Genomic DNA, 54,517 nt, shown 5'->3' on the forward strand with positions numbered 1-54,517 from the left:
CTTCGGTGGGCACGCGCTCGAACCCTTCGTCCCAGTCGATGCTGTTGTCGCGTGACTCCCAGGGGTGGATCACCGCGACAAGGCCGGTCTGCCCGGGGTCGCGGGTGCGATAGAACCAGGCGTGCCAGCGGTCCAGCTGCTCGAGCAGCGGGCGGGCGCGCGCTGCGTCAGGCTGGCGGCGGAACAACTGATGGATGGCGAAGCCCGCGATTGGCGGCTGGGTGATGCCGGAAGTGGGCGGCGTGCGGCCGGTGCCCCACACCTCGGAGCCGGGGAAATAGCTCGGCGCGGGCTCGTGGAATACCATGTGCGGCACCATGCCGTCGGCCCATTGGTGGGCGAACAGCGTCTCCACCTCGGTCCAGGCGCGGCCCATGTCGTAGTGGCTCTGGCCGAGCGCGGTGAAGCAGGAGTCCCAGTTCCACTGGAACGGGTAGAGCCCCTTGGTCGGCACCGTGTAGTTGCCGCGATCGTTATCGCGCAGCACCTCGATGGCCTGGTCGGCGAGCGCGGAGCGGAGTGGCATCAGTTGACGGCTTTCGTACTCTCGGGGTCGAACCAGCGCACCCGGTCGGGCTTGGGCACGAGGCTGAGCTCGTCGCCCGGGGCGACCTTGAGGTCGCTGTCGAGCACGGCGCGGAACAGCTTGCCGTCGACCTCGGAGGTCACCAGCGTGTGCGCGCCAAGCGGCTCGATCACCCGCGCCGTGGCCTTGAGGCCGCCGGTCGCGATGGTGAGATCCTCGGGGCGGATGGCGAATTCGAGCCTCGTGCCGCCATGCGACGGACCATCGAGGGCGATGCCGGCCACCTGGTAGCGGCCATCGCCGTCCCGCGTTGCCGGCAGGAAGTTCATCGGTGGGTTGCCGATGAAACTGCCAACGAAGCGGGCGGCGGGGTTGCGATAGACTTCAACCGGCGAGGCGGCCTGCACGATATGCCCGCCATTCATCACCGAGATGCGGTCGGCCAGCGACATCGCTTCGACCTGGTCGTGGGTGACGTAGATCGTGGTGGTTTTGGAATTGGCGAGCACGCCCTTCAGCTCGGCGCGCATTTCGAGGCGCAGCAGCGCATCGAGGTTCGACAATGGCTCATCCATCAGGATGACGTCGGGCTCCATCGCCAGCGCCCGGGCGACTGCGACGCGCTGGCGCTGGCCGCCCGAGAGCTGGCCGGAATAGCGCTTCAGCAACTGCTCGATGTGCATGAGTTCGGCGGTGCGCTTGACCCGGGTATCGACTTCCGCCTGCGGCAGCTTCTTCATGCGCAGGCCGAAGGCGATGTTTTCGTAGACGGTCAGGTGCGGGAACACCGCGTAGTTCTGGAACACCATGGCGATGCCGCGCTCGCGCGGCGGCAGCTGGTCGACACGCTTGCCGCCGATCCACACCTCGCCCTGGGTCGGGCTTTCGAGCCCGGCGATGATGCGCAGCAGCGTGGTCTTGCCGCAGCCCGAGGCGCCGAGCAGCACCATGAACTCCTGGTCGCTGATGGTCAGGTCGATCGAGTGCAGGGCCTTGAAGGCCCCGAAACTCTTGGCGACACCCTTGATGAGAATCTCAGCCATGGCGGGCTGGCCTTTCTTTCTGTCGCGAGGATCGAGCCGGAAAGTGGTTCGCTTTCCTGATCTCGCTCTAGCGGTTGGCGATGCCCCACATCGCGAACATGTATTTGCGGACGGCGAAGATGAAGATCAGGGCCGGAATGACGAGGGCCGCGCCGCCGGCAAAGCGCAGGTGCAGCGGCGACACGGAAAGCGATTGCAGCAGGAACGCCGTCAGCGTGCGGTTCTGCACCGTCAGCACCGAGGCGGCGAACACCTCGTTCCACGAGATGGTGAAGGCGAAGATGGCCGAGGCGGTGATGCCGGGCAGCACCAGCGGCAGCACCACCCGCTGGAAGGCCTGCAGTCGGTTGCAGCCGAGCGTCCAGGCCGCCTCCTCGAGTTCGAGCGGGATACCCGAAAAGATCGAAAAGGTGATCAGCACCGCGAAGGGGATGGCGAGGGTGGTGTGCACCAGCGCCAGCCCGATCGGCGTGTCGTCGAGCCCGACGCGGATGAACATCACCGCGATCGGCAGCGCCAGCAGCGGCAGCGGAAAAGCGCGGGTCATCAGCACCAGCATGCGGAACGTCGCCTTGCCGGGGAACTCGAAGCGCGACAGCGCATAGCCGGCCGGTGCGCCGATGGCGATCGACAGGATCATGGTCAGCACCGCGACCAGCACCGAGTTCCACAGCGCCTTCAGCACGCCCTCGAACGAGAGGAAGAACTGGATCGAGCCCATGTCGAAACTGGGCACGCCGGTCTTGGGGAAGGCGGTGACCTCCTGCGGCGAGGACAGCGTGTTGACCGCCAAGAGGTAGATCGGCACCAGCACCCAGGCGCAGAGCAGCACCACGCCGGCCCAGAACAGGAACTTGCCCGCCGCCCCGATATCGGAGACGGCGCGCGGCCTGTCGGCAGTCGCAACGGTGCCGCTCATAGCGTGGCTCCCTTCGGGGTGCGCAGCACACGCAGGAACACGAGCGTGGCGGCAATCGAGATGACGAGGATGACGAGCGCGAAGGCGGCGGCGACGTTGCGGTCGTTGAGTGCGAACTGCCAGTTGAAGGTTTCACCGACCAGCACCGGCAGCGTCGTGCCGCCGAGCGCCACCACCACGGCGAAGACTTCGAACGCGGCGATGGTGCGCAGGATCAGCGCCGTCTGCATCGACGGCTTCAGCATCGGCAGCGTCACCTTGACGAAGCGCTTCCAGGGTCCGGCGCCGAACACTTCCGCCGCCTCGTAATATTCCTTGGGGATCAGTCCCATGCCGGAAACGAGGATCACCATGACGATGGCGGTGGCGCGCCACAGCTCGGCGAGGATCACCGCGATGAAAATCACCCACAGGTTCTGGTAGCCGAGGAACAGGATCGGCTTTTCGACGATGCCCAGCCCCACCAGCATGGAGTTGAGGAACCCCGACTGCTCGAAGATGGCGAGCCAGATGATGCCCGCTGCGAGGTCGGACAGGCCGAGCGGGATGGTGAAGATGTAGAGGATGGTGTTGCGCGTCGACTTGAGCTTGGCGACGACCTGCGCCATCGCCAGCGCCATCACCAGTTGCAGCGGCACGACGATTGCCGCGAGGATGATGGTGTTCCAGAAGGTCGGCCAGAACTTCCAGTTGCTCGCCATGGTCTGGAAATGCTGCATGGTGAACCCGCCATCGGTGGTGAAGGCGAGCCAGGCGATCTGCAGGAACGGCCAGAGGAAGAAGACGACGAGGAAGATCGTCGCCGGGGCCAGCAGCAGATAGGGCAATGTCTTGCTGTTCATCGTTGCGCCTCACCGCGGGGCCGGGATCTGCCCGGAGCCAGGGCCCCGGGCAGCGACATCGTGCCGAGCCTATTCGACCGGGCAGGGGCCTTCCGACGGGGCGTCGGGCAGCCAGCACGGCGCACCGGTGGTGACCATCAGCTGGCGCAGCGTCTCGGCCTGCTGGTCGAGCACCTGGCGCACGTCCTGGTTGGCGAGGACAATGCGTTCGAAGGCGTCGATATAGACCTGGTTGAACTGGCCGGCCTTGTCGCCGAGGCCAACCGGCAGCAGCGCCGGCAGGGCGTTGGGCGAGCTGGTCATCGCCTGCACGGCCGGGCCGAGGGCCCGGGCCGAGGCAGGCAGTTCAGCCGGCAGCGCGGCATCGGTGGTGGGGAAGAAATTGGTGGCCAGCAATGTTGCGACCTGCTGCTCGGGCTGCATCATGTATTTGATCAGCTCCTTGGACTTGGCCACGTCGGGTGCGCTTTTCGGCACCGCGATCCCGGCGAGCACCGGCATGAAGGCGCGGCCCTTCGGACCCGACGGCGCCGGGAAGGCGACGAAGTCATCGGGCTTCTGGTTGAAGGCCTCCGACAGGCGGGCAATGTGGTCGAAGGCGACCCACACGTCGCCGGTCAGCAGCGGCTCCTGCATGAAATCGTAGTTGGTCGAAGCCGGGTTGGTGTACTGCCAGAGCTCCTTGAACTTGCCCCACGCCTGCTCGGCTTCAGCCGAACGGAACTTGGTGACTTCCGAGCCGGTGAAGGCCGGCAACAGGAATCCCTGGAAGAAGCGGTGCTTCAACCCCTTCGGGCCGGCCGGGAAGCCGAACTTCGGCGAGCCGGTCTGCTCGGCGAGGTTCTTGGTCCAGGCGATGACCTGGTCATAGGTCAGGTCGTTGATGTCGGCGCCCTCGGGCAGGTATTGCAGCGCCTGCTTGTTGGCGGCCATCACGTAGTTGGCCTGCATCCAGGGCAGGAACTTCTGCTCGCTGGTGCCAAACTTGCCCAGCTCCATGAAGGCGGGGCTGGCATTGACGCCGCTCAGGTCGATATCGGAGAGATCGACCCAGCTGTCGGCGAAGTTGGCAAGGTCGCCGTAGAGGCCGCCGACGACGCCGATGGCGCCGGTGCCGGCTTCGGTCTCGGCCTGGATGCGGGTGATGAAGGGTCCCGGCTCCTGCGGCTGGAAATCCACGCCGCCGGGAAATGCCTTGAGCACCTGCTCGCGCATCTTCTGGGTCTCTTCCACCGGCACGGCCTGGTTCGACCAGAACAGGACCTGGGCATTGGCCGTGCTGGCCGCGAGGCCGACCGCCAGTACAGCGATAGCGAGCGTCTTGAGTGTGCGTTTCACGTCTTGCTTCCTCCCTTGTTGAACTAGAGCTTACCGACCCGTTTCGGGGACCGGTCCGTGGCTGGCGCGCGCCACGAGTTTGGGCGCGATGAGCCTGGTGATCGGCGTCGTTGGCTTCTTCTCGATGATGGTGACCAGCATGCCGGCGATCTCGCGCGCCGAGTCCCGTGTGCGGGCCTCGAAGGTGGTGAGGCCGGGCGGCGCGTAAGCGGCGGCAGTTATATTGTCGAAGCCGACCACCGACAGATCGCGCGGGATCGACAGCCCCGCCCGCGAAGCTTCTTCCATGATGGTCAGCGCCAGTTCGTCGAACAGGCCGATCATCGCGGTCGGCCGGCGCTGGGCATGAAGTAGCGAATTGACCGCCGCCACCGTGGCGCCGCGATCGAAGCGCGGGGCGCTGGCGACATCGAGGATGACCGTTGGGTCGCCGCGGCGCGCAATCGCGTCGCGCAGGCCACGCTCGCGCAGGTGCCGGAAGGTCATCGGATCGGAGATCGAGACGAGGCCGAAATGCCGGTGCCCCAATTCGTAGAGCAGATCGAAGATCTCGCCGAAGGCCGAAACGCTGTCGGCATCGAGCCAGTTGAAAGCGGCGGAGGAATCCAGCATGCGGCCATGCGCGACGAAGGGAAACCGGCGCTCGAGCAAATAGGCGAGGCGCTCGTCGGCCTCACCGATACGGGGCACCACCACGCCGTCGGCACGGCCGGACTCGACCACGTGGCGCAGCACCGAGAGCTCGGACCGGCCGGCAGGTACAGTGGCGATGAACAGGTCCATGCCATGCTCGACCAATCCTTCACCAAGGCCGGTGAGAAACTCGCCGAGATAGGAATCGATGAAATTGGGGCCGCGCACCGGTATGACGAAGCCGACGAAGCCGGAGCGCCCGGAAACCAGCTGGCGGGCGGCCATGTTGGGGACGTAGCCATATTGCCGGGCCGCCTCGGTGACGCGCTCGCGCGTCTTCAGCGCAATGGCTGGATCGCCCGAGAGCGCGCGGGACACCGTGCCGACGGAGATGTCGAGCCGCGCCGCCAATTCGCGGAGTGTCAGACTGGCCACCCTGTGCTCCTCCCGAGCCTAGTAGCGTTTTAAACGCTTTCAGCTCAATTGCAAACGTTTTAAATTTGAGCCGCGCGCCGCCGAAGCGGCGAACTCCCCACCGGCTGTGGCTGGCCCGGCTGCTCTCACCCCGACCGTTGGATGTTGGCGTCGCTGATGCTGGTTTGACGCGGATCAAACGCGCGGGGCCGTGCCGGACCTAATCTTGCTGCGTATCGCCGTAACCTCGCGGGGGTAGGCGATCGGCGGCTGCCCGGCGCAAGCGCCAGCCGGGGCAGCCTGCCCACCGGGGCGCAACGGGTTTGGATGTCGATGGGGCGGGCTCGCTGCCGTTCGTCGACATCGCATGGGAGATTTCGATGAAGACTATCCTCGTCGCGACAGACGGATCCGTTCTGTCTGGCAAGGCCCTGGCCAAGGCAATCGATATGGCCAAGCGCTTCGGCGCCAGGCTTACCATCGTCAATGTCATGGACGTTGTCCCGGTCGGCCAGTCGCTGCGGCGCTTTGTTGCCGCAGAGCTGCCCGAGCCGACCACTCGACCCGTCTCGCTGGCACTGCTGAACAGCTACGGCATCAGTTCGGTGGACTCGGTCGAAGCGCTGGACAGCCAATCGCTGGCGGTGGCGCAGCTCGTCTCCGATCGGGTCCTCGCCGACGCGCGGGCCATGGCGGAAGCGGCGGGGGTCAAGGGGGTAGACACAGTCTCGGCCTCCGGGAACCCGGCGCGAGAGATCGTTGCGGCCGCCGAGGCCGCCGGCGCCGATCTGGTGGTGGTGGGGCGACGTGGCCTGAGCGGCTTGACCGAACTCGTGCTGGGCAGCGTATCGCAGAACGTGCTGCACCAGGCGAAGGCCGACGTGCTGGTTGTCGCCTGAGCCCGTCGAGTCAGACGGGCGCGATGGAGGCGACACGATAGGCCCAGACCTCTGCGCCCTCGACCACGTTGATGAGGCTGTTGGGACGGAATCGGACAGCCCCAGCAAAGCTGTCCGATCGTGCCACATCGCCGTTGGCGTAGTGGACCATCCAGGAGCCAAGCGGCTCGCGGACCAGATTACCGATCAGGTCGTCAGCATCCTTTTCGAAGCGTCTCACCTGCCACGATGCGGGGGCGCGTGACAGCGCCAGCGTGTCGATCTCGCCATCGCTGTCGAGCGGCAGTGTCAGCTCGTAGCCTGTCGCCGGGTCCCCGTCGAAGCATCTGAGCTGCGGGCACCGCTCCAGCCGCACCCGGCTGGGATGTACGCTTCGCCCTTCGGGCAAGTGCGGGAGTGCTTGATTGGACACTTGGCTTCTCCTGTCGTCGAGCCACCAGTGGCCGCCCCAGTTCGTCCAACCCAAGCCGGGTGCTGGCCACGTGAGCGACCCCGGCCCGAGAGCCACCTGGGGCCGGGGTCTGCACCTCGGTGGAACACGTGGGTGCCCAAGGTGCTGCATGGAGCGCGGTCCATGCAGTGCCAGCTTCCTTCGCCCCGGTCCGATCAGCCTTGATCTTCGTCAAATCCCGATGGGACGACGGCACTTGAGCTGCATCAAGAGCGGAGTATCTCCGGCTGCTAGCCTATCGGCACCAAACAGGGGAGCCGATAATGGATATCCAGGGTATTCTGGCCAGCCTCGAACCGAGGGTTTCGCCGACGACGCTGGGCGCCGCGGTGGATATTGCCCGCCGCTTCAGGGCCAGGCTTATCGGGCTTGCCGCCGCAGAGCCCTCGCCGGTGCTTTTGGAGGGGCCTGCCGGCATCGATCAGTACAGCGCCGCACGGGCCGAGATCGAGGAAGCCCTGACGCTGGCGCAGGCCGATTTTGCTGCGAGGGTGCCGCACGATCTGGTGCGCAGCTTCGTCAGCGCCGTCGAGAACCCCACCCAGGCGATGCGGCGCGAGGCCCTGGCAAGTGATCTGCTGATCGTCGAGGCACGCCCTGGCATTTTGGACTTTAGCGCCCATCCCGATATCGGCGAGCTGGTCCTGACCGCCGGACGGCCGGTTCTGGCGTTGGCGCCGACCGGGGAGCGGCTCAGGGCAAGCAACATCGTCATTGCCTGGAAAGACACCCGTGAGGCGCGGCGCGCCGTTGCTGACGCCTTGCCGTTCCTGCGCGGCGCCGATCAGGTGCTGGTAGCCACTGTGGATGAAGGCGACTACGCCGGCGAGCGCGGGCGCCTGGAAACCATCGTTTCATGGCTCCACCTGCATGGCCTGCCGGCCCGCGGTGAAGTGCTGCCGATGGGGCAGGGCCTCGCCAATACCATCCACAATGCCGCCGCAGCAGTGGGGGCCGACCTCATTGTCGCCGGGGGATACGGGCATAGCCGGTTCAGGGAATGGTTGTTGGGTGGGATGACCAGGGAGCTGCTCGAGCAACCCACCGTCAGCCTGTTTCTGTCCAATTAGGCGAGCCTCCGGCCGGATGCCTGAACGAGCCAGGGAGCGACGATGCTCACCTATCGGATTTCCGCCCGAAGAATCGACGGCCACGGCAGTATCGCCATGGCCAAGTCCGCACAGGTGGCGCTCGATACCGACATTGGCGGGCGTGACGACGCCATGAACCCGGTCGAACTGCTGCTTTCGGCCCTCGCGGCCTGCATCATCAAGGGTATCGAGCGGGTTGCCCCGATGATCCATTTCAGTTTTGAGGGCGTCGAGCTCGAGCTCGAGGCGATCCGCCAGGACGTGCCTCCGCAGCTGCTTTCGATCGACTACCGCTTGCTCGTCCGGACCTCCGAGACCGACCAGCGGCTGGAACTCCTCCACACAAATGTCCGCAAGTACGGCACGATCTACAATACCCTGGCTTCCAGTATCGAGCTCGGCGGCACCATTGGCCGGCTGCAGTGACCACTCGGAGAGCAGGCGGGCCCCCCAATCACTGTGACATCCGTTCGGGCGGATCAAACATGCATCAGGTTCTACAACAGGCTCCTCGCCCAGTCCGTGGCGCGTTCGATCTCGCCGGGCTTGAGCGGCCCCTTTATGCCGTCGACCAGGAAACCGGCGACCTCACCCTTGCGCACATACCCGCGATCACGCAGCACTTCGTCCATGCGGCTTCCGGCATAGCCGCCCCGCTGCACCACCCATCGCAAGGCCCCCGGCCGGACAGCAGCCGGTTCGATCCGGGTATCGAACACCGCCGCCGCGGCGCCAGTTGATCGCGGGGTGAGCCCCGCCAGGAGGTCCGAGATCTGTGGGGTCGGTCGGAAGCCGCGTGTCGGTGAGCCGACGATCAGCAGATCGACCGTGCCAAGATTGGCTTGCCTCGCCTGCTGCACCGATAAAAGCCTGACCGAGTTTTCGTGCTCCAGCGTGGCAGCGATCGCTGCCGCGACCTTGGCGGTATTGCCGTAGATGCTGTCGTAGACGACGGTAATGTTCACGATGCCCTCCCGGTCCATCGACGGCTGCTTCGTCAGCTAACTGGCGAAACCGAGGCTGGGTTTCAGGCGTCCTGGGTGACCTGCCGTAGCTTGTCGATGCCCAAGGCGCGCAGCGCCAGGGTTTCGTAGAACGGCTCCGAATGCCCCGAGCGCATCTTGTGAAGGTAGTATTTCTCGAAGCCGACCTTGGCGCCGTGCACCCACCTGCCCGAGGCCGACCAGTTGACGTTGCGCGGTGGAATCTGCGGCTGGGCCACGAAGGCGACGCCACTGTCGCCGAAATCGGCGAGACAGACTGCATTCCAGGTCGGCACCGCCGACGGTTCCTTGCCTTCGATGAGGCTTGCGACGTTCTGGGCCGTGGCGGTGACCATCGACTCGATCATGAAACCGGTCTTGGGCACGCCGACCGGCACCGGGGTCTTGCCCAGTGGCGGGATCGCGACACACACGCCGACCGAGAAGATGTCGGGGAAGCTGGGATTGCGCTGATACTTGTCAGCGAGGATGAAGCCACGTGGATTGGTCAGGCCCTCGATGCCCCGCACCGCCTCGACGCCGCGGAAAGCCGGAATCATCATCGAGAACACAAACGGCACCTGGTGCGATTGCCTGGGTGTGCCGTCGTCGGCGAACTCCGACACGTAGACGTTGCCCGCCTCGACCTTGTCCACCCTGGCATTGGTGATCCACTTGATGTGGTGCTCGCGCAACGCGCTTTCCAGCAGGCCGCGGGTATCGCCGACGCCGTCGAGTCCGAGATGCCCGATATAGGGCTCGGGGGTGATGAAGGTCATCGGTACGCGGTCACGGACTTTGGCCTGGCGCAGGGCCTTGTCGAGAATGAACGCGAACTCGTAGGCCGGGCCGAAACACGAGGCGCCCTGCACGGCGCCGATGACCACCGGGCCTGGATTGGCGACCAGCCGGTCGAACGCTGCCTTCGCGCTGAGCGCATGCTCGATGAAGCAGACCGACTGGGTTTCCGCTTCAGGTCCGAAGCCCGGAATCTCGTCGAATGCGAGCTCTGGTCCCGTCGCGATGACGAGGTAATCGTAGGTGATGAAGCTGCCATCCAGCAGTTCGATCGACTTCGCCTCGGGGTCGAGCCGTTTGGCGCCCTGCGGGTAGAGAGCGATGTCCCGCCGCCTGAACACCGGCTCCAGATCGATCTCGACCTGCTCGCGCTCGCGCCAACCGACGGCTACCCAGGGGTTGGAGGGCACGAAATGATAGTGGTGTCCCTTGTTCACCACCGAAATCCGATGCTGCGATCCGAGCCGGTCTCGCAGTTCGTAGGCCATGATTGTTCCGCCGAGCCCGGCTCCCAGAACGACGACATGCGACATTTCGAACTCCTTCCCGCTGCGATCGCAGCAATGCTCGGATGGCTGTTTCGGCCGCTTGCGAATTGCGCGGGACGGACAGGCACCACCGCACTGGTCTAGCGTGCAGCCAGGCGGCGCGATTTGACCTAGAGCAAACGGCCTGGGCCGAGGCGCGAGTGACTTCTTTTACTGCCCCGAGACATGAGGCGCGTGGTGTGACAGGGGGAGCAGGGCCGGCAGTTTCGATACCCGTGCTACCCACGCTTTGCGCTGCCGCGGTGTGAGGCCCTTGACGCCACCTACCCGGGTAACGCGCACCGGTTGCATGCCGCAAATCTCGAGGGTGGCGTTCCTGACGGCGTTGATGTCGGCATCGCGATAGCTGCGGCGAAGCCACGATGCGGTGGCGTCCGACGTCGTCACGATGTCGGCTGATCGCCCCTCGAGCAGCTTGCGCCAGAACGGATCGTTGACGTCGTGCCGGAACGTGAACTGGGAATAGAGCGTCCGGTCGAAGAACCCTTTGAGCAGGGCGGGCACGTTGCCCCACCAGACCGGATAGAACAGGGCAAAGTGTTCACACCAACTGAGGTTCTCCTGCGCGGCGGCCAGATCGTTTTCGAGCGGCTGCACCCGCTTCAGCCCGCAATGCAGGATAGGGTCGAAATTCAGCTCGGCCAGGTTCCGACGCCGCACCTCATGGCCGGCGCCGGCCGCGGCAGCACAGTACGCATCGGCCAGGCTGCCATTGAAGCTTTCAATGTCCGGGTGGGCGTAGAGGACGTGGATACGCATCAGAACCTCCTGCAACTGGAGCCATTCTGGCCGAGTCGTGTCGGCCGGCCTTGATCGAGGTCAACCGGCGCCGCCTCGACCGCCCAGCGACGGCCGTCCCTTGAGGCGGCTTGATCCCGGTCAATCCGCAGCAGCGCCAAACGGGCAGAGTGCGCTGATGACGAACTGGCATGTCATCACCGGTGGCCCGAGTTCCGGCAAGACGACCATGATCCTCCTGCTGGCGCAGCGCGGCTATCGCACGACGATCGAGCACGCACGTCACCTTATCGACACCCAGCGGGTCACCGGCCGCACCGTGGCCGAAATCCGCGCCAACCAGCGGGAGTTCCAGAGGGCCGTGCTGCTGATGCAGCTGAAACAGGAGCAGGCGCTTGATCCGGACGAGCTGTGCTTCCTCGATCGTGCGTTGCCCGACTCCCTTGCCTACTACCGCTATCTGGAGCTCGAGCCGGTGCCGGAACTGCTGACCGCGCTGAAGACGGCTTCATATCGAAAGGTCTTCGCGCTCGATCTGCTGCCCCTTGCCAGGGACTATGCCCGAACCGAAAGCGCGCTGGCGCAGCGCCAGATCCATGAGCTCCTGATCGAGGTCTACGAGGAGCTCGGCTACGTCGTCGAAAGGGTTCCGGTGCTCGAGGTCGAACCGCGGCTCGCGTTCATCCTGGCGCGGGTCGAGATGCAGCCGGCGTCGGCTACCTGAGCGCCCTGAGGGCGTTCAGGATGACCACCACATCGATGGCTTCCTGGAACAGGGCGCCGGCCACCGGCGGCAGCAGCCCGAATGCCGCGACCACCATACCGGCCAGCGACAGCAGCAGGCCACCGGCGACGCTCTGGGTGGCGATGGTCCGGGTGCGCGCCGCAATCTCCAGCGCGCCCAATGCGCGATCGAGTCGATCGACGAGGATCACGACGCCGGCCGTCTGCGACGAGGCGGCTGAGCCGCGCGCCCCCATCGCCACGCCAACGCTGGCCGCGGCCAGTGCCGGGGCATCGTTCACGCCGTCGCCGACCATCATGGTGGGGGCCCGGGCTACCTCCTGCCGCACGACGTCGAGCTTGGCCTCAGGCGAGAGGTCGCCTATGGCTGCACTCAGGGACAGGCGGCTGGCCAGCGCGTCCACCACGTCCTGCCGGTCCCCCGAGGCGAGCACGATGCGCGTGACGCCGTGGCGGGCGAAGCCGTCGATGACGTCGGCAGCGTCGTCCCGGAGCGGATCGTGCAGCACGATGATGCCGGCGAGCTCGCCGTCGACGGCTGCGGCGACCACGGCGACGCCGGGCTCCAGCCCTGCCCTGAGGGTATAGGGATCGCCGCTGCTGCGGGCGGCCACGTAGCGGCTCCCCCCGGCGGACACCTCGTACCCCTCGACCCGGCCGGTAATGCCCGAACCGGTCGCCTCGGCCACCGCCGAGGGAGGTGTAAGCGCCAGCCCCCGCCGGCGCGCTTCGGCAACCAGCGCCTGGGCGATGACGTGGTTGGATGCCTGGTCAAGCGAGGCCACGAGGCGCAGCAACTCGTTGGCGTCCCGGGTTGCGTCGGCCGTACGGATTTCGGCAACGTGCGCCACCCCATGGGTGAGCGTGCCGGTCTTGTCGACGATGACGGTACGGACGCGGCTCAGTGCCTCGAGCGCCCCGCCATTCTTGATCAGGATGCCCTGGCCGGCGGCCCGTGAGATGCCTGAGATCAGCGCCACCGGCAGGGCGAGGATCAGCGGGCAGGGCGTCGCCACCACCAGCACGGCGAGCGCCCGCAGGTGGTCCCCGCTGAACCACCAGGCTGCACCAGCGAAGGTTACAGTTACCAGCAGGAACCAAACGGCGAGGCGGTCGGCGGCTCTGGCGACCGGGGCCTTGCTCTGTTGAGCCTGCTCCACCAGCCTGACGATGTGCGCATAGGTGCTCTGGGCGGCGGGACGCGTGACCGTCATCTCGAAGGCGTCGCCGGCATTGATCGACCCACTCAGCAGGGCTTCGCCCGCGCTGCGCCTCACGGGCAAGGGCTCGCCGGTCAGCGCTGCCTCGTTAACCACCGCCGTCGTCGCAACGACAGTTCCATCCGCCGGTAAAGTATCGCCAGCCCGGATCAGGATCACGTCGCCTGGTACAAGCTCGCCAATCGGCACCTGCTCCAGATTCCCGTCGCGCTTGCGCATGGCCGTGCGGGGCACGCGTCCCAGCAGTGCCGTCAGCTCGCGCTTCGCCCGCCCTTCGGCGAACTGCTCGAGGAGCTGGCCGCCGGCATACATGAGCCCCACGACATTGGCGGCGAGCGCCTCGCCGAACAGCAGCGCTGCGCTCATCGACAGTGCGGCGACCAGGTCAAGTCCGACCGAGCCCTTGCGCAGGCTGGTGACGATCTCGACGAGCAACGCCAGCAGGATCGGTATGGTGGCGCCCGACCAGATGAGGCGCGACAGATCAGCTGCGCCAACGACGGCGGCGATTCCCCCGGCCGCGAGGCCCGCGATGGCCAGCACGACCAGGGCCAGCCGCGGCGAGGCCGGCAGCGCAGACATCCAGCGCGGTATCGGCGCAGCCGTGCTGTCGCTCATTGCGCCACCCGTCGCGGCAGGTCGACTACCGCTTCGACGCCGCTGTCCAGACCGGCGATGGGGGACTGGAGCGTCAGGCGTCCTCCCGCCTGCCCGATGATCCCCCGGGCGATCGAAAGGCCGAGGCCGCTGCCATCGGCCGTGGTCTCACCGCGCACGAAGGGTCGGCCAAGCTGCGCCAGTTCGACGGGGTCGAGCGCCGGGCCCTGGTTCTGGATGTGCAGGGAGCCGGATGGGGCGATGAACACCCGCACCGGTGCTGCCTGCCTGCCGTGCTTCAAGGCGTTCTCGATAAGGTTGCGCAACACGATCGCCAATCCGTCCGGGTCGATGGTGGCAGGCAGGTGCTGGGCGCTGCCCGTTTCGAACTGCACGCGGTCCCGCCATGCGGTGCTGGCGTTGATATCGCGGATAACCATATTCAGCACAGGCAGCTGGTCTATCTCGTTATCGGTCCTCGCGAAACCCGCCTCGATACGGGCCAGCTGCAGCAGCTTCTCCGATAGTTGTGACAGGCGTTTGAGGGCAGTCTCGATCTCGCGGACGCGTTCGATCCCCGGCTTGCCGGCCAGTTCATCGGCCAGTTGCTGGGTCTGGGCCAGGGCGCCCGCAATAGGGGTGCGCAACTCATGCGCGCTGCGGGCGGCAAAGGCCCGTTCGGCCTCGAGCGCAGACTTCAGCCGTGCAAGCAACTCGCCGACCGCGTCGGCAATCGGCGCCAGTTCGATCGGGTGACGGTCGGCATGCAACGGTTCGAGGTTGCGGCTGTCCCGTTGGGCGATATCCCGGCGCAGCGCCTGTAGTGGGCGCAGGGCCAGCCGCATGGCCAGCCACACGCCCGCGGCGATCAGCGGGATCAGAGCCAGCAGGGGCCAGCCGAGGGCGGCCAGACTGTCGCGAAACGCCGTTGCCCGGCGGTCGCTCAGCTCGACGATGACGATCGAGTAGCCCGACCGTGGGTCTTGGAGCGCAAAGGTTCGCTGGCCGTTGAGGTCGCCGAAACCCACCGGCTCGGTGACGTCGATGTCGTCTGGCGCGTGCTCGTCACGCAGGACCAATGCGCCCGCCGCGTCGCGGATGAAATAGGTGAAGCTGGCGTCGTGCGCCACGCGGGCAGGAGCGTGATCGTCGTCATCGTCATCGCCGTCGCCGTCTGCCCGCCCGTTACCGACGATCAAGCGTTCGGCGCCGTGGTCGCGCTCCCGCAGATCGTGAACGGCCAGCGGCAGCAGTCGCAGTGCGCTCTCTCGCAGGCTGTCGTCATAGGCTTCGTTGAGCTCGTGCTGCATCACCGCAACTGAGATGGTGGCCGCGCCGATCCACAGCAGGGCCATGCCGGCGCTCAGGCCGAGCGCCAGCTGCAGCGCGATGGACGGGCGGCGGTTCACTCCTGCACCTGATAGCCGAGCCCACGGCTGGTATGGATGAACTCGCGTCCCAGCTTCTTTCGCAAACGGCTGATATAGACCTCCACGGCGTTGCTCTCGATTTCGGCGCCGAACGCGTAGAGCGAATCCTCGATCTCCGACCTGGTGACGATTGCCCCGCGGCGCGAAAGCAGCCGCTCCAGCACGGCCCATTCGCGTGCGGTGAGGCTGACGGACTTGCCGTTGACGCTGACCTGGCGGTGCGCGAGGTCGACGGCGACCCCCGCGGCGACCCGGGTAGGTACGGGGCTGCCGCCGTAGCGGCGGGCGACCGCGGCGATGCGAGCGGCCATCTCGGCCAGGTCGAATGGCTTGACCAGATAGTCGTCGGCTCCGGCATTGAGCCCCTCGACGCGGACCGAGACCTGATCCTGCGCGGTGGTGATGATCACCGGCACGGCGTTGTCGGCCTTCCGCAGCTCGCGCAGCAGGTCGAGCCCACGGCCATCCGGCAGACCCAGGTCGAGCAGGACCAGTTCATAGGGAACACCGGTAAGGGCGTGCCGCGCATCGTCGATCCGCTGCATCCAATCGGCGGCATGGCCGGCTGATAGCAGGTAGTCGCGAATGGCCGCGCCCAGTACGTGGTCGTCCTCGATCAGCAATATACGCAAAGGGTCCCGAGCTCCTTGGCTGCACCTAGGCGCGCAACCTTACGCCAAGCTGAACGAGAAACCTCAGCGGCTTCAGCCTGACGTCAGGTTGGCATGTTCGAACGTCCAGCAGGATTTGCATATGATGGAGTTTGGCAGATGAAGAAGCTTGCCGCGATGCTGATGCTGGCCACCGCGCTGGTGGCGCCGGCCACGGCCTGGGCCCGGGATGTGACGATCGAGGCACGGATGGTGCGTTACTCGGGGCGTCCGGCTTACCTGGCGGTCTATCTCACCGATCCGTCCGGGGCATATCAGTCGACGCTTTGGGTTTCCGGTCACAAGACCAGATACTACGGCACGCTGCGCGGCTGGGCCCAGGGCGTGTCGCAGGCCGGTTCGCTAAACCTCGACGGCATCACCGGCGCCAGCGTCGGTGGCGGCGAAACGCTGACCGTGCACGCCAATCTGGCCGATGCGCTGATCGATGCCGGCTACCAGGTGCATGTGGATACAGCGGTCGAGGATGGCGGGGAGTACTCTGACGACGCTGTTATCGCCGTGACGTCGGCGCCGGGCACGGTCGATGGCACCGGCTACGTCAGCAAGCTCTCGATCAGCATGTAGGCAACACAGATGCGCCGCTTGCACGCTCTGGCCGGCCTCCTGGGCCTGGCTCTGGTCACCTTCATGGCAATCACTGGCTTCGTGCTGTCGCTGCAGCCGGTGCTTGAGACAGTCGGGGCCGCACGAAGCGCCAGCCCGCCCAGTGTCGCCGCCATCGCGGCGCGGGTAAACGATGCGGTGCCAGGGCTCGAGCGGCTGGTGCGGCTGGCGTCGGGTCAGCTCGTTGCCTATGGCCGCGAAGGCGCGAGCCGGAGCGCCGAGATCGTCGATCCCTCGAGCGGGGCCGTGGTCGGCGCCTATGCTCCCTCGCCTGTGTTCTCCTTCATCTCCGAGCTGCACCGTTCGCTCTTCCTCGGCTCGGCCGGCCACGGCATCGCCGGTATCGGCGCGCTCGCCATCCTGGTCCTTTCCGTGAGTGGCATCGGCTTGCTGGTCCGCAAGATGGGCGGCTGGCGGCAGCTTCTGGCAACTCCCCGCGGCAGCGGATCGCAACGACTGCACACCAACCTTGCCCGGGCCGCGATACTGGCGCTCCTGCTCACCGCGTCCACCGGTATCTACATGTCGGCGGCCTATTTCGAGCTGCTCCCCAGCTCGGGCGCGGAGTTCTCCTTCGCGCCAAGCGGTAGCGGCGGGACGCCGGCCCCTATTGCCTCGCTCGATGGGCTGGCAGGCATTTCACTCACCGACCTGCGCGAACTGGTCTTTCCTGCTGCGGACGATGCTCGCGACGTGTTCACGCTCACCACCAGCTCCGGCCAGGGCTATGTCGACCAATCGACAGGCGCGCTGCTCTCGTTCACGCCGAGCAGCGTGTGGCAGCAGGCCTACGAGCTGATCTACATGCTCCATACCGGCCAGGGGGCCGCGGTACTGGCAGTGTTGCTCGGTCTGGGCGCCCTCGCCGCGCCGGTGCTGGCGCTCACCGGTTCGGCGATCTGGTGGTTGCGTCGCCGCAGCATGCCGCGCGTCGCCCACAACGCGTCATGGCGCGAGTCCGATACCGTCATCCTGGTCGGCAGCGAGTCCGGTAGCACCTGGGGCTTTGCCGCCAGCCTCCATGAGGCGCTCGTTGCTTGCGGCCATCGCGTGCACCTCGCCGGAATGAACGAGCTTCGCCGCTCCTATCCCGGGGCCGCCCGCCTGCTTGTCCTTACTGCCACCTACGGTGACGGGACGGCGCCTGCCTCGGCGCGACAGTTTCTGGCGCGGCTCGGATCGTTCAGCTCGCGGCCTGCCTTCGCTGTGCTGGGTTTCGGCGACCAGAGCTTTCCGCAGTTCTGCGGCTATGCAGCCAGGGTCGAGGCTGCACTGGCCGAGCGGGGGCTCGAGCCGCTCCTGCCGGTCTATGGCATTGACCGCCAGTCGCCCGCCGATTTCGCCGCCTGGGGCAATATCCTGGGCGAGCGGCTCGGCCTTGCGCTCGCACTCTCGCATGTGCCTCCCCGGCCACGCACCAGCCAGTTGGTGCTGGAAGAGCGCACGTTGTTCGGCGTCGAAGTACAGGCGCCGGTCGCCATCCTGCGTTTCGCCATGCCGGATCACCCACAGGGCTGGCTGGGACGGCGGCGACTGCCGCGCTTCGAGGCCGGCGACCTGGTCGGCATCCTGCCGCCGGGAAGCGACGTGCCCCGCTACTATTCAATTGCCAGCGCCTCGTCCGATGGAGTCCTCGAGATTTGCGTCCGCAAGCAGACGAGCGGCATCTGCTCGGAGTTTCTGCACGCACTCCTCCCGGGCGAAACAGTAGAGGCGTTTGTCCGGCCCAACCCCGATTTCCGCCCCAACCGCAGCCGTCGGCCGCTGATCCTCGTCGGGGCGGGAGCCGGCATCGCCCCGCTGGCAGGGTTCGTTCGTCACAACCGGTATCGCGCGGTGCATCTGTTCTTCGGCGCCCGCGATCCGGGATCCGACTTCCTTTATCGCGACGAGATGGAGCAAGCGCTGGCCGAGGGGCGCCTGGCGTCGCTTACCACCGCATTCTCGCGCGTGCTGGGCGGCGCCTACGTGCAGGATCGACTGCTCGAAGAAGGCGCACGGGTCCGCGAACTGGTGGAGCGAGGCGCCCAGATCATGGTGTGCGGCGGTCGCGAAATGGCGAGCGGCGTGCAGGAGGCGATGGACGCCTGCCTCGCCCCGCTCGGCCTTTCCGTCGCCATCCTCAAACGCAAGGGACTCTATCTCGAAGATGCTTACTGAAACCAGGCTTACCCGTCCGGTCCTCAACGGGCCCACCATGGGAACACGCTATTCGGCGGCCTTCTTCACCGAGCCGGATCGGCCGATGGTCGAGCTGCATCAGGCGTTGCAGCAAAGTGTCGATGCCGTCGACGCCCAGATGTCCACCTGGAAGCCGGGCTCCGATCTGATGCAGCTCAATCGCGCCCCGGTCGGGATCTGGATCGACGTACCGGAGGAACTGGCGACCGTACTGGCGGCGGCCCTTGAGGTCGGACGGGCTTCCGGCGGTGCCTTCGATATCGGCGTCGGCGACCTCGTTTCTGCGTGGGGCTTCGGCCCCGGTGCCGGGGCTCCCGATCCGGACGCCGCCGCCGCCGCCGGTGTCGTGCGGCGCGTACCGGCGCACCTTGCCATCGAGCTCGACCTTGTCGCTAGACGCGTGCGCAAGCATCGCCCGGTGACACTCGACCTTTCCGGCATCGCCAAGGGCTACGGGGTCGATGAACTGGCCCGCGTGCTCGAGAGTCACGGCATTCGGCGCTATCTGGTCTCGATCGACGGCGAGTTGCGGGCGGGGGCACCAAAGCCGGATGGCTCGAGCTGGCGCGTCGCGCTGGAGCGTCCCGAGTTCGGATACCGGGCCGCCGCTGGCGTGATCGAGATCGCCGACGCGGCGCTCGCCACTTCGGGCGACTACCGGCATGTGGTCGAATTCCGCGGCGCCCGCTACGGCCACACGATCGACCCGCGACATCACGCTCCGCTTCGCAACGGCCCGGCTTCGGTCACCGTGCGCGCTGCGAGCGCCATGCAGGCGGATGCCTGGGCAACGGCCCTTATGGTCCTCGGTCCCGAACGCGGCGGCGAACTCGCATCGGCACTCGACCTCGAGGTGCTGTTCGCCGAGCACGGGACCGATCCGACCGACCTTCATCAAGCGACGACCCCTGCCCCTGAAAGGAGGAGCTACTATGACCAGGACTATCGTTAGGCTCGCTGCGACGGCATGCGGGATCTGTGTGCTCGGCGCGTTGCCGGCCACCGCGGCCGACATCCGAGGCGAGCTCACGCCCGACCTCATTTATGACCACTGCCGTACCGCCGGAGTGGGCAGTGAGGCCGAGGGCAGCTTCATGTTGCCGGATGGCCGGCGCATCACCGGCACACTGCTCTGTACTGCCGAGGACCTCGCTGCCGCCAAGGCCATGCCGCCGCGCCATCACGATGACGAAGATGACGACGACGATGATGATGACGCGCAGGAGGGCTACGACGCCTGACTGAACGGCGGAGGAGCCTTGTTCCTAGACGATCGTGCCGAAAAGGGCCCCGATTGCGGCCGTGATCAGCATGGCGAGGGCGCCCCAGAACACGACGCGGGCGGTCGGCTTCCAAGGCGAAGCCCCGCCCGCGGCAGCGCCGATGGCGCCGAGGGCTCCCAGAAATACCAGTGAAGCAAGGGCGACGGCCCAGATCAGCCAGGCGCTCGGTGCCACCAGCACGGCAAGCAGCGGCAACGCCGCCCCCACCGCAAAGGTCACGGCCGAGGTCAGCGCTGCCTGCACCGGGCGGGCGGTGGAGACTTCCGACAGCCCAAGCTCGTCGCGGGCGTGAGCACCCAGCGCATCCTTGGCCATCAACTGGGTGGCGACTTGCGCGGCGAGAGGCTCGTCGAGCCCGCGCGCCACGTAGATCGCTGTGAGCTCGGCATGCTCCGCGGCAGGTTGGTTGGCAAGTTCCCAGGTTTCCTTGGCCAGGCTGGCCGTTTCGGTGTCGGATTGCGAACTCACCGAAACGTACTCCCCGGCTGCCATCGACATGGCGCCGGCGACCAGCCCGGCCACTCCGGCGACGAGAATGGCACCCTTGTCTCCCGAGGCGGCCGCCACACCGATGATCAGGCTTGCGGTCGAGACGATGCCGTCATTGGCGCCGAGCACAGCGGCCCTGAGCCAGCCGATACGCCCGACCTGGTGCTCTTCGGGATGGGTCTTCATCCTGGTCATAAAAGATCCTCTGTCCTGCTTGCCGACGCCACGGATCGACGGGTCCCAATGCTGCACTGCCGGAGGCTGTCGCCGAGCACCACCGCAGATAGGCGGCCACGCTGAAGATAGGCGCTGCGAACATCAGGTCTAGCAGCCCGCGGCACCTCGCGATTTGACCTGCCGCAAAGGCGCCAGCGCCGCCGAACAAGCCGGACAGCGCCTCGGTCCACTGCCCACGCCGCTGGGGCCCGGCGCCAGATGCGGGCTACGCACGCGTGCCGGCTGGACCATCAGCGGTAGGGGAGAGGATCGAGCTTCGCCATCGACCAGCCGAGCATCAGCCCGGCCAGCCAACCGAAATGCGCCAAAGCAGGCTGGCTCGAGCTCCCGGCTTCCGCCTGTCGCGACCCGGCCGAGCCTGAGGTGGGGAGTGGGTCAGCCGACAGCGCTCTTGATGGCGCTGTAAAGCGAACCGGCGCGGGCGCCGGAACGGCAGTAGCCGAAGATCGGCCTGGGCAGATCCTTGAACGCCTGCTCGGCGCGGATCAGGGCGCCTTCGGTCAGGCCGCCCGAGACCGGGATGTGAACGGCGCGGAGCCCGGCCCGTTCGGCAGCGCTCGCGATTGTTGCAAAGCTCGGCTGGCCCGGCTCTTCCTGGTCGGGGCGGGCGCACAGGATCGATTTGAAGCCGGCATCGGCGATGGCCTGCACCTCGGAAGGGGTGATCTGGCCGGCAATGGCGAAGTCGGCGTCGAGTTTGCGATGGTTCACGGTCTGGTCTTTCTTGCTGGCGAGGTGAGGGGGCGCATGGAGGGGCAGCCCGAGAAAGCTACGGCCGCTGGTGGCCTGATCGGGAATGCCATCAGTTCGGGCCTGACGGTGAAGTCGGGGCGAGCGGAATTGGCTTGACGGCCATGCGGTCTCTCCCAATTGTCAGGTGCGCTGGCGCTTGCTGCTCAGGCGCAATGCTGCGTAGATCGGGCAGAAGCTCAGGGCGGAAGTTGCGATCAACACCCCGCCGACGACTATGGCGCCCCAGAAGGCCGTGGCGTCCGACCAGATCGGCCAGCCGGTGAGCAGCGGAGCCGCGATGAGAACTGCGCCGAGGATGAAGCGAATGATGCGATCCAGGGTTCCGACATTCGACATGGTGTGCCTTTCGGTGACGGGAGTTGCAGGAGCACTCTCATTGACTTGTATATTCGAATATTCTAATATGTCAACATGAATATCGCTGAGCTCGAACCCCGCGCCGATGAGGCGGCCGAACTGCTGGCCGCAATGGCCAACCCCAAGCGGCTGCTGATCCTGTGTCACCTGCTGGATGAGGAGCTCAGCGTCGGCGAGCTGTCCGAGCGCGTGCAACTGGCGCAATCCCCGCTGTCGCAACATCTGTCGAAGCTCAGGGCCCTGCGGCTCGTGGCGACCCGACGGGACGGTCAGATGATCAGGTACCGCCTCGCCTCGGACGGCGTGGCGAGCATCCTGACAACGCTTTACGGCATCTATTGCAAGCCGCGCGAAACGGCTGCCGGGCCCCGGGGTCGGGCATCATGAGTCGGACAGGGCGAGACGCCGCTTGATCGGGGTCAAGCGCCTCCGCCCCCGGTTTGGAGATATGCAAACGCTGCGCATCCCGCCTCCGCAAGGCTGCGGGTGTTCATGGGGAGTCCGGCTGGCCGAGCATCAGTCGCACCCTGACCAACTCGCTCGCGTCGGTCTCGGGGACCTGAGCAAAGCCGAGGCGGGCGGTGAGGTCGAGCATCGCCGCATTCTCCCTGAGGATCACGCCATCGATGCGAGCGAGACCGTCGGCCCGTGCGTAGTCGAGCAACTGGCGCATCAGCGTGGTGCCCAGCCCCAGCCCTTGCAGGTCGCTGCGCACCATGATGCCGAACTCGGCGCCGACATGGTCGGGATCCGAAGCGAACCGGCTGATGCCGGCGAGGTCGCCCGTTTCTGCCTCGAGGGCCACGAACGCGATGTCGCGGTCATAGTCGAGCTGGCTGAGGCGGACGATCATCTCGTGCGACAGCGACCGCATGGGGGCAAGGAAACGCAGGCGCATGTCCTCGGCGCTCACGCGCTCGAGGAATCGGGGATAGAGCGCCGCGTCTGCGGGTCGCATCGGACGGATGATGAAGTGTTGCCCGCTGCAGGCCACTTGCCGTTCCCAGCCGGAGGGGTAGGGGCGAACGGCGAGGCGTCGGTTGGGCGCGGTCTCGCGCAGCCGTTGAGGCGCGATTTCGATACGGGCGTCGAGCGCCATGGCGCCGTTTTCGTCGACCAGCAGCGGATTGATGTCGATGGCCACGATGCCCGGCTGATCGATCGCCAACTGCGACAGCGAAAGGAGCGCCGAGATCACGGCCGGCCTCGCGGCCGGCGGCCGGTCGCGATAGCCCGCCATGAGGCGCGAGATGCGGGTCGCATCGATCAGGTCGCCCGCGAGGACCTCATCGAGGGGCGCGAGCCCCATCGCCGTGTCGCGCACGACTTCGACCGATACGCCGCCGGCACCGAAGACGATGACGGGTCCGAAGCTCGGATCGGTATTGAGTCCCACCAGCAGCTCGTGGGCATGCCGCCTGCGGACCATCGGTTGCACGGTGAAGCCCTCGAAATCTTCGAGCCCTGCCGCCGACGCCCTGAGCCGGATATCTGCCGCCGCCTTTCGAGCCAGCTCGGGGCTGGTCACGTCGAGCACGACGCCGCCAATATCCGATTTGTGGGTGACCTGTTTGGCCAGCAGCTTCACGACCAGGGCATCGTGCCGCCCCAGTAGTTCGGCGGCGATGTCGACTACCTGCTGTTCGGTTTTTGCTGTGCGGGTTTCGGGCACCGGTATGCCATAGGCGGCAAGCAGCGCCTTGGCCTCGGGCTCGGTCAGGACCGTTCGGCCATCACCTGCAACCTCGCTGAGCATGCGCCCGACCAGCGCGGCGTCGCTCTGCACCGCACCGGCACTCGGCGGCACGCGCTCCAGCCGCTCGCGCAGCCGGGACCAGCGGGTGAGAAAGTCCACGGCCTGAGCTGCCGCTGCCGGAGTGTCCACCGCGACGATGCCCTTGTCGCGCAGGGCCGCCCTGGCCTGTTCGGCAGTCTGCTTGCCGAGCCAGCACCCGATGGTGGGCTTGCCGGCGATCGTGCCGTTCATGGCGAGGTCGGCGATGGCCAGCGCGGCGTCGAGCGGGGAGGAGAGGGCGGTTGGGCAGTTCATCGCGAGCACGACGTCAACCGAGGCGTCGGCCGCCACGGTCGAGACGGCTGCGGTGTAGCGATCCGGTGGAGCGTCGCCGATGATGTCGACCGGGTTGGCGTGCGACCACGTCGCCGGCAGCGCGGCGTCGAGGATCGTCATGGTCTGCGGATCAAGCCTGGCCAGGGTGCCGTCCAGATCGAGCAGGTCGTCGACGGCGAGGACACCGGCCCCACCACCATTGGTGACGATGCCGAGTCGCCCCGACTTGAGCGGGCGGAAGCGCGTCGTGACCTCGGCCGCGTAGAACAGTTGCTCGAGGTTGCGAACCCGGATGACGCCGGCGCGGCGCAGTGCGGCCTCGATCACGGCATCCGAACCGGTGAGGGCGCCCGTATGGGTCATCGCCGCCCGGGCCGCCTCGCCGTGCCGGCCAGGCTTGACCGCGATCACCGGCTTGATGCGGGCGGCAGCGCGCGCGGCAGACATGAACTTGCGCGGCTCGGGAACCGACTCCAGGTACATCAGGATGGTCGAGGTGGCGGCGTCCATCGCCAGCCAGTTGAGGCAATCGCCGACGTCGACGTCGGCCATGTCACCCAGCGAGATCAACTGGGAAAACCCGAGCCCCTCGGCGGCCGCCCAATCGATAATGGAGCTGACGATGGCGCCAGATTGGGAGATCAGCCCGAGCCTGCCGGCCTTGGCCGGCAGGTGGGCGAAACTGGCGTTGAGCGAGACCAGCGGGGAGAGCATGCCGATGGTGTTGGGGCCGACGATGCGCATCAGATGCGGCCTTGCGGCATCCAGCATCGCCTGGCGGAGACCGCTGGCGGTATCGACGCCGGCCGTGATCACGACTGCCGCCTTGCAGCCGCGGCTGCCCAGCTCGCCGATCACTCCCGGTACGGCATGCGGTGGCGTGACGATCACCGCCAGATCGGGGGCATCGGGCAGCTGGGCCGAGTTGCGGTAACAGGCGATGCCGTCGATCCGCTCGTATTTCGGGTTGACCGGGTAGATCGCGCCTTCGAAGCCGCCGGCACGGATGTTCTCCAGCACGATCGCTCCGACCGACTGCGGGCGCTGAGACGCTCCGACGATGGCGACCGACCTGGGACGAAAGCACTGATCGAGATTCCGGATGGTCATGTCACAGCCGCTGGGGTGAGAGGGAAGCCGGCGGAGGTTCGCCTTGCGCACGCATGCCAGGCAGCATTTCCACGGCGGGCAGGTTGCCGACTTGAGCCAGATCAACCGGTGCTGCCCTACTTGTGCTCTGCTGACTGCCGGGTACAGGACGGCCGAGGAGACCGACCATGACGGCGCTGGTGCTCTACTATTCCAATACGGGGAACACCCAGAAGGTTGCCAAGGGCCTCGCCGAACAGCTGGGTGCGGATCTGGCCGAGATCACCTGCCAGACCTATCTCGCCTGGTACGGGCCGCTCGCCATGGCCTGGGATATCTTCACCCGGCACCGGCCCAGGGTGAGCGTGGTCGTTCCCGTGCACGCGCATTACGACCTGGTGGTCGTCGGCGGCCCGGTCTGGGCGGCGCACGCGGCCCCGCCACTGCTGAGCGCGCTGCGGATGCTGCCGGCAGCCGATGCCACGGCGGCCTTCGTCACCTGCCGCGGTAGCAGCCCAAACTCGCCACCCGGCCCCGCCCTTGCCGAGATGCAGGCAGCGATCGCTTTGCCCGTCGTGGCGAGCCGGATCTTCCGCGAGGACGAAATTCGTGGCCCGTCCCTCCTTGGTGCCCTCGCCGAATTTGCCGCCGAGTTGAGGTCGAAGGCTCCGGCTTGATGCAGATCAACCCGCCTCGCTCCGGCTGCGGCAGCATGGCCACCAGAAACAGGTCAGGGGGTTCTCCAATGGAACGCATCCACATCACCCAGCACACCTCTCTCGGCGCCTTCTGGTTCGCCGGGTGGCTCTTCACCATCGGCTTTCTGAAACTGCAGTTCTGGATGGGGCTGCTGGCCCTGTTCATCTGGCCCTATTTCCTGGGCACCCACTTCGTTGCGCAGTGAGGGGCACGTCGTGATCAAGGATGTCGCCGTTCACCTGACCGGCTCGCGTGAGGATGCCGCCCGCATTGCCCATGCCGCAGGGCTCGCACGCACCCTCGATGCGCACCTCACCGGCATCTATGTCCACCAGTTGCCCGACATACTCTCCATTACCGATCCGAGCGGATCGGCCTTCCTGCAACGGTTGGTCGAACAGTCCGTCGCGCAGGCAGAAGCGACCACCAAGGCGCTGGACAGCACCTTCGGCCAGCTTGGGCTGAGCTATGAGCTGAGGCGCCTCGATGTCTATCCGGGCGAGGTGGGCAGCGAACTGGCCAGCGAGGCACGCCAGTCCGACCTGTTCGTTGGGACGCGGCCCTATGGAGATCCCAACAAGGGACAATGGATCGAGGAGGCGGTGCTGTTTCAGTCGGGCCGACCATGCCTCTTCCTGCCGCCGTCGTTTCAGGGACGTGACACCTACGACAACGTGCTCGTCGCCTGGAGGAACACCCGGGAGGCGGCCCGCGCCGTCGCCGACGCCGTGCCGTTGCTGAAAAAGGCGAAATCGGTGGTCGTCGCAATCGTCGATGAGCAGCTGGGCGCGGCCGAAGAACAGCGCCGCGCGCCCGACGAGGACATCGGACGCTACCTGAGCCGTCATGGGATCGGGGCGGAGGTCCATATCATCGACGGATGGACCAGTACCGGCGCGGCCCTCCGCAACGAAGCGGTGCGGACCGCCGCCGACCTCATCGTCATGGGGGCGTATGGGCACTCGCGACTGCGCGAGTGGATGCTGGGCGGGGCGACCCGCGACATTCTGAGCTCGGCAACGGTCCCCGTCCTGGTGGCGCATTGAGGCGGCTCGAACACGTTGCGCTCTGGGGAGGCGTCGCCGCACCGGTGCTCTACATCGGCACCGTGCTGGCCGGCGGCGCGGTGCTGCCGGGCTACGACCCGGTCACCGACCCCATCAGTGCACTCACCGCAGCGGGACGTCCCGGCATCAAGTGGATCGAGGCCGGCTTTGGCCTTTACAACCTGCTGCTGATGGCCTTTGCGGGTGCTGGTTGGAGCTTGGCTGATAGGGCGTGGCGGCGGGTGTTCGTCATCCTCATGGTCACGGCCGGCGCCGGCCTGCTGATGTGGCCATTTGCCATGGACATGCCGGGGGCGCCGCCGTCAGCAGCGGGGCTGGCGCATCTGGGGCTCGCAGCCGTCGCCAGCCTGTCGACGCTCGCCGCGGTCTGGCTGTCGGCCGTGAACTGGCATCGCCTCGGGCACCGTCCGATGCGGCGGTTCTGCTCGATGTGCCTCGCCGTGATCGCCCTCTCAGGCGTGGCGGCCGCGGCTGGCGCGGCGCTCGGCTGGCCACTTGTCGGCCTGCTCGAGCGCGTGACGATAGGGGGCTTCATGGCCTGGCTTGGCGTGACCGCCGCCCGGTTTGCCACCGCGTCCGACCTTGCTACCGCCTGATGCTCTGACTAGATTGCCGATAGAGCGGCTGGTCATCGATCGCCGTCGGATGTGCGGTTCGACGGCATCGCGCGCGGCCACGGGGCGATAACATGGTGGTCGACCAGGCAGTGAAGGGCAGGTGGGCGCCCTATGCGGTTGCGCTTTTCATGGTTCTCGCCCTCTTCATGGTTCGTTACGCCGTCGATGACCTGGTGCCACGTTCCGCGGTTGCCTTGATCTTTGTCCCGGCGGTGCTGGTTGCGTCCATGCTTGGCGGCCTGTTGCCCGGCATTTTCGCGACCCTGATCGCCACCCCGGCAGTCTTCTATTTCCTTGCCGTTGGCTCCGAACTCCCTTTGGCGCTCGGCGTCAATGTCGGCCTGTTCGTGCTGGTGGGCGCGATCGTGGCCTGGCTTGGCGGCATGCTGCACCGATCGGTGCGAGGGCAAGCGGAGACGCTGGCATCGTTGCAGACGCGCGAGGCTCACCTGCAGTCGGTTCTCGACACCGTTCCCGACGCCACCGTGGTGATCGAGACGGATGGCACGATGACATCCTTCAACAAGGCCGCCGTACGGCAGTTCGGCTACCAACCGGCAGAGGCGATCGGCCAGAACGTCAGGATGCTTATGCCGGCTCCCTATCGCGAGCAGCACGATGGCTATCTCCATCGTTACCTCACCACCGGCGAGAAGCGCATCATCGGCGTCGATCGGGTCGTGGTTGGGCGACGCAAGGACGGATCGACCTTCCCGATGACCCTCGCGGTGGGTGAGACGCGGATCGCAGACAAGCGCTACTTCACTGGCTTCATTCGCGACCTGACCGAACGACAGGAGATCGCCGCACAGCTCGAATCGGCGCAAGGCGAACTGGCCCGCATGGCCCGCATCAACGAACTGGGGGAGATGGCCTCGACGCTGGCTCACGAACTCAACCAGCCACTCTCGTCGATCGCCAACTATGTCCAAGGCTGCGCCATCATGCTGGACAAGGTGGGTGAGGAATACGCGGTCAAGATGCGCGGTGCGCTGATGGAGGCGGCCAAGCAATCCCTGCGCGCCGGTGACATCATCCGCCACTTGCGCGAGTTCGTCACCCGCGGGGATACCGAGCGTCGGCCGGAGGACATGAGGAAACTGGTCGAAGAGGCGGGAGCCCTGGCCCTGATGGGGTCACGCGAACGCGGCGTCATCTCGCATTTCGAGTTCGGTCCTGGCGACAGTATGGTTGTTGTCGATCGCGTGCAGATCCAGCAGGTGCTCATCAACCTGATGCGAAACGCCGCCGAAGCGATGAAGGACAGCGAAACCAAGAACCTGACAGTAACGACCTGGGAGGCCGATCAGCGGCTGCATGTCGAGGTGGCAGACACCGGCCCCGGCATTTCAGAGGAGGTGTCCGCCCGCCTGTTTCAGCCCTTCGTGACCACGAAGGCGGGCGGCATGGGGGTAGGCCTGTCGATTTCGCAGCGCATTATCGGGTCACATGGAGGAGAGATTTCGGTATCGCGCAACGACGCGGGCGGTGCGACCTTCTCGTTCAGCCTTCCCACCATGAAGGAGATGCAAGGTGAATAGCGCAAACGTGGTGGTGCACATCGTCGATGACGAAGAGTCGGTGCGCAGCTCGCTGGCATTTCTGTTGGACGTGTCTGGGTTCGCCGTCCGAACGCATGCCACGGCCCAGTCCTTTCTCGATGTGGCCGGAGGCATCCACAACGGCTGCCTGGTGACTGATCTCAGAATGCCCGATATCGACGGGGTGGAACTGCTTCGCCGGCTCCGCGCCTCCGGTCACACGATGCCGTCCATCGTCGTCACCGGGCACGGCGACGTGCAGATGGCAGTAGAAGCCATGAAGAATGGCGCCATCGACTTCATCGAAAAGCCATTCAGCAATGAGACGATTATCGAGTCGATTCGCCGCGCCGTCGACCTCGCGACCTCTCAGGTCGACGCCGAGCAAGTCCGGGAACGCGTGCGGGATCGGCTTAACAGTCTCAGCGAGCGTGAGCGGCAGGTGCTGAAGGGCGTGGTCGATGGCCTGCCCAACAAGCTCATAGCAGCCGAGTTGGGCATCAGCCCGCGCACGGTCGAAGTCTATCGCGCTGCCCTGATGGGCAAGATGCAGGCACGAAGCCTGGCCGAGCTGGTGAGGATGGTCATGGATATCGACCTGTCCGCCCCGAACGGTGTGCAGGGAGCGGCTTGATCTAGCGCAATCAGCAGCGCACTGGCACACCCTAATGTTCAGATGCATCGGCGCGTTCGATGCGGAAAGAACACTAGATGGCCCACCTGCTCGTCGTTGCGCCAGCCCCAGTCCTTCGGAACTCGCTTCGGTTCGCTCTCGAGGCGGAAGGCCATGACGTGACAGCGGCTGCCTCGCTGCACCAGGTGGATCGGGCCTCATTATCCTTCGACTGCGCAGTTATCGACCATCATGCGCTCGATGAAGCCGGCTCCGACAGCGGAAGGATTTTGGCGCAGTTCGAGCCGGTCGTGTTCCTGGCCAACAGCGCGGCGCATCCGCTGGCCGCCTCGAGCTTTCGAACAGTCACCAAGCCAACCCTGGGGTCGGCGCTGTCGGATGCCGTAAGGGCGGCGATCGCGGCACGGGACGCCACCTAGTAGAATCCCTAGTACACCGACCGGAATTTCGCGCCGCGGCCAGTTGAGCGAGGCTGAGACATCCAAGACCGAGGTGTCGAGATGTCCACGTTACCCGTATTTCTTCCCAGCTCGTCTATTCCAGCCGTGCGGCACGCAACCGAGCTGAGACCCGGCGCCGTGGCAAAGGCCGAGGCCGGTCCGGTGACGTTCTATCCGACCGATTCGACGATCTTCGCGCAGGGCGACAAAGCCGGGTCGGTGTACCTGGTCGAGTTTGGCACCGTGCGTATTTGCCGGGTGACCAGCGATGGCCGGCGCCAGATCAACAGCTTCCACTTCGCCGGCGATGTCTTCGGCTTCGAGGCGGGCGACGAGCGCCAGTGCTATGCCGAGAGCGTCGACGGCGCCGGCATTCGTGTGGTGCACACCGACGCGTCCGGAGTGCCGGCCCATCGATTGCTGCAGCTTGCTCTCACCAGCTTCGCCAGCGCTCAGCACCACCTGCTGCGGTTGGGGCGGATGAATGCGGTCGAGAAGCTTGCGTCCTTCCTGCTCGATCTCCTGGATCGCCAGGAGTCAGACAACGTCGTCGCGCTGCAGATGCAGCGCTGTGACATTGCCGACTATCTCGGCCTTACCTTCGAGACAGTCTCGCGCGTGCTGCGCAGTCTCAAGGATGGCGGGATCATCAAGGTGCCCTCGATCGATCGCGTCGAGATTGTGGATACGGCAGCCCTGGCCGCGCTGAGCGATTGACCCGTCGGGCCCGATTACTCGGGCCTGACGGCAACCACCTGGAACGTGTGCATGTGACCGTCGTCCTCGCGCACCGAAACATACTCGCCGGGCACGAAGCTTTCCTCGGTGAGACGAAACCCCACCTCGTCATCGAGATCGCTGCGGTCGTCGTAGTCGAAACTCCAGCGGCCGCCTGGCCCGCGGCGTATCCGGCCGTGCTGATCGTCCTCGCCCGGACGGAAGCGGCGAACGCGGCAGGCATTGCGCACCTTGTCCCACGCCGCCAGGTCGATCCGTCCGGCGTCCGTCAGGGGAAGGTAGAGGTAGTATCCGTGGTTGCGATCGCCATGTGGATGTTCGGGTTCGCGAGCCAGCTCGAGGGTGATGCGGGAAATCCTGGGCATTGCAGTTTGCTCCATTGAACGGTGTCCAAGTGAACAGCATCGGTGCACGCCGCCGTTGAGCTAAATCAAGCGACGTCCCGCGCAGCTTGAGCCAGGTCAAAGCGCCCTCTCGTCACATCGGGTCCAGTGGCTCATCGGAACTTCAGGAGCTGACAATGAGCTATGATTTTGAAGGCAAGGTCGCCCTCGTCACCGGCGCCGCGTCGGGGATCGGCGCAGCAATCGCCCGCGCTTTGGCCGCCGATGGCGCCAAGGTGCTGGTGGCGGATCTCGATGCCCAGGGAGCCGAAGATATTGCCCGCGCCATCCAGGCATCGGGCGGCACGGCTCGGGCGCTCGAGGTCAATGTCGCCGATGCCGTCGAGGTTGAAGCAATGGTCGAGGCCGCCAGATCGACGTTCGGCGGGCTGCACCTGGCCGTGAACAATGCCGGCATCGGCGGGCCGGCCGCCCCCACGGGCGAGTACCCGCTCGACGGCTGGCACAAGGTCATCGACGTCAACCTCAACGGGGTCTTTTACGGCATGCGCTATCAGCTGCCGGCCATCGTCGCATCGGGGGGAGGCGCCATTGTCAACATGGCGTCGATCCTCGGGAGTGTCGGCTTTGCCACGGCTTCGGCCTATGTGGCCGCAAAGCATGCCGTCGTCGGCCTGACCAAGGTCGCGGCGATCGAGTACGCCAAGCACGGCGTCCGCATCAACGCCATCGGCCCCGGCTTCATCGATACACCGCTCCTGTCCAAGCATCTCGACGAGGCGGCGCTCACCGTCATCCGCGGCCTGCATCCGGTCGGACGGCTGGGGACTTCCGAGGAGGTGGCGGCGCTCACCTCGTTCCTGCTCTCGGACGAAGCGTCCTTCGTTACCGGAAGTTACCACCTCGTCGATGGCGGGTACGTGGCGCAATAAGCCGGGCGGGCCGGATCGCTCCGGCCCTCCCTTCACTTCAACTGCTGGTCGGCGGGGTATCGTCTGGATCGGCGGAGGGCGTGCCGGGCGGGTTGGTCCGCACGATCTCCAGCTTCACCTTGCTCAGCAGCCCGGCAATCGCCGCGATGACTGCCACCCAAGGGGCGGCAAGCGCCACCACGCCGCCCGCCACGGCGCCGGCCGTCAGCGGCACCGACAGATACACGTCCCCCTGCTCGGACCGGATCTCCAGTTTGCGTACATTTCCTTCCGCCAGCAGCCGGTTGACCTCGTCAACCAGATGGTGTCCGGCCACCTCGATCTCTTCGGTGAACGTCTTCCAGGAACTCTTGGCTTCGTCGCTCATGACCAACCTCCATTTCTAATGGGTGCAGCATGCCGATCCGGGCAGCTCGCGCCTTGATCCTGCTCAAGCGATGCGGACGGCAGCTTCAGCCTCTTCGAGAAACGCTTCGATGGCGGCGTCGACAAAACCCGGTCGCTCCATCGGCAACAGGTGCGACGCCTTCGGCACCAGCCGCGCATCGACATTGGGAAGCAAGAGCCGCGCCCGCTCCAGTGCCGCGGTTGCATCGTAGAGCGGTTCACTTTCCCCGATCAGGACCAGGGTGGGCATCCTGACCGACGTCAGTTCATCGTCGGACAGTGGGGTGGGAAACAGCACGTGGGTTCGCACATGCGCCGAGACGGCGTCCATCAGGGCAACGAAGGTTTCGTCCAGCTCGTAGCCGCGATGCACCTGCGCCCCGAGCACTTGCCGGGCCGGTGGACGAAACGGCAGCTTTTCGGCAAGCCACAGGAACAGGCGTGCATACCAGTGGAAGGGGTAGAGGCCGGATGCCGGCGAAAGGAGGATGATCGGGCCGGTGGCGGACGGACGGTTGACCGCGAGCTGCAGTGCCAGCCAGCCGCCATACGAGTGACCTGCGACCGCAGGACGTTCGAGGCCCAGGGCGTGGAAGCACTCCACCAGCCAATCGGCATAGTCAGCGCCCGACCGCGGCATCCTGGTCAAGGTGCTGCGACCGGCGTCACCGACCACGTCGAAGGCGAAGACCCGATGGTGTCGGCACAGCATGCCGACGATCGGAAACCAGGCTGTTGCACTCACTGAAACCGGCGGCAGCAGCACCAGCGGCGGAAGCCCGCGATCTCCCACCTCGATGACATTGGTGCTCCCCAGGCCCGTATCGAAAGAGCGGAGGGATGGCCGCGGCCATCGCCGCAGCATCTCGTCGTAGGCAGCAAGATAGGCGGTTCGGTCCCCAGGTGTGCGGAAGATACTGGGCATGCGGGCCTCCTTCTCGCGGCGCCGGTCCTTCCGTGATGGTCGCGCCAATCGACGGCCGGTCGTTTGACTTCGGTCAAATCAGGTCCGTCCGACGGGGCCTACAAGCAGATCGACAAAGCGCAGGAGGGGCAGATGAGACCCGACCAGCCCGCAGCATCGGAGCGTTCGATGCCACCCGTGGCACCGCCGGTCCCGACGACCGACCATCACGGCCGCCCATTTGTCTACGTCGTTCGTTTTTGCGGAACAGAGCGGTCTTCGGTCGCTTCGGCGATCCGACAGGCAATCGGAGTGCTCGACAATTTCCTGGAGCGGCTGGGCGCAGGGGAGTCGCACGAGCTTGTCGTCATCTACCGCAACAGGCTGCCGGGCGCCGTGACCTTGCAGGTTGGCTTCCCGGTGGCGCCGCGCATCGCCGATGCCGCCGCCGGCGAGGTGTTCGCCGGTTTCACGCCGGCCGGCCCGATGGTCGAAGTGCTGCCGGGCGGCGAGCTCGAGGAGGTCCTCGATATCGGCGCACAGCTGCCCGAAGGCCACGCTTCAGTCTGCTGGCAAACCTTCCGCCCTGCCGATTTCAGGCCGTGGCGCGAGCATCCGTCGGCCGCCGTTCTGGTCCCGGCCGAGCTCGCTGGCCGGGTCACCCGGCACAACCCCTCGTAAATCCACCGGAGGTCGAAATGTACTCCTTCGTCAGACTGCTCGCCCTTTCGCTGCTGCTGTTGCCGCTCCAGGCGCTGGCTCAGGACGGTGCCCGCCTCTCCTTTGGTGGTGATCAGTTCACCGCCGGCCAGTCCGCGCTGGTCGACACAGCAGTGGCACGCGACGTGTTTGCCGCAGGTTACGATGTCGCGGTGCGTGCTCCGGTCAGCGGCGACGCCCATCTGGCGGGGTTCAACGTCTCGCAGGTCGCCGATGTCGCGGGGGACCTCTACGCCGCGGGCTTCACGGTCACGGTTGCCGGTAACGTTGGGGGCGATGTGACCGCCATGGGCAACACTGTGTCGTTGGCCGCGTCGCAGCCGGTGGCCGGCAACCTGCGAGCGGTAGGCCAGACGGTCACGATATCGTCAGGGATCGACGGCGCCGCCCTGATCAGCGCGCAAACCGCGACACTCGGCTCAGTGGTCAAGGGCGACCTGAACTTTATCGGCGAGAACCTGGCTTTCGGTCCGGGCGCCCGGGTGGATGGCAAGGTGACGATACGCGCGCCACGACCGATTGAGGTGCCTGCATCGGTGGCCGCTGGCGACCGTGTGACATACGAGCAGCTGGTAAGCCCTGACTATGCCTCGGAAGCGGGCAAGACCGCCGAGCATGCCGTGCGCAGCATCTGGCCAGCGGTGTGGGGCGTCGGTCTATGGTGGCTGATGCTGCTGGTCATCGGCGTGCTCGCCATTACCCTTCTGCCACGGCTGGTCCAGTCGCTGCAATCGGTCGGGGCGGCGCGTCCGCTGCGCCGTATCGGGGTGGGGCTCGTGGCCTTCGCCGCCGTCATCGGCCTCGTACCGGTACTGGTGCTGACGATCTTCGGAATCTTCCTGGTGCCGTTTGCTTTGCTGTTCGTCGTGCTGGCCTGTGCCCTGGCCCACCTGACGGGAACCTATCTGGTCGGTGTGCGCGTGGCCCGGGCGCTGACGTCGGTCGACAGCAACCTCACGCGGGTCGGCGTTCTCGCCGTTTCGATCGTGGTCGTGGGCCTGCTGGGAATGATCCCGGTCATCGGCTGGCTGCTCACCCTCGTCCTGCTCTGGCTCGGCTTTGGCGCCATGGCGGCCCTCATGATGAGCCGGCAGGCCGGAGCGGATCGCCCGGCCATGGCAGCCGCCGCCCAGACCCCGGAAGCAATCTGAGGAGAATTGTTCGATGTCCCTAAGCTTCTTCCTGCCGCTCAGCACCTACCCCGACCCCACCCCCACCGACAGCCTGGTGCGGGCGTTCGACATGGCCGCAGCGATGGGAGGAGAGGTGACCGCCCTGGTTCACGAGGTCGACATCGGTGAGGTTCAGAACGTCCTGGCGGATGCACTGGTCAATATCTCCGGAATGATCGCTGCCGCCGAAGCGCGCAGCCACGCGGCGGCCAAACCGCTGATCGACGAGGTCAACCATCTTGCCCATCGGTTTCAGATCGGGGTGACTGTGCGCACCGTGAGGAGCCGACCCGAGGTCGCTGCCGCGCTCTTCGCTGAGCGCGCCAGGACCTTCGACTGCTCGCTGCTCATGCCGTTGGCGAGCAGCGACGACCAGGCGATGGTCGCAGAGGCCGTCCTGTTCGGATCCGGCGGGCCGGCATGGCTGTTCCCGGCGGGCGAATTCACCTCCCATCTGGCGTCAGCGGCGGTCGCCTGGGATGGCAGCCGGGCTGCGGCAAGAGCCGTGCGCGACGCCCTGCCGGTCCTCTCGGTGGTCAAGCATGTGACCATCCTTTGTGCAACGGATGACAAGCCGGTCGAGCCCGCATCCGTCGGCGCACTGCAGGACTTTCTGCGGCATCACGACGTCGCGGCTGAGGTCCACCTGTTCAATCGCTCGGAGCGCGGCATTGGCGAGGCGCTTCAGCAGGCAGCCGTCGACAGCGGTGCAGGTCTGCTGGTCATGGGGGCGTACGGACACAGTCGCATCCGCGAGTTCGTGCTCGGCGGCGCCACGAGGACCGTGCTGGCCAATCGGCGCCTGCCGATCTTCATGTCGCACTGAAGAAAGCACGGCGATTGCAGAGCGATGCAAGGCCGATCTCCGCAACGATCACGTTCTTCGTCGGGCTGATCGGGGTGTTGACCCTAGTGGCAGCGGCCTCGCCGTTCGTCTTCACGGCGGGGAACGGGCCGGTGGAGCATTTGGCCGTAACGGGAAAGCTGATCAAGCTCTATGGCTACGGGCCATATCGAAACATGCCTGCCGATGTCGCTGTCCAAGGGCTGGCCCAGGATGCCGTAACCCTGTGCTTGGGCGTCCCGACATTGTTTGCAGCGCTTTGGATGGCGCGACGGGGTGCGCGGTTAGGCTACCTGCTGTTGGTCGGAAGCATCGGGTACCTCTTCGTGCAGTATGTGCTCTACCTCGCAATGGCCACTTACAACGAGCTGTTCCTGCTCTGGGTCGTGCTGGTCTTGCTGCTCTTTCAGATTCTGCTGCGTCTTCTGGCGTCGGGCGGCCAGGAGGTTTCGGGATGGCCTTCCCCACCAAACGGCGTGCGGCCCTATGTGGGAGGCTTTCTCATCGTCAATGGGGCGTTGATCGCCCTGCTGTGGCTGAGCGTCATCGTGCCACCGCTCGTCAGCGGGAGCCTCTACCCCGATGGGCTGGCCCACCTGACGACGATGGTGGTGCAGGGGTTCGACCTCGCGATCTTTCTCCCGGTCTCGCTCGTGGCTGGCTATGGCTATCTGCGCGGAACGTCGGCCGGCCGGCTGCTTGCCCCTGCCTATGCAGTCTTTCTCACACTGCAAATGACTGCTCTGCTGGCCAAGATCGGCTGGATGGCAACCGTCGGCGTCTCGGCAGGACCGGCCTTGCTGATCGTTCCGGTGCTGCTGGCGGGTTCGCTGGCTGCAGCATCATTGGCGCTCGCGGCGGTGTCCCCCAAGCGCTCGGTTTGAGCTGAGTCAAAGCGGTAGACGGCTCCCACGCTAGCATAGCTCCCGAACATGCCTGAGGAGCATCAGATGCGTGAAGATCACAAGCTGCAGGCCGCCGTCCAGTCGCGTCTCGACCTGGATCCCTCAATCAACTCCAGCCATATAGGTGTCGCGGCCCGGCAGGGGATCGTAACCCTCTCGGGGCACGTGGGCACTCTGCTCGAACGCTCCGCCGCCGAACGCGCCGCGGGCCAGGTGAAGGGCGTGCGTGTGGTCATCAACGAGCTCTCCGTCGAGCTGGCGGGCATCAGCCGGACGTCCGACGAGCAGATTGCCGAGCGCGCCTATGCCCGTTTGGCCTCCAACGTATCGGTACCGCTGAGCCGGCTCCACCTTGCCGTCATGGACGGCACGGTCACGCTGCATGGCGATGTCGACTGGCCGTTCCAACTGCAGGCGGCGATCGACGATCTGGAATTGCTCGAAGGGGTGCGCGAGATCCGGAGCGACGCCCAGATCCGGCCGCCCGTTAGCGCCGACCAGGTGCAGGAGAAGATCAAGCTGGCTTTGGCGCGGGTCGCCCCGCTCGATGCCGAACGCATCGACGTGACCGCCAATGGCAGCGAGGTCACGCTCTCCGGCCAGGTGACGTCTTGGCACGAGAAGGGACTGGCAGAGAGCACGGCTTGGTGCGTGCCCGGCGTGTCCCAGGTCACCAACCAGATCACCGTTCTCTAGGAGACCCCCAATGAGCTTTCACGCCTGCGTCTGGCTCGACCAGCGTCACGCCAAGATTTTTCACATCGGCGCGATGACGGCCGACATGCAGTCGCTGACCGACGACCGTCCCGAGCATCATTTGCACCGAAAGGCTGACCACGTTGGCGAGGGCACCATCGAGATGGATCACGAACTGATGCGGGAGATAGCCGAGAACCTCGCAAGTGCCGAGGCCATCCTGATCATGGGCCCCGGCAAGGCCAAGACGACATTCAAGAGCTATCTCGACGAACACTTCCCCGAGCTCGCGCACCGGGTATGGGATGTGCGGGCCAGCGACCATCCGACGGACGCCCAGATCGTTGCCGAGGCGCGGTTGTGGTTTCGAGCACAGGATCGCATGCACTAGGAGCCAATGATGGAAGCGGACCAGGCCCGGCATCGCAATCATCTGCTGTCGCCTCGCATTTCTGCTGACGAGGCGATTGCCTGGCATCTGAGGCATGTCGCCAATTGCGGCTGTCAGGCCATACCCGAGGACGTGATGGCGGAACTGCATCACCATGCGATCGTACTGCCGCGGGGCTATGAGCGGCGCTGGGCCGCGATCGGCAGCCTGGGAGGACCGGCTGCGCCGGAATTCGTCACGGCGGTGGCTTCGGCGGCCGAGGCGCTTCGTCAGTCGGGGCTGCGGCTATGAGACTCAATCGCGAGTGGCACCTGGCGCATCCGATGCCCAGAAATGCAACGCTCGAGCAGCGGCTCGAGTGGCACGCGGAACATGCGGTCAACTGCGGCTGTCGCGAAATGCCGCCCGGCATCCGCAAGGAACTCGAGGCGCGAGGACTGGTCGGACCGACGCCGCGCAGCCTGCGCTAGGCCAGATCAACGGCTCGCCTGGTTCAGGCGATCTGCAACCCAACTGCCGATCTTTGCCGCCGACATGGCTCCCGATACGCGGCCGATTTCCTTGCCTGACTTGAACAGCAGCAATGTGGGGATGCTGCGGATGGCAAGCTTGGCAGAGAGTGCCTGTTCGGCATCGGAGTCGAGCTTGACGAAGCGGGCGGTCGGCTCGCCGGCGGCAGCGGCCCGCTCATATTCCGGCGCCATCGCCCGGCACGGTCCGCACCAGGCAGCCCACACGTCGACAACCACGGGAATGGTGCCCTTCTCGACCTGCCGCATCAGCATCGTCCCATCGACCTCCCTCGGTCGTCCCGTGAACAGCAGCTTGCCGCAACTGCCGCACTTGGCCTCTACGGCCGGGCGCCCGACGGGCAACCGGTTGATGGCGCCGCACTCGAGGCAGACTGCTCGAAGTTCCTCTGGCATGTAAGTGGCTCAGGATCTGTCCGGGTTGTCGACATAGACGTGACTGGCTTCGTCCCACAGGATACGTCCGGAGCGGGTGAGGAGTTCCAGGATGCCGGCGGCGATCATGTCGCGGTGCTCTGGGGCGAGCTCAGCGCCCAGGCCGAGCGCCTCGCCTATCGAAGACAGGCTCAAGCCCCTGGGGTGGCGCGTCAGCAGGTTGACGACTGAGTCTTCGATGTATTTCAGACCAAGTTGGGCCTGTTCACGGTGGTCGAGGTCGTTCATGTGCTGATCCTCAGGCTGCTGATCGTTTTGCCGCTTCGGCCGCGGCGACATGATGTTTGACGGCCACGAAGCTGTCGGGGCTGACGGAGATGGAATCGATTCCGCACTCGACGAGGAAACGGGCGAATTCGGGATGGTCGCTCGGCGCCTGGCCGCACAGCCCGATCCGGGCTCCGGCCTTGTGCGCTTCGGTGATCACGTTGCCGATCATCCATTTGACCGCCGGATCCCGCTCATCGAACAGGCCAGACAATTCCGCGGAATCCCGATCCACTCCCAGGGTAAGCTGGGTCAGGTCGTTTGAGCCGATCGAGAAGCCGTCGAAGCGACGGGCGAACTGCGCGGCCAGCACGACATTGGACGGTACTTCGCACATCACATAGACCTGCAGGCCATCCTTGCCACGTTTCAGGCCGTGCTCGGCCATCACTTCGAGCACTCGGTCGGCTTCGGCGATCGAGCGGCAGAACGGGATCATGACTATGACATTGTCGAACCCGAGCGTGCTCCTCAGCCGGGCGATCGCCTGGCACTCGAGGGCAAAGCCCTCCCTGTACTGCGCGGAATAGTAACGCGAGGCGCCACGGAAGCCGATCATCGGGTTCTCTTCCATGGGTTCGAACCCCGCACCGCCGATCAGACCCGCATATTCGTTGGTCTTGAAGTCGCTCATCCGGATGATGACCGGCTTGGGCCAGGCCGAGGCCGCGATCCGGGCGAGCCCGCGGGAGAGCTGATCAACGAAGAATTCCGGCTTGCTGTCATAACCGGCGGTGAGCCGCTCGATGTCCTGTCGCGCCTGCTCGTCGCGCAGCTCATCGAAGCGGACCAGCGCCATCGGATGAATGCGGATCGCGTTGCTGATGACGAACTCCATGCGCGCCAGGCCGACACCGTCGGCCGGCAGGCGCCACCAGCGGAACGCCGCGCCCGGATTGGCAAGGTTCAGCATGACGCGGGTGGTGCTTTGAGGCAGGTGCTCGAGGTCGAGCGTCTGGATGTCGATCTGAGCCGAACCCTCGTAGATGGCGCCTTCGTCCCCTTCGGCGCAACTGACGGTGACGTCCTGACCGCTATGCAGCAGTTCGGTGGCGTTGCCCGTGCCGACGATCGCCGGCAAACCGAGTTCGCGGCTGACGATCGCCGCATGCGATGTCCGCCCGCCATGGTCGGTGACGATCGCTGCGGCCCGTTTCATGATCGGAACCCAATCGGGATCGGTGGTCGAGGTCACCAGCACCGAGCCGTCGACGAACTGCGCAATATCGGCCGCGCTGTCGAGCAGGCAAACGGGCGCGCTCACCGCGGCATCGCCGATCGCGAGGCCGGCCAGCAGTCGGCGGCCATGCTGCTGCACCCGGTAGGATTTCATCGCGCCGGCCTCGCGCCGGGCCTGCACCGTTTCCGGCCGGGCCTGTACGATGAACATCTCGCCCGTGGCGCCATCCTTGGCCCATTCCATGTCCATCGGGCAGGCATAGTGCTGTTCGATGGCGACGGCCCATTTGGCGAGCGTGACGATCTCTTCGTCGGCAAGGACGAAGGCGGCGCGCTCCGCTTTCGATGTCGGCACGTTGCGGGTCGGCGTCTCGCCGCCGGAATAGACCATCTTGATGGTCTTGGCGCCTCTCGTCTTTTCGATGATCGGCACCACTTCGGGGCGATCGAGGAACGGCTTGAAGACCACGTACTCGTCGGGGTCAACGGCTCCCTGGACGACGTTTTCGCCCAGGCCCCAGGCGCCGTTGATCAGCACCACCTTGTCGAAGCCGGTTTCGGTGTCGATCGAGAACATCACGCCCGAACTGCCCAGATCCGACCGCACCATGCGTTGCACGCCGATCGACAGGGCAACCTTCATATGATCGAACCCCTTTGCCTTGCGATAGCTGATCGCCCGGTCGGTGAACAGCGACGCAAAGCAGCGCCGGCAGGCCGCGAGCAGCGCAGCCTCGCCCCGGATGTTGAGGAAGGTTTCCTGCTGGCCGGCAAAGCTCGCGTCGGGCAGGTCCTCGGCGGTGGCGCTCGAGCGGACTGCGACGTCGATGTCGCCTCCGCCACCGCGCCGGCATAGCTCGCGATAGGCCGACCGGATCGCTTCGGCGGTGGTCTGGGGCCAACTCGCCTTGAGGATCAGGCTCCGGATGGCGTCGCCCGTTTCAGCCAGGCTGGCGCGCTGCTCCTCCCAGGCGGCCAGGTGGCCGGCGATCCGGCTCCTCAGATCGTTGGCCTCGATGAAGTGCCAATAGGCCTCGGCGGTGGTTGCGAAGCCGGGTGGCACCTGGATGCCCTTTGCCACGAGGGCCTGCACCATCTCACCCAACGAGGCGTTCTTGCCCCCCACCCGTCCGACATCGGTGCGGCGAAGCATTTCGAACCAGGCGATCTGATTGACGTGTTGCGACATCGGCGGTGCTCCAGTTGGGCGGGGCTCTGCAGGCCCGGTCGTCGGGGATGCTGGCCCTGCTGAAGCGCCGGGTTCTTGATCCGCGTCAAACGGATGGCCGGATGATCCAGATCAAACGCACCGGCCCCAAGCGGCGCCATGTTGCGTCGAGACGAAACAGGGAGGTCCCAGATGGTCGAGCATTCACGTCAGGCATTGGTCGGCGCTTTCGGCGCCAGGTATGTCAGCCTGGCCATCGCCGACATCGACGAGCTGTCGGTGTCCAATTTCGCACTTCTCAGTACCGCCGATTTCGAGCAGCCGATGCAGGCCGTCGAGCGCTATCTCGCGTCCGTGCCCCGTTGCCCCAACAAGGTATCGCTTGCCCTGGCGGGAACCGTGGAGGGGGACGCGGCGACTTTCACCTACCGAAACTGGAAGCTGAGCCGCAACGATGTGCGGGCTGCAACGCGGGCGGACCACGTTTGCCTCATCAACGATGTCGAGGCGAGTGCGCTGGTGCTGCCGAACCTCTCGGCATACGACCTGCACGAGCTGCATGCCGGGACTCCCGTCCCCTACGGCAACAAGGCAGTACTGATGTCTGGTGCCGCTGTAGGCATTGCCGGGCTCGTCCGTGCCGACAAAGACTGGGTACCGGTTGTCGGCGAGGGCGGCTTCCTGCGCTTCGTGCCGACCGACGACGACCTGGCCGAACTGGGGGACGGTTTTCTCGCCGAGCCCTACATCGCCTGCGACGACGTCTTCACCGGAGCCGGGCTCGCTGCGCTCTACCAGGCGCTTGCCAGCAAGGCGAAGGTGAAGGGCAAGTCCAGCGGCGCCAAGCAGATTGCGGCCTTTGGTTTGTCGGGCGAGGATCCGCTAGCCACTCGCGCCCTGCAGATCATGGCGACCTGGCTGGGGCGCGTGGCAGGCGACATCGCGCTCCTCTATGGCGCCCGCGGTGGCCTCTACATGGGCGGCGGCCTCATCGCCAACATCATCCCGGCACTCCAGACCGGGCATTTTCGCGAGGCCTTCGAAAGCCGGGGCGATCGTTCCGCCTATGTCGCCAGGCTTCCGGTCAAGGTGATCAAGACTGCAGCGGACGCCGGCCTGCGCGGGGCCGCCATCGCTATGGCTCGTTCGCTGCCGTCACACGCGCTTGCCCCCCGACCGACCGCCCGGGCGGCCTACTGACGGAGCCATGACATGCAGCTCACCGACGCGGTACGCGAGGTGCTCAGCTGGTACGATGGCGAGCGGCCGGGCGTGAAAGCCAATCTCGCCCGCATGCTCATGCATGGGGATACCGGCGGCAGCGGTCGGCTGGTCATCCTGCCGGTCGACCAGGGCTTCGAGCACGGACCAGCTGCAAGCTTTGCAGCCAATCGGGTCGGATATGATCCGCGCTATCACTTCGAACTCGCCATCGAGGCAGGGGTCAGTGCGCTGGCGGCGCCGCTCGGGTTCCTGACGGTGGGCGCCGACCGCTATGCCGGCGCGGTGCCGCTCATCCTCAAGGCCAACAACGCGAATGGGCTTGGCGCGATCAAGGACGAAGCGGTCACCGCGACGGTGCGCGACGCCTTGGAGCTCGGCTGCAGCGCCATCGGCTACACCATCTATCCCGGCTCGGATCGTCAGTACGAGATGTTCGAAGAGGTGAGGGCTGGGGCCGCCGAAGCCAGGGCGCACGGCCTCGTCGTCGTCATCTGGGCCTATCCACGCGGCGGCACGCTCTCCCATGAGGGCGAGACGGCAGTCGACGTGGTGGCCTACGGCGCGCAGATTGCCGCACAACTGGGGGCACATATCATCAAGGTGAAGCCCCCCACCGATCGCCTCGAAACAACCCAGGCCAGGCTGGCTTGCGAGGGCGCGAACTATAACCTGTCGACGCTTGAGCAGCGCGTCGCCCATGTTCTCGAGGCGGCGTTCGCGGGGCGCCGCCTGGTGGTGTTCTCCGGCGGTCCGGCCAAGGGCATCGATGCCGTTCTGGCAGAGATCACGGCTATCGCCGCCGGCGGCGGGCACGGTTCGATCGTAGGCCGGAACAGCTTTCAGCGGCCGCGCGGCGAGGCGCTGACGATGCTCCGCAAGGTTGCCGCGATCCACGTGGCCGCCGCAAGGACGGGGGCCGGTTCATGACCCAGTTGCCCATCCTGACGGTCACCCTCAATCCGGCGCTCGATCTGACGACCACGGTTCCGCGGCTCGAACCGCAGCACAAGCTGAGATGTGGGCCGGCAATCCTGCATCCGGGCGGTGGTGGCGCAAATGTCTCGCGGGCGATCCGCGAACTGGGCGGCAGCAGCCGCGCCTTTGTCGCACTTGGGGGACACACCGGCCATGAGTACAGCGACCTGCTGCGCTCTGCCGGTGTCGACTGTATCAACTACGCGCTGACAGGCGAGACGCGCACGTCAATGACTGTGATGGAGGAGGAAACCGGGCTCCACTATCGCTTCGTGCTGCCCGGCCCGGTGCAGGACCCGCGACAGGGCGAGGAGATACTCGCCGAACTCGGTCGCATCATTGCGGGTGGCGTCGGTTACGTGGTGGCGAGCGGCAGTCTGCTGCCCGGTATCGCAGAGGATTTCTATGCCCGCCTCGGCGACGTTGTCCGCTGGAACAATGCAAAGCTGATCCTCGACACGCATGGCGCCGCCTTGCAGCACGGCCTCGCCGGACGTCCGTTCCTGATCCGGCTCAACCAGCTGGAAGCGGAGGAACTGGCGACGGAGTCCCCGACGCGTGGCGATCCGGCTGCTGTCGCAGCGCAACTGGTTGCGGCGGGGGTGGCCGATGTCGCCGTGTTTGCCATGGGTGAACGCGGCTCGCTCGTTACCACTCGCGACGGCCAGTTCAGCATCGCGCCGCCCGAGGTGCAGGTGCACAGCATGGTCGGCGCCGGTGACAGTTATGTCGCGGCATTGACCCTGGCCCTGGCGCGCGGCTGGTCGCTCGAATCCGCCAACCGCTTCGGCGTCGCCGCGGCAGCCTCCGCCGTCACGCGCGAAGCCACCCAGCTGTGCGAGCGCACGAGCACCGAGCGGTTCTACAACGAGACCGGCAAGGTCACCTATATCAGCCAGGCCGCCGCGCCGGCCGCTTCGGGCGTGTGAGGGCGCCGTTCAGAAATGATCTGGATCAAGCCGGCCGCGAGAACGTGCCGCTAGGTTGGGCCAAACAACAGGAGGTCATCATGGCCGATCCGGTCATTGTCGAACTGACGCCCAGACCCTTCGCTTACATCAGCCTGCGCTCGACGCTGCCGCAAATGGCTGCGACCATTGGGCAGGGGTTCGCCACCCTGGGCCAGATGTTTAGGGTGGCGAAGGCGGCGATGGCAGGCAACCCATTGGCCCACTACACCGACTTCGATGCGACATCGGCCAGTTTCGAGCTCGGGTTCCCGGTGCTGGAAAACGACGTTCCGGCGCTGCGTGCGGCCGGTCTCTCCATCGGAAACACTCCTGCCGGCAAGAACATGACGGCGACCCATGTCGGCCCCTACGACACCGTATCCAGGACCTATGACCTGATGACCACGGCCATGAAGGCCCGGAAGCTCTCGCCCGGCAAGGACATGTGGGAGAGCTACCTCAGCCCGCCGGATACGCCGCCGGAGCAGATCCGCACCGATGTGATCTGGCCCGTCGAAGCGGCGAAGTAGCGTCGATCAGGCGCGGCCGTGTGTCGACGTTCGATGAGCGGCACGAGGGGATGGCGAGATGGTTTCGCGCAGGGCGCTCTTGGGGTTGGGGGTACTCGGAGCAGGGCTTGCCGCAACCGGCGGAGCCGTCGCGGTCGCCTATGGCAGCGAGCTCGCCAAAGCCAACGCCCTCGTGGCTCCCGACCTGAGCCTGCTGGTCCCCTCGCGCTTTGGCGCGCTCGAGTATGCCGAAGCGGGAAGCGGAGCGCCGCTTCTCCTGGTGCACGGCACCGGCGGCGGGTTTGACCAGGGATTGTTCTTTGCCCGTCGCTTCAGCGAGGCAGGTTATCGCGTGATCGCCCCGTCGCGCTTCGGTTACCTGCGCTCTGCATTCCCCGATGATCCGTCATCGGATAACCAGGCGGACGCCTTTGTCGATCTGCTCGATGCACTCGGCATTGAAAGGATCGCGATCGCCGGCGGGTCGGCCGGCGCCTTGTCTGCATTGGCGTTCGCCATCCGGCATCCGACTCGCTGTGCCGCCCTGCTGCCGCTGGTCCCGGCGAGCTATGTTCCGCGCAACACGCCGGTCCAGTCGGTACCGCCCGATCAGATGCGCATGGCGATGGCGGCGCTCCGGTCGGATTTCCTGTTCTGGCTGGCCATCACGACACTGCCGGACCTGCTGACCGAAGCCCTGCTTGCCACGAGGCCTGCCCTGGTCAAGGCGGCCGGGCCGGAAGAACAGGCGAGGGCACGGCAAATTCTGCACTCGATCCTGCCTGTGAGCCGGCGGGCCGACGGCTTGCTGAACGACGCGCTGCTGGCTGGCAACCCGGCGCCGATGGCGCTCGAAACGATTACCGCGCCGACCCTGGCCGTCTCATACCAGGACGATGGTTTCGGAACCGCAGCAGCAGCCCGCTACATCGGGGAACGTGTCCCCGGAGCAAAAGTGCATGTCTATGCCGACGGCGGACACATCGGCATCGGGCACGATGCCGAGAGCTTTGTGCTGATCGATGGCTTCCTCAAGCAGATCGGCTACGCATGATCGGACGTTTTGGCTGCCAGAGCGCACGCCCCGGGACCTAGCTCCCTCGCCGATTGTCGCCCTTGAACGTTGCGTCGCGTCGACGCCGATCGGGTCCGAAATAGGTGGGCGAGGTTACGACTGGCCGCGGCCGGCTCAGCACCTGTTCCACCCGAACGGCAAGGATTGCCGGACTGACGGGTTTGCGGATGAAATCCGTCACCCCGGCGTCGCGAGCCAACACGATGCTACGCTGCGTGGCGTCCGAGAACATCATCACGATCGGCGTGTAGCGACCCTTTTGCGCTTCGGTGGTCCTGATGCCGCGAACCAGCGCCGCCCCGTTCAAAGCCTCTGGATGATCGCCGAGGAAGGCAAGGCCGAAGCTGCCGTGGCCGATTTGCTCGGTGAAGGCGCTGACGTTTTCTGCAACGGTGATCTGCCGGAAACCTGCCATCCGGAGCATGCTGGCCAGCAGGTCGGAGGCGTGCCGCGTGCTGTCGCAGACGAGCACGCGGACCGTCTTTGATGCATGCGAGCTCATCGCGCATCACCCTGGTGGCCGGCCGTGGCGTCGTCGGCCTGAACCACGCAGTTTCGCCCCTTCGCCTTGGCGGCATAGAGGCAACGGTCGGCAGCAGCCATCAGTTCGTCCCCGGGCCTGCCGCGACGATGGAGCGCCACCCCAAAGGATGCAGTGACCCTCCCCAGCTGCTGTCCCGTAGCTCGGCTGACCAGCGCCTTGGCCTGGATGGCCAAACGGATCGCTTCGGCGAGCTTTTCCGCGTCCATCGCCGCGGTGCGAGGCAGCAGGAGGGCGAATTCCTCGCCGCCGATTCTGGCGAGGCAATCCTGCCCCTTGACGTTGGCAGCAAGCGTCGTCGCCACGAGCCGAAGGACCTGGTCGCCGACCAGGTGTCCGAACCTGTCGTTGAACTGCTTGAAGTGATCGATATCCGCCATCACCAACACGAGCGGAGCGCCGCTACGATCAGCGTCTTCGATCTCGGCCATCAAGCGCCGTTCGAAGGCGCGGCGGTTGGATACGCCGGTGAGTGGATCGATCATGGCTTCGCGGCGCATGGCCGCCAGGTCGCTGCTGAGTGCATTGATGCGGTTGTTGGCGATCGACAGGCGCGAGCGCAGTTCCTCGCCTTCGCTGACCATCCGCGAGTTCCGGTTCTGCAACGCGTCGGTCAACTGCTGCAGGCCGTCCGGATCGAGCCCGCCCGAAAGCTGCTGCGAGGCTTCCGCAAGAGTATCCGCATAGATGGCGACTGATCCCAACGCCGATCCCAGCGCCGCTTCGGTATCCGCGATGGCGCCGGATACGCCCATCGAGACCTGCTCCAGCTTGTCGGCCGGCATCTCACCGGCGATAAACTCGGTGTACAGCCGGTCCAGCGCATTGGTGAGCGGTGCCGTGCCCTTGGCCAACAGCTCCTGCACGCGCGCAGTGAGGGCTGGGCGAGTTCCGGACGCCGAGACATGGAAGACCTCGTAGTAGCGAGGCTCCGGCGGCACGGCTCCCCGCCGCATGAGGCTGAGCGCATGCTCGGCTCGTGCGTAGTCACTCTCGAGATTCTGGATTTCCCCCTCCCTCAGAAGTCCGTCCGGACCCACTCTCCCTTGTCCCGGGCAGCGCCGGTCGAGCGGCGCAGCACAAGGTCTGGCCCAGCCACGTGTTGAAGCCTGCCTGGCTCCAGTTCCCCGGCGACGCGCGCCAGCAGGATTTCGACAAGCGGGGCGCAGGCTGAAGTCAGCGGTGACCAGGTGGTGGTCAGTGGCACGGCAAAGCCGGCAGCAGGCAGTTGCGGGACGTCGTCGTCGTGCGAGACGATCGACACGTCACCGGGTATGTCCAGCCCGAGCTCGATCGCGGCGCGCATCACGCCGGCCGCCAGCACGGTAGAGCCGCAGACAATTCCGGTAGGCCGTTGCCCTGCCTCGCCATTAAACATGCGCAAGGCGGTGATGTAGCCCTGCTGTTCGGTCATGGGCCCGTGTACGACCGATCTGGACGGAACTGACCGCCCACGTTGCTGCAACGAGGTCTGGAAGCCGTGCAGCCGGTCGGCGGAGAAAGCCAGATCGGCGGGACCGTTGACGAGCGCAATGCGTCGGTGTCCGAGGTCGCATAACAGCTCTACCGCAAGCTCGGACACGGCCCGGTTGTCGATGTCGAAATATGGGTAGGAAACGCTCTCGGCATGGCGCCCGTGTACCACGAAGTTGGCACCGGCCGTCTCGAGGAACGAGATGCGAGCGTCGTCCGGCCGCGGTCCGCTGAGGATGAACCCGTCAAGCGTCCCTTTGGCGAGCAGCCGTCGATACGGTTCGACTTCGTCCATATCCGTCGAAACGTGCAGCACGAGGTCCACGTCGCGGGCTGCCAGGCTCGCGGACAGCTCGCTGATCACGCCGAAGAAGGTGGTGTCCGTTGCAAGGGAGCGAGGTTTGTCCACGACGAGGCCAACGATACCTGACCGTCCCGAAACCAGCTTTCGCGCCACCTGGTTCGGTCGATAGTCCAACTGTCGCGCCGCTTCGATGACGCGCAACCGCGTCGCCTCGCCGACCTCCGGAAAGCCGTTCAGCGCCCGGCTGACCGTGGCCGGAGAGAGCCCGAGGCTTTCGCCGATCGAGCGAAGCGTAGCGACGTTTCCTAAATCGTTTTGAAGAGGCATTGGGCCATAAGAACCATGAATCCTTGTGCGAGAACATATCGGCTAGTTCTTAATGACTCAAAACGTTTTAGATAAGAATTGTGACCCGAGTTGATGGACGGGACCGATCGTCGCAATGACCGCGGCGGCAAGCTGCTGATTGAAAGCGTAACCAGCTGACCACTCAGGTCTCGCCTGAGGCAAGCTGGTAGGCATTGGCCGGCTCACTCAATGCGTCGGGATCGGCAGATTGGCCATCAGCTCGTGCTCATGCCGCACATGCCGGCGCAGGCACTCGAAAAAGCCTCGCAGCATGTAGCCGGTGGCGTCAGGGGCGAGCACCGGCTGCCGGCAGCCCAGGAGTTGCAATTCATACTGAACTTCCTCGGCGAAGCACTCGTCCTCGAGGTGTTCGAGCCGCAACTGTTCGACCACGGATTTGCCGTTGGCGTGAGCAGCGAGGATCCGGGGAAACAGCACGGCCTCTTCTGCTGCATGGGCGCCCCTGAGCACCGGGCCGATCAGTTGCGCGGCGCGGAGGCACCGCTGGTGGTTGAGCGCATAGGGCAGCGAGTCGGCAATTTCCTCGAGCACATCACAGAGCGCCAGTTGCTGGGCGAAGCACTCGCTCAAATCAGGCTCGGGCGGCTGGCTGCGTTTCACCTGCATTTTGGCTCCCTTCGTCGCCTCCGTCACATTCGACAAGCAAAGGCCGCAGCGGCGGCGCGAGCGTTGATCTGGATCAAAATTTCCCGCAGCGGGCCTCGTAGGGTTGCGGCGTTTCATACCGCAGCATCACGAGGGCCGCTTTGCAGAATCTGCCTTGGATCATCATCCTGGGAGGGGGCACGTTCCTGTCGCTCGTCCTGTCCGGGCTCGGACAGGACGCGGCCTTCTCTGCGCATTGGGGCATCATCGCCGCGGTGCTCGGCCTCGCCACCATTATCCTGATGCGCCGGCCGGCGGCCCCCGCGCTGTCGGCGCCCTCGGCCACCGCCGACGCGCCGGCCTATTTCGATGCGCCGGTAAGGATCGGTTCGATCCTCACGGTGTTCTGGGGCTGTGTCGGCTTCCTCGTCGGTATCGTCATCGCACTGCAGCTGGCCTGGCCGGAACTCAATTTCGGGCCCTGGTTCAACTTCGGTCGCCTGCGGCCGCTGCATACTTCGGCCGTGGTGTTCGCCTTCGGCGGTACGGCGCTGATCACCACCAGCTTCTACGTCGTGCAGCGCACTTCGCGCGCCCGGCTGATCAGCGACAATCTCGCCTGGTTCGTGTTCTGGGGCTACCAGCTGTTCATCGTCATGGCGGCGACGGGGTACCTGCTCGGCATCACGCAGAGCCGCGAGTATGCAGAGCCCGAATGGTACACGGACCTGTGGCTGACCGTCGTCTGGGTCGCCTATCTGGTGCTGTTCCTGGGCACTCTCATCAAGCGCAAAGAGCCGCATATCTATGTGGCCAACTGGTTCTACCTGTCGTTCATCGTGACCATTGCCATGCTGCACGTGGTCAATAACCTCGCCATGCCGGTGAGCCCCTTCAGCTCGAAGAGTTATTCGCTGTTCTCGGGCGTCCAGGATGCGCTTACCCAATGGTGGTACGGCCATAATGCCGTGGGGTTCTTCCTCACCGCCGGGTTCCTCGGCATGATGTACTACTACATGCCCAAGCAGGCCGAGCGGCCGGTCTACAGCTACCGGCTGTCGATCATCCATTTCTGGGCGCTGATCTTTCTCTACATCTGGGCCGGCCCGCATCACCTGCACTACACGGCGCTGCCCGACTGGGCGCAGACGCTGGGCATGGTGTTCTCGATCATGCTGTGGATGCCCAGTTGGGGCGGCATGATCAACGGCCTGATGACCCTGCGCGGCGCCTGGGACAAGGTGCGCAGCGATCCGATCATCCGCATGATGGTGATGGCCGTCGCCTTCTACGGCATGTCGACCTTCGAAGGTCCGGTGATGTCCATCAAGTCGGTGAACGGGCTCAGCCACTATACCGACTGGACCATCGGCCACGTGCACTCTGGCGCGCTCGGCTGGGTCGGCATGATCTCGTTCGCAGCAGTCTACTTCATGGTGCCGCGGCTGTGGGGGCGCACGCAGCTCTACTCGCTGCGCATGGTCAACTGGCACTTCTGGCTCGCCACCACCGGCATCGTCATCTACGCCGCCGTCATGTGGGTCTCGGGCATCATGCAGGGCCTGATGTGGCGCGAATACGATGCTGAGGGCTTCCTCGTCTACTCGTTCGCCGAAACCGTCGCCGCTCTCCACCCCTACTACATCGCCCGTGCCTTCGGCGGCATGCTCTACCTCGCCGGCGGCCTGGTGATGGCCTTCAACATCTGGATGACCATCCGCGGCCGCGTCCGCAACGAGCGTCCGATCCCCACCGCCCAACTGCAGCCGGCCGAATAGGAGCGCTGACCATGGATATTCTCGGCAAGCACGGCGTCATCGAACGCAACGCCACGCTGCTCCTCACGCTCTCGCTGGTCGTCGTCTGCATCGGCGGCATCGTCGAGGTCGCGCCACTGTTCTACTTCCAGAACACCATCGAGAAAGTGGAAGGGATGCGTCCCTATACCCCGCTCGAATTGGCGGGCCGCGACATCTACATCCGTGAAGGCTGCTACACCTGCCACAGCCAGATGATCAGGCCGTTCCGCGACGAGACCGAACGCTACGGCCATTACTCGCTGGCGGCGGAGTCGATGTACGACCACCCGTTCCAGTGGGGTTCCAAGCGCACCGGGCCTGATCTGGCGCGGGTCGGCGGCCGCTACTCGGACGAGTGGCACGTCGAGCACCTGAGCAACCCGCAGGCGCTGGTGCCCGAGTCGATCATGCCCAGATACGCGTACCTCTCCGATACGCCGCTCGACACCCGCAACGTCACGGCCAGTCTCAAGGCCAATGCCGCGGTCGGGGTGCCGTATGGCGAGGACGCCATCGCCAATGCGGAACGCGACCTCGAGGCCCAGGCCACGCCGGATGCCGACACCTCGGGCCTGCGCGCACGCTACAACAACGTGCAGGCCGAGGATTTTGACGGCAACCCGAAACGGATCACCGAGATGGATGCGCTGGTCGCCTATCTCCAGATGCTCGGCACGCTGGTCGATTTCACGACCTACGACGCCGAAGCCAATTACCGCTAAGCGAGCGAACCCATGCCAACCGCACTCTACGATACGCTCCGGCACTTCGCCGACAGCTGGGGCCTCCTCTACATGATGGCGATCTTCCTTGCCGTGGTGTTCTTCCTCGTGCGCCCCGGCGCCAGGGCCAGCGCCATGGCGGCGGCGCGCATTCCGCTCGATGACGCTACGCCGCGCGACCGGGAGGCCGGCCAATGAGCGACGAGATCGACAAGCTCAGCGGCGTCGAGACCACCGGGCACGAATGGGACGGCATCCGGGAACTCAACACCCCGCTGCCGCGCTGGTGGCTGTGGACCTTCTATGGCTGCATCCTGTTCGCGCTTGGCTACACCATCGCCTTTCCGGCCTGGCCGATGCTCTCGTCGGCGACCACCGGCTTGCTCGGCTACTCGAGCCGCGCCGTGCTCGATGCCGATCTCGCCGCCGCCAAGGCCGCGCAAGGCGACAGGCTCAAGGCGGTGGCGAGCACCCCGGTCGCAGATATCCTCAAGGACGACGGCCTCGCGCGCTTCGCCCGGGCCGGCGGCCAGTCGCTCTACAAGGTCTATTGCTCGCAGTGCCACGGAACTGGCGCGACAGGCAGCGCCGGCTACCCCAATCTCAACGACGACGAATGGGTATGGGGTGGTACGATCGAGCAGATTTACCAGACCATCACGCACGGCGCGCGCTCGCCCAGCGATGCCGACACTCACTACAACCTCATGCCGAACTTCGCCGTCGACGGGATCCTCGGTGCCGAGGATATCGACCGGGTGGCCAAACAGGTGGCCTCGTTCTCGGGCATCGAGGGCGGGGTGGCGAGCCCCGAGGGGCAGCAGCTGTTCGCCGACAACTGCGCCAGCTGCCACGGCGACAACGGGGCAGGGCTGGTCGATGTTGGCGGGCCGTCGCTCAACGACCAGATCTGGCTCTATGGCGGCACGCTCGAGGCGATCCGGGCGCAGATCGAACAGCCGCGTCACGGCGTCATGCCGGCCTGGGGGGCCCGGCTGGGCGATACGGCAGCCAAGCAACTTGCGGTCTACGTGCACGGTCTCGGTGGCGGTCAGTAGCGACCGCTCTCTCCGCCATCCGAGGGAGGGGGCGGCCGCAAGCGCCCCCTCTTTCTCCTGGTAGCAGTCACCGGCGGTGCGGCGATCCTCCCCCGCGGGGCGGGGACCAGCGAAGCTGGTGGAAGATCGCTACAAACATGGGTGCTTCCTGTCCTCCGTTGTGGCCCGGCCGGTGGATAGAGAAGCGGATGAGGCCGAGGGAGCGGACGAGCGCCCCCGGCGCTCGCCGCGACTTGACCGAGATCAAACCGTGTCGCCGACCCCATGCGACAACTGACCGACACCACCCCGGACGCCCGATGCAAGCCGATACTCCCGATACCCAGACTTATGACGTCGAGGCGGTGAACACTGCCGGGCGCCGGCAGCCGCTCTATGCGCCACGCAAGAAGATCTTCCCCAAGCGCGCCAGCGGGCAGTTCCGCCGCTTCAAGTGGCTGGTGATGCTGATCACGCTCGGCATCTACTACGTGACCCCGTGGCTGCGCTGGGATCGCGGGCCGTTCGCCCCCGACCAGGCCGTATTGGTCGACCTCGCCAACCGGCGATTCTACTTCTTCTTCATCGAGATCTGGCCGCAGGAATTCTATTACGTCGCCGGCATGCTGGTGATGGCGGGCATCGGGCTTTTCCTCGTCACCTCGACCGTTGGGCGCGCCTGGTGCGGCTATGCCTGCCCGCAGACGGTCTGGGTCGATCTCTTCCTTGCCGTGGAACGGGCGATCGAAGGCGACCGCAATGCCCGCATCAAGCTCGATGCGGCGCCGTGGTCGGCCGACAAGCTCGTCAAGCGCACCTTCAAGCACGCCACCTGGCTCATCATCGGCGTGCTGACGGGGGGCGCCTGGATCTTCTACTTTGCCGACGCACCCACCCTGCTCGGTGACGTGGTAAGCCTCCAGGCGCCGCCTGTCGCCTATGCCACCATCGCGCTGCTGACGGCGACGACCTACACGTTCGGTGGCCTGCTGCGCGAACAGGTCTGTACCTACATGTGTCCCTGGCCGCGCATCCAGGGCGCCATGCTCGACGAGCATTCGCTCACCGTCACCTATAACGACTGGCGCGGCGAGCCGCGCACCCGCCACGCCAAGAAGGCGATCGCCGAGGGCAAACCGGTAGGTGATTGCGTCGATTGCAATGCCTGCGTGGTGGTATGCCCGATGGGCATCGACATCCGCGATGGCCAGCAGCTCGAATGCATCACCTGTGCGCTGTGCATCGACGCCTGCGACGACGTGATGACCCGGCTGGGCAAGGAGCGGGGGCTCATCTCCTACGCGACGCTCAGTGACTACAATCGCAACATGCAACTGGCCACCGCCGGCGGCCGGGCGGTGCAGCCATCGCGGGTTCGCGATGCCGGCACCGG

General features: G+C 65.8%; 63 protein-coding genes (2 of these 63 cut by a window edge). 36 read left to right on the plus strand and 27 right to left on the minus strand.

Annotation, left to right across the window (positions count from 1 at the left end):
- The 6 genes from VGV07_RS12790 to VGV07_RS12815 form a co-directional block, all read right to left on the minus strand.
- On the minus strand, window positions 1-526 hold the beginning of the coding sequence (locus tag VGV07_RS12790; RefSeq protein ID WP_326869089.1) for an amylo-alpha-1,6-glucosidase. It extends 746 nt beyond the left edge of the window; only the first 526 of its 1,272 coding nucleotides appear in the window; it begins with the start codon at window positions 524-526; its stop codon lies beyond the left edge, outside the window.
- On the minus strand, window positions 526-1,569 hold the full coding sequence (locus tag VGV07_RS12795; RefSeq protein ID WP_326869090.1) for an ABC transporter ATP-binding protein: 1,044 nt from the start codon (window positions 1,567-1,569) through the stop codon (window positions 526-528). Before VGV07_RS12795 ends, VGV07_RS12790 begins: the two co-directional genes overlap by 1 nt.
- Window positions 1,570-1,636: 67 nt before the next feature.
- On the minus strand, window positions 1,637-2,488 hold the full coding sequence (locus tag VGV07_RS12800) for a carbohydrate ABC transporter permease (RefSeq protein ID WP_326869091.1): 852 nt from the start codon (window positions 2,486-2,488) through the stop codon (window positions 1,637-1,639).
- On the minus strand, window positions 2,485-3,330 hold the full coding sequence (locus VGV07_RS12805) for a sugar ABC transporter permease (protein ID WP_326869092.1): 846 nt from the start codon (window positions 3,328-3,330) through the stop codon (window positions 2,485-2,487). The genes VGV07_RS12800 and VGV07_RS12805 overlap by 4 nt, the downstream gene beginning before the upstream one ends.
- A gap of 69 nt (window positions 3,331-3,399) precedes the next feature.
- Entirely contained in the window at window positions 3,400-4,668 is a 1,269-nt protein-coding gene (locus VGV07_RS12810) for an ABC transporter substrate-binding protein (protein ID WP_326869093.1), read from the minus strand.
- 30 nt (window positions 4,669-4,698) lie between these two features.
- On the minus strand, window positions 4,699-5,736 hold the full coding sequence (locus VGV07_RS12815) for a LacI family DNA-binding transcriptional regulator (protein ID WP_326869094.1): 1,038 nt from the start codon (window positions 5,734-5,736) through the stop codon (window positions 4,699-4,701).
- A gap of 359 nt (window positions 5,737-6,095) precedes the next feature.
- Between VGV07_RS12815 and VGV07_RS12820 the strand changes: the two genes are divergently transcribed.
- Window positions 6,096-6,614 carry a universal stress protein gene (locus VGV07_RS12820; RefSeq protein WP_326869095.1) on the plus strand — a complete coding sequence of 173 codons (519 nt, stop codon included), beginning with the start codon at window positions 6,096-6,098 and terminating at the stop codon, window positions 6,612-6,614.
- Window positions 6,615-6,624: 10 nt separating this feature from the next.
- Here the strand turns inward: VGV07_RS12820 and VGV07_RS12825 are convergent, their stop codons facing one another.
- Window positions 6,625-7,026 carry a hypothetical protein gene (locus VGV07_RS12825; protein ID WP_326869096.1) on the minus strand — a complete coding sequence of 134 codons (402 nt, stop codon included), beginning with the start codon at window positions 7,024-7,026 and terminating at the stop codon, window positions 6,625-6,627.
- Between the two features lie 302 nt (window positions 7,027-7,328).
- Here VGV07_RS12825 and VGV07_RS12830 point away from each other — a divergent pair, with 302 nt between their 5' ends.
- A complete protein-coding gene (locus VGV07_RS12830; RefSeq protein ID WP_326869097.1) occupies window positions 7,329-8,135 on the plus strand; it encodes a universal stress protein in 807 nt (268 codons plus the stop codon).
- A gap of 42 nt (window positions 8,136-8,177) precedes the next feature.
- Window positions 8,178-8,582 (plus strand): OsmC family protein, encoded by a 405-nt coding sequence (locus VGV07_RS12835; RefSeq protein WP_326869098.1) that lies wholly within the window; start codon window positions 8,178-8,180, stop codon window positions 8,580-8,582.
- A 71-nt stretch (window positions 8,583-8,653) separates the two neighbouring features.
- Here VGV07_RS12835 and VGV07_RS12840 read toward each other — a convergent pair whose 3' ends face one another.
- The 3 genes from VGV07_RS12840 to VGV07_RS12850 all read right to left on the minus strand — a co-directional run bounded on the left by VGV07_RS12840 (window position 8,654) and on the right by VGV07_RS12850 (window position 11,244).
- Window positions 8,654-9,121: a flavodoxin family protein gene (locus VGV07_RS12840; RefSeq protein WP_326869099.1), complete on the minus strand. Its 468-nt coding sequence runs from the start codon at window positions 9,119-9,121 to the stop codon at window positions 8,654-8,656.
- A 62-nt stretch (window positions 9,122-9,183) separates the two neighbouring features.
- Window positions 9,184-10,470, minus strand: coding sequence for an NAD(P)/FAD-dependent oxidoreductase (locus tag VGV07_RS12845; protein WP_326869100.1), 1,287 nt, complete (start codon window positions 10,468-10,470; stop codon window positions 9,184-9,186).
- 165 nt (window positions 10,471-10,635) lie between these two features.
- On the minus strand, window positions 10,636-11,244 hold the full coding sequence (locus tag VGV07_RS12850) for an NAD(P)H-dependent oxidoreductase (RefSeq protein ID WP_326869101.1): 609 nt from the start codon (window positions 11,242-11,244) through the stop codon (window positions 10,636-10,638).
- Window positions 11,245-11,401: 157 nt separating this feature from the next.
- Between VGV07_RS12850 and VGV07_RS12855 the strand changes: the two genes are divergently transcribed.
- Window positions 11,402-11,947, plus strand: coding sequence for an ATP-binding protein (locus tag VGV07_RS12855; protein ID WP_326869102.1), 546 nt, complete (start codon window positions 11,402-11,404; stop codon window positions 11,945-11,947).
- Here the strand turns inward: VGV07_RS12855 and VGV07_RS12860 are convergent.
- From VGV07_RS12860 to VGV07_RS12870, 3 genes are read right to left on the minus strand one after another with little or no spacing between them, the layout of a single operon-like run.
- Entirely contained in the window at window positions 11,940-13,805 is a 1,866-nt protein-coding gene (locus VGV07_RS12860) for a heavy metal translocating P-type ATPase (RefSeq protein ID WP_326869103.1), read from the minus strand. The two genes, VGV07_RS12855 and VGV07_RS12860, sit on opposite strands and share 8 nt — an antisense overlap.
- Entirely contained in the window at window positions 13,802-15,193 is a 1,392-nt protein-coding gene (locus tag VGV07_RS12865) for a HAMP domain-containing sensor histidine kinase (protein ID WP_326869104.1), read from the minus strand. The genes VGV07_RS12860 and VGV07_RS12865 overlap by 4 nt, the downstream gene beginning before the upstream one ends.
- Window positions 15,190-15,846, minus strand: a complete 657-nt coding sequence (locus tag VGV07_RS12870) for a response regulator transcription factor (protein WP_326869105.1) — start codon at window positions 15,844-15,846, stop codon at window positions 15,190-15,192. The genes VGV07_RS12865 and VGV07_RS12870 overlap by 4 nt, the downstream gene beginning before the upstream one ends.
- A 138-nt stretch (window positions 15,847-15,984) precedes the next feature.
- Between VGV07_RS12870 and VGV07_RS12875 the strand changes: the two genes are divergently transcribed.
- The 4 genes from VGV07_RS12875 to VGV07_RS12890 are packed head-to-tail and all read left to right on the plus strand — an operon-like array spanning window position 15,985 to window position 19,913.
- On the plus strand, window positions 15,985-16,452 hold the full coding sequence (locus tag VGV07_RS12875) for a DUF2271 domain-containing protein (protein ID WP_326869106.1): 468 nt from the start codon (window positions 15,985-15,987) through the stop codon (window positions 16,450-16,452).
- A 9-nt stretch (window positions 16,453-16,461) separates the two neighbouring features.
- Window positions 16,462-18,651, plus strand: a complete 2,190-nt coding sequence (locus VGV07_RS12880) for a PepSY domain-containing protein (RefSeq protein ID WP_326869107.1) — start codon at window positions 16,462-16,464, stop codon at window positions 18,649-18,651.
- Between the two features lie 37 nt (window positions 18,652-18,688).
- Window positions 18,689-19,624: an FAD:protein FMN transferase gene (locus tag VGV07_RS12885; protein WP_326869108.1), complete on the plus strand. Its 936-nt coding sequence runs from the start codon at window positions 18,689-18,691 to the stop codon at window positions 19,622-19,624.
- Window positions 19,605-19,913, plus strand: a complete 309-nt coding sequence (locus VGV07_RS12890) for a hypothetical protein (protein ID WP_326869109.1) — start codon at window positions 19,605-19,607, stop codon at window positions 19,911-19,913. The genes VGV07_RS12885 and VGV07_RS12890 overlap by 20 nt, the downstream gene beginning before the upstream one ends.
- Window positions 19,914-19,937: 24 nt before the next feature.
- Here the strand turns inward: VGV07_RS12890 and VGV07_RS12895 are convergent, their stop codons facing one another.
- The 3 genes from VGV07_RS12895 to VGV07_RS12905 form a co-directional block, all read right to left on the minus strand.
- The gene (locus VGV07_RS12895) at window positions 19,938-20,639 is read right to left on the minus strand and encodes a VIT family protein (RefSeq protein WP_326869110.1); all 702 of its coding nucleotides are present in this window, start codon (window positions 20,637-20,639) and stop codon (window positions 19,938-19,940) included.
- 417 nt (window positions 20,640-21,056) lie between these two features.
- Window positions 21,057-21,392, minus strand: coding sequence for a TIGR01244 family sulfur transferase (locus VGV07_RS12900; RefSeq protein WP_326869111.1), 336 nt, complete (start codon window positions 21,390-21,392; stop codon window positions 21,057-21,059).
- 162 nt (window positions 21,393-21,554) lie between these two features.
- Window positions 21,555-21,770: a DUF2892 domain-containing protein gene (locus VGV07_RS12905; RefSeq protein ID WP_326869112.1), complete on the minus strand. Its 216-nt coding sequence runs from the start codon at window positions 21,768-21,770 to the stop codon at window positions 21,555-21,557.
- Between the two features lie 75 nt (window positions 21,771-21,845).
- Between VGV07_RS12905 and VGV07_RS12910 the strand changes: the two genes are divergently transcribed.
- Window positions 21,846-22,178: a metalloregulator ArsR/SmtB family transcription factor gene (locus VGV07_RS12910; RefSeq protein WP_326869113.1), complete on the plus strand. Its 333-nt coding sequence runs from the start codon at window positions 21,846-21,848 to the stop codon at window positions 22,176-22,178.
- A gap of 103 nt (window positions 22,179-22,281) precedes the next feature.
- Here VGV07_RS12910 and VGV07_RS12915 read toward each other — a convergent pair whose 3' ends face one another.
- Complete coding sequence (locus tag VGV07_RS12915) at window positions 22,282-24,972, minus strand: bifunctional acetate--CoA ligase family protein/GNAT family N-acetyltransferase (RefSeq protein WP_326869114.1); 2,691 nt, start codon at window positions 24,970-24,972, stop codon at window positions 22,282-22,284.
- A 167-nt stretch (window positions 24,973-25,139) separates the two neighbouring features.
- Here VGV07_RS12915 and VGV07_RS12920 point away from each other — a divergent pair, with 167 nt between their 5' ends.
- The 8 genes from VGV07_RS12920 to VGV07_RS12955 all read left to right on the plus strand — a co-directional run bounded on the left by VGV07_RS12920 (window position 25,140) and on the right by VGV07_RS12955 (window position 30,666).
- On the plus strand, window positions 25,140-25,628 hold the full coding sequence (locus tag VGV07_RS12920; RefSeq protein ID WP_326869115.1) for a flavodoxin family protein: 489 nt from the start codon (window positions 25,140-25,142) through the stop codon (window positions 25,626-25,628).
- 68 nt (window positions 25,629-25,696) lie between these two features.
- A complete protein-coding gene (locus tag VGV07_RS12925; RefSeq protein ID WP_326869116.1) occupies window positions 25,697-25,855 on the plus strand; it encodes a hypothetical protein in 159 nt (52 codons plus the stop codon).
- Window positions 25,856-25,865: 10 nt separating this feature from the next.
- Entirely contained in the window at window positions 25,866-26,696 is an 831-nt protein-coding gene (locus VGV07_RS12930; protein ID WP_326869117.1) for a universal stress protein, read from the plus strand.
- The gene (locus tag VGV07_RS12935; RefSeq protein WP_326869118.1) at window positions 26,693-27,313 is read left to right on the plus strand and encodes a DUF998 domain-containing protein; all 621 of its coding nucleotides are present in this window, start codon (window positions 26,693-26,695) and stop codon (window positions 27,311-27,313) included. The genes VGV07_RS12930 and VGV07_RS12935 overlap by 4 nt, the downstream gene beginning before the upstream one ends.
- A 92-nt stretch (window positions 27,314-27,405) precedes the next feature.
- Window positions 27,406-28,875, plus strand: a complete 1,470-nt coding sequence (locus VGV07_RS12940; protein ID WP_326869119.1) for a PAS domain S-box protein — start codon at window positions 27,406-27,408, stop codon at window positions 28,873-28,875.
- A complete protein-coding gene (gene fixJ, locus VGV07_RS12945) occupies window positions 28,868-29,509 on the plus strand; it encodes a response regulator FixJ (RefSeq protein WP_326869120.1) in 642 nt (213 codons plus the stop codon). The genes VGV07_RS12940 and fixJ overlap by 8 nt, the downstream gene beginning before the upstream one ends.
- A 77-nt stretch (window positions 29,510-29,586) precedes the next feature.
- The gene (locus VGV07_RS12950; RefSeq protein WP_326869121.1) at window positions 29,587-29,928 is read left to right on the plus strand and encodes a DNA-binding response regulator; all 342 of its coding nucleotides are present in this window, start codon (window positions 29,587-29,589) and stop codon (window positions 29,926-29,928) included.
- Between the two features lie 159 nt (window positions 29,929-30,087).
- On the plus strand, window positions 30,088-30,666 hold the full coding sequence (locus VGV07_RS12955) for a helix-turn-helix domain-containing protein (RefSeq protein ID WP_326869122.1): 579 nt from the start codon (window positions 30,088-30,090) through the stop codon (window positions 30,664-30,666).
- 14 nt (window positions 30,667-30,680) lie between these two features.
- On the opposite strand, the gene VGV07_RS12960 is transcribed toward VGV07_RS12955, so the two are convergent.
- A complete protein-coding gene (locus VGV07_RS12960) occupies window positions 30,681-31,052 on the minus strand; it encodes a hypothetical protein (RefSeq protein ID WP_326869123.1) in 372 nt (123 codons plus the stop codon).
- Window positions 31,053-31,207: 155 nt separating this feature from the next.
- Between VGV07_RS12960 and VGV07_RS12965 the strand changes: the two genes are divergently transcribed.
- On the plus strand, window positions 31,208-31,963 hold the full coding sequence (locus VGV07_RS12965) for an SDR family NAD(P)-dependent oxidoreductase (protein ID WP_326869124.1): 756 nt from the start codon (window positions 31,208-31,210) through the stop codon (window positions 31,961-31,963).
- A 37-nt stretch (window positions 31,964-32,000) separates the two neighbouring features.
- Here the strand turns inward: VGV07_RS12965 and VGV07_RS12970 are convergent, their stop codons facing one another.
- Window positions 32,001-32,330: a DUF4342 domain-containing protein gene (locus VGV07_RS12970; protein WP_326869125.1), complete on the minus strand. Its 330-nt coding sequence runs from the start codon at window positions 32,328-32,330 to the stop codon at window positions 32,001-32,003.
- 63 nt (window positions 32,331-32,393) lie between these two features.
- The gene (locus tag VGV07_RS12975) at window positions 32,394-33,275 is read right to left on the minus strand and encodes an alpha/beta hydrolase (RefSeq protein WP_326869126.1); all 882 of its coding nucleotides are present in this window, start codon (window positions 33,273-33,275) and stop codon (window positions 32,394-32,396) included.
- Window positions 33,276-33,566: 291 nt separating this feature from the next.
- Here VGV07_RS12975 and VGV07_RS12980 point away from each other — a divergent pair, with 291 nt between their 5' ends.
- The 8 genes from VGV07_RS12980 to VGV07_RS13015 all read left to right on the plus strand — a co-directional run bounded on the left by VGV07_RS12980 (window position 33,567) and on the right by VGV07_RS13015 (window position 38,452).
- A complete protein-coding gene (locus VGV07_RS12980; protein ID WP_326869127.1) occupies window positions 33,567-33,935 on the plus strand; it encodes a hypothetical protein in 369 nt (122 codons plus the stop codon).
- Window positions 33,936-33,952: 17 nt separating this feature from the next.
- On the plus strand, window positions 33,953-35,125 hold the full coding sequence (locus VGV07_RS12985) for a hypothetical protein (RefSeq protein WP_326869128.1): 1,173 nt from the start codon (window positions 33,953-33,955) through the stop codon (window positions 35,123-35,125).
- Window positions 35,126-35,138: 13 nt separating this feature from the next.
- Window positions 35,139-35,972, plus strand: a complete 834-nt coding sequence (locus VGV07_RS12990; RefSeq protein WP_326869129.1) for a universal stress protein — start codon at window positions 35,139-35,141, stop codon at window positions 35,970-35,972.
- A 14-nt stretch (window positions 35,973-35,986) separates the two neighbouring features.
- A complete protein-coding gene (locus tag VGV07_RS12995; RefSeq protein WP_326869130.1) occupies window positions 35,987-36,874 on the plus strand; it encodes a hypothetical protein in 888 nt (295 codons plus the stop codon).
- Window positions 36,875-36,940: 66 nt separating this feature from the next.
- Window positions 36,941-37,591 (plus strand): BON domain-containing protein, encoded by a 651-nt coding sequence (locus VGV07_RS13000; protein WP_326869131.1) that lies wholly within the window; start codon window positions 36,941-36,943, stop codon window positions 37,589-37,591.
- Between the two features lie 10 nt (window positions 37,592-37,601).
- Window positions 37,602-37,982 carry a translational machinery protein gene (locus tag VGV07_RS13005; protein WP_326869132.1) on the plus strand — a complete coding sequence of 127 codons (381 nt, stop codon included), beginning with the start codon at window positions 37,602-37,604 and terminating at the stop codon, window positions 37,980-37,982.
- Between the two features lie 9 nt (window positions 37,983-37,991).
- Window positions 37,992-38,273: a hypothetical protein gene (locus VGV07_RS13010; RefSeq protein ID WP_326869133.1), complete on the plus strand. Its 282-nt coding sequence runs from the start codon at window positions 37,992-37,994 to the stop codon at window positions 38,271-38,273.
- Window positions 38,274-38,305: 32 nt separating this feature from the next.
- On the plus strand, window positions 38,306-38,452 hold the full coding sequence (locus tag VGV07_RS13015) for a hypothetical protein (RefSeq protein WP_326869134.1): 147 nt from the start codon (window positions 38,306-38,308) through the stop codon (window positions 38,450-38,452).
- 6 nt (window positions 38,453-38,458) lie between these two features.
- Here VGV07_RS13015 and trxC read toward each other — a convergent pair whose 3' ends face one another.
- Genes trxC through ppsA form a run of 3 tightly spaced genes read right to left on the minus strand, consistent with a single transcriptional unit; the run spans window position 38,459 to window position 41,582 of the window.
- Window positions 38,459-38,908 carry a thioredoxin TrxC gene (gene trxC / locus VGV07_RS13020; protein ID WP_326869135.1) on the minus strand — a complete coding sequence of 150 codons (450 nt, stop codon included), beginning with the start codon at window positions 38,906-38,908 and terminating at the stop codon, window positions 38,459-38,461.
- Window positions 38,909-38,917: 9 nt separating this feature from the next.
- Window positions 38,918-39,175 carry a hypothetical protein gene (locus VGV07_RS13025; RefSeq protein WP_326869136.1) on the minus strand — a complete coding sequence of 86 codons (258 nt, stop codon included), beginning with the start codon at window positions 39,173-39,175 and terminating at the stop codon, window positions 38,918-38,920.
- Window positions 39,176-39,185: 10 nt separating this feature from the next.
- Window positions 39,186-41,582, minus strand: coding sequence for a phosphoenolpyruvate synthase (gene ppsA, locus VGV07_RS13030; RefSeq protein WP_326869137.1), 2,397 nt, complete (start codon window positions 41,580-41,582; stop codon window positions 39,186-39,188).
- Window positions 41,583-41,753: 171 nt separating this feature from the next.
- Between ppsA and VGV07_RS13035 the strand changes: the two genes are divergently transcribed.
- The 5 genes from VGV07_RS13035 to VGV07_RS13055 all read left to right on the plus strand — a co-directional run bounded on the left by VGV07_RS13035 (window position 41,754) and on the right by VGV07_RS13055 (window position 46,273).
- Window positions 41,754-42,761, plus strand: a complete 1,008-nt coding sequence (locus tag VGV07_RS13035; protein WP_326869138.1) for a glucokinase — start codon at window positions 41,754-41,756, stop codon at window positions 42,759-42,761.
- A 12-nt stretch (window positions 42,762-42,773) separates the two neighbouring features.
- Window positions 42,774-43,712 carry a class I fructose-bisphosphate aldolase gene (locus VGV07_RS13040; RefSeq protein WP_326869139.1) on the plus strand — a complete coding sequence of 313 codons (939 nt, stop codon included), beginning with the start codon at window positions 42,774-42,776 and terminating at the stop codon, window positions 43,710-43,712.
- Complete coding sequence (locus VGV07_RS13045; RefSeq protein WP_326869140.1) at window positions 43,709-44,689, plus strand: 1-phosphofructokinase family hexose kinase; 981 nt, start codon at window positions 43,709-43,711, stop codon at window positions 44,687-44,689. The genes VGV07_RS13040 and VGV07_RS13045 overlap by 4 nt, the downstream gene beginning before the upstream one ends.
- 80 nt (window positions 44,690-44,769) lie before the next feature.
- Window positions 44,770-45,240, plus strand: coding sequence for a GyrI-like domain-containing protein (locus tag VGV07_RS13050; protein ID WP_326869141.1), 471 nt, complete (start codon window positions 44,770-44,772; stop codon window positions 45,238-45,240).
- Window positions 45,241-45,298: 58 nt separating this feature from the next.
- Window positions 45,299-46,273, plus strand: a complete 975-nt coding sequence (locus VGV07_RS13055; RefSeq protein WP_326869142.1) for an alpha/beta hydrolase — start codon at window positions 45,299-45,301, stop codon at window positions 46,271-46,273.
- Between the two features lie 37 nt (window positions 46,274-46,310).
- Here VGV07_RS13055 and VGV07_RS13060 read toward each other — a convergent pair whose 3' ends face one another.
- The 4 genes from VGV07_RS13060 to VGV07_RS13075 form a co-directional block, all read right to left on the minus strand.
- The gene (locus tag VGV07_RS13060; RefSeq protein WP_326869143.1) at window positions 46,311-46,766 is read right to left on the minus strand and encodes a response regulator; all 456 of its coding nucleotides are present in this window, start codon (window positions 46,764-46,766) and stop codon (window positions 46,311-46,313) included.
- Window positions 46,767-46,792: 26 nt separating this feature from the next.
- Entirely contained in the window at window positions 46,793-47,689 is an 897-nt protein-coding gene (locus VGV07_RS13065; protein ID WP_326869144.1) for a GGDEF domain-containing protein, read from the minus strand.
- 164 nt (window positions 47,690-47,853) lie between these two features.
- A complete protein-coding gene (locus VGV07_RS13070; RefSeq protein ID WP_326869145.1) occupies window positions 47,854-48,939 on the minus strand; it encodes a LacI family DNA-binding transcriptional regulator in 1,086 nt (361 codons plus the stop codon).
- Window positions 48,940-49,146: 207 nt separating this feature from the next.
- Window positions 49,147-49,587, minus strand: a complete 441-nt coding sequence (locus VGV07_RS13075; RefSeq protein ID WP_326869146.1) for a hemerythrin domain-containing protein — start codon at window positions 49,585-49,587, stop codon at window positions 49,147-49,149.
- A gap of 140 nt (window positions 49,588-49,727) precedes the next feature.
- Between VGV07_RS13075 and ccoN the strand changes: the two genes are divergently transcribed.
- The 5 genes from ccoN to ccoG form a co-directional block, all read left to right on the plus strand.
- Window positions 49,728-51,344, plus strand: a complete 1,617-nt coding sequence (gene ccoN, locus VGV07_RS13080) for a cytochrome-c oxidase, cbb3-type subunit I (protein ID WP_414649947.1) — start codon at window positions 49,728-49,730, stop codon at window positions 51,342-51,344.
- An 11-nt stretch (window positions 51,345-51,355) separates the two neighbouring features.
- A complete protein-coding gene (ccoO, locus tag VGV07_RS13085; RefSeq protein ID WP_326869147.1) occupies window positions 51,356-52,087 on the plus strand; it encodes a cytochrome-c oxidase, cbb3-type subunit II in 732 nt (243 codons plus the stop codon).
- 12 nt (window positions 52,088-52,099) lie between these two features.
- Window positions 52,100-52,285 (plus strand): cbb3-type cytochrome c oxidase subunit 3, encoded by a 186-nt coding sequence (locus VGV07_RS13090; RefSeq protein ID WP_326869148.1) that lies wholly within the window; start codon window positions 52,100-52,102, stop codon window positions 52,283-52,285.
- A complete protein-coding gene (gene ccoP, locus VGV07_RS13095) occupies window positions 52,282-53,145 on the plus strand; it encodes a cytochrome-c oxidase, cbb3-type subunit III (RefSeq protein ID WP_326869149.1) in 864 nt (287 codons plus the stop codon). Before VGV07_RS13090 ends, ccoP begins: the two co-directional genes overlap by 4 nt.
- 299 nt (window positions 53,146-53,444) lie before the next feature.
- Window positions 53,445-54,517, plus strand: partial view of a cytochrome c oxidase accessory protein CcoG gene (gene ccoG / locus VGV07_RS13100; RefSeq protein WP_326869150.1) — the 5' portion only. 490 nt of this gene lie beyond the right edge of the window; the window shows 1,073 of its 1,563 coding nt (coding positions 1-1,073); it begins with the start codon at window positions 53,445-53,447; its stop codon lies off the right edge, out of view.

It is taken from the genome of Devosia sp. (assembly GCF_035944845.1).
GTDB lineage: Bacteria > Pseudomonadota > Alphaproteobacteria > Rhizobiales > Devosiaceae > Devosia_A.

Coding starts and splice junctions, on each gene's coding strand:
- VGV07_RS12795 (WP_326869090.1), bottom strand. CDS start 1,569: ATGGCTGAGATTCTCATCAAGGGTGTCGCCAAGAGTTTCGGGGCCTTC.
- VGV07_RS12800 (WP_326869091.1), bottom strand. CDS start 2,488: ATGAGCGGCACCGTTGCGACTGCCGACAGGCCGCGCGCCGTCTCCGAT.
- VGV07_RS12805 (WP_326869092.1), bottom strand. CDS start 3,330: ATGAACAGCAAGACATTGCCCTATCTGCTGCTGGCCCCGGCGACGATC.
- VGV07_RS12820 (WP_326869095.1), top strand. CDS start 6,096: ATGAAGACTATCCTCGTCGCGACAGACGGATCCGTTCTGTCTGGCAAG.
- VGV07_RS12830 (WP_326869097.1), top strand. CDS start 7,329: ATGGATATCCAGGGTATTCTGGCCAGCCTCGAACCGAGGGTTTCGCCG.
- VGV07_RS12835 (WP_326869098.1), top strand. CDS start 8,178: ATGCTCACCTATCGGATTTCCGCCCGAAGAATCGACGGCCACGGCAGT.
- VGV07_RS12845 (WP_326869100.1), bottom strand. CDS start 10,470: ATGTCGCATGTCGTCGTTCTGGGAGCCGGGCTCGGCGGAACAATCATG.
- VGV07_RS12850 (WP_326869101.1), bottom strand. CDS start 11,244: ATGCGTATCCACGTCCTCTACGCCCACCCGGACATTGAAAGCTTCAAT.
- VGV07_RS12855 (WP_326869102.1), top strand. CDS start 11,402: ATGACGAACTGGCATGTCATCACCGGTGGCCCGAGTTCCGGCAAGACG.
- VGV07_RS12860 (WP_326869103.1), bottom strand. CDS start 13,805: ATGAGCGACAGCACGGCTGCGCCGATACCGCGCTGGATGTCTGCGCTG.
- VGV07_RS12875 (WP_326869106.1), top strand. CDS start 15,985: ATGAAGAAGCTTGCCGCGATGCTGATGCTGGCCACCGCGCTGGTGGCG.
- VGV07_RS12880 (WP_326869107.1), top strand. CDS start 16,462: ATGCGCCGCTTGCACGCTCTGGCCGGCCTCCTGGGCCTGGCTCTGGTC.
- VGV07_RS12885 (WP_326869108.1), top strand. CDS start 18,689: ATGGGAACACGCTATTCGGCGGCCTTCTTCACCGAGCCGGATCGGCCG.
- VGV07_RS12890 (WP_326869109.1), top strand. CDS start 19,605: ATGACCAGGACTATCGTTAGGCTCGCTGCGACGGCATGCGGGATCTGT.
- VGV07_RS12895 (WP_326869110.1), bottom strand. CDS start 20,639: ATGACCAGGATGAAGACCCATCCCGAAGAGCACCAGGTCGGGCGTATC.
- VGV07_RS12905 (WP_326869112.1), bottom strand. CDS start 21,770: ATGTCGAATGTCGGAACCCTGGATCGCATCATTCGCTTCATCCTCGGC.
- VGV07_RS12910 (WP_326869113.1), top strand. CDS start 21,846: ATGAATATCGCTGAGCTCGAACCCCGCGCCGATGAGGCGGCCGAACTG.
- VGV07_RS12915 (WP_326869114.1), bottom strand. CDS start 24,972: ATGACCATCCGGAATCTCGATCAGTGCTTTCGTCCCAGGTCGGTCGCC.
- VGV07_RS12920 (WP_326869115.1), top strand. CDS start 25,140: ATGACGGCGCTGGTGCTCTACTATTCCAATACGGGGAACACCCAGAAG.
- VGV07_RS12925 (WP_326869116.1), top strand. CDS start 25,697: ATGGAACGCATCCACATCACCCAGCACACCTCTCTCGGCGCCTTCTGG.
- VGV07_RS12940 (WP_326869119.1), top strand. CDS start 27,406: ATGGTGGTCGACCAGGCAGTGAAGGGCAGGTGGGCGCCCTATGCGGTT.
- VGV07_RS12950 (WP_326869121.1), top strand. CDS start 29,587: ATGGCCCACCTGCTCGTCGTTGCGCCAGCCCCAGTCCTTCGGAACTCG.
- VGV07_RS12960 (WP_326869123.1), bottom strand. CDS start 31,052: ATGCCCAGGATTTCCCGCATCACCCTCGAGCTGGCTCGCGAACCCGAA.
- VGV07_RS12965 (WP_326869124.1), top strand. CDS start 31,208: ATGAGCTATGATTTTGAAGGCAAGGTCGCCCTCGTCACCGGCGCCGCG.
- VGV07_RS12970 (WP_326869125.1), bottom strand. CDS start 32,330: ATGAGCGACGAAGCCAAGAGTTCCTGGAAGACGTTCACCGAAGAGATC.
- VGV07_RS12975 (WP_326869126.1), bottom strand. CDS start 33,275: ATGCCCAGTATCTTCCGCACACCTGGGGACCGAACCGCCTATCTTGCT.
- VGV07_RS12985 (WP_326869128.1), top strand. CDS start 33,953: ATGTACTCCTTCGTCAGACTGCTCGCCCTTTCGCTGCTGCTGTTGCCG.
- VGV07_RS12990 (WP_326869129.1), top strand. CDS start 35,139: ATGTCCCTAAGCTTCTTCCTGCCGCTCAGCACCTACCCCGACCCCACC.
- VGV07_RS13000 (WP_326869131.1), top strand. CDS start 36,941: ATGCGTGAAGATCACAAGCTGCAGGCCGCCGTCCAGTCGCGTCTCGAC.
- VGV07_RS13005 (WP_326869132.1), top strand. CDS start 37,602: ATGAGCTTTCACGCCTGCGTCTGGCTCGACCAGCGTCACGCCAAGATT.
- VGV07_RS13010 (WP_326869133.1), top strand. CDS start 37,992: ATGGAAGCGGACCAGGCCCGGCATCGCAATCATCTGCTGTCGCCTCGC.
- VGV07_RS13015 (WP_326869134.1), top strand. CDS start 38,306: ATGCCCAGAAATGCAACGCTCGAGCAGCGGCTCGAGTGGCACGCGGAA.
- trxC (WP_326869135.1), bottom strand. CDS start 38,908: ATGCCAGAGGAACTTCGAGCAGTCTGCCTCGAGTGCGGCGCCATCAAC.
- VGV07_RS13025 (WP_326869136.1), bottom strand. CDS start 39,175: ATGAACGACCTCGACCACCGTGAACAGGCCCAACTTGGTCTGAAATAC.
- ppsA (WP_326869137.1), bottom strand. CDS start 41,582: ATGTCGCAACACGTCAATCAGATCGCCTGGTTCGAAATGCTTCGCCGC.
- VGV07_RS13035 (WP_326869138.1), top strand. CDS start 41,754: ATGGTCGAGCATTCACGTCAGGCATTGGTCGGCGCTTTCGGCGCCAGG.
- VGV07_RS13040 (WP_326869139.1), top strand. CDS start 42,774: ATGCAGCTCACCGACGCGGTACGCGAGGTGCTCAGCTGGTACGATGGC.
- VGV07_RS13045 (WP_326869140.1), top strand. CDS start 43,709: ATGACCCAGTTGCCCATCCTGACGGTCACCCTCAATCCGGCGCTCGAT.
- VGV07_RS13050 (WP_326869141.1), top strand. CDS start 44,770: ATGGCCGATCCGGTCATTGTCGAACTGACGCCCAGACCCTTCGCTTAC.
- VGV07_RS13055 (WP_326869142.1), top strand. CDS start 45,299: ATGGTTTCGCGCAGGGCGCTCTTGGGGTTGGGGGTACTCGGAGCAGGG.
- VGV07_RS13070 (WP_326869145.1), bottom strand. CDS start 48,939: ATGCCTCTTCAAAACGATTTAGGAAACGTCGCTACGCTTCGCTCGATC.
- VGV07_RS13075 (WP_326869146.1), bottom strand. CDS start 49,587: ATGCAGGTGAAACGCAGCCAGCCGCCCGAGCCTGATTTGAGCGAGTGC.
- ccoO (WP_326869147.1), top strand. CDS start 51,356: ATGGATATTCTCGGCAAGCACGGCGTCATCGAACGCAACGCCACGCTG.
- VGV07_RS13090 (WP_326869148.1), top strand. CDS start 52,100: ATGCCAACCGCACTCTACGATACGCTCCGGCACTTCGCCGACAGCTGG.
- ccoP (WP_326869149.1), top strand. CDS start 52,282: ATGAGCGACGAGATCGACAAGCTCAGCGGCGTCGAGACCACCGGGCAC.